This window comes from Lysinibacillus sp. K60 (assembly GCF_019731275.1).
Lineage (GTDB): Bacteria > Bacillota > Bacilli > Bacillales_A > Planococcaceae > Lysinibacillus > Lysinibacillus capsici.
Map to the genome: position 1 here is coordinate 115,343 of NZ_JAASJR010000008.1, position 57,671 is coordinate 173,013.

Sequence of the window (57,671 nt, forward strand, 5' to 3'; positions counted from 1 at the left end):
TGTTAATTACTGCGTGGATTGTTTCCTTAAGCTCTGCATCGTGATCAGCAAGATCTACAAGGTTTCCTAGACGTTCACGTAATACAGGACGCTCAATTACTAGCTTTTCATCAAGTACTTGTACCAGTAGCTCGATAATAAGTCGATCACGAACATTTAACGCTTCTTCTAAACGTTCTGGTGTAATTTTCGCATCAGTTTTTGCAGCTTTTGCCATTTTAAAAACCCCTTTTATATTTTATATTCATGCACATCTATTTTAGCATACCACTAAATTATTTTGAAAACTTTCTTTCATAAAAATATACCAAATATTTACAAAAACCAAAGAAAAGATTTACGACAAATTGTTATATTTATATCATAATACACAGCTACTCGACCATATGATGATGTATTTACAAAACGCGATTGGAGGAATTGGATGAATCAAAAAAATACGACTTATTTACAGCTCATTAAAGCTGTGCCAAAATCTCTACAGCTATTTCTCAATGTTTGCCTTGTACTATTAGCACTGATTCTCTGTTTTTTGTTATTTAAGGAGCTAATTGAATTTCTTAAAATATTACTCTTTGCTAAGGAAGATGGTGATTATAAGCTATTCCTTGCCAATATACTTATTTTCTTTTTATATTTCGAATTCATCACAATGATAATTAAATATTTTAAGGAGGATTACCATTTTCCACTTCGATATTTTATCTATATAGGTATCACAGCAATGATTCGATTAATTATTGTGGAGCATGATCATCCTCTAAATACGTTAATTTATTCATTAATTATCCTCATACTAATCATAAGCTACTTTATTATTAATATAACGCCACTTGAAAGGCCAACACGTTCTTCCATTCTCATCAAAAAAGATTAAAAGCCCTCACGCCCATTCTAAAATGCCGATATACATGTGGGCTTTTCAAACACATAGAAGAATTGCTGTAAAGCCTGTAAATACTGATTATCGCTAATCTGTATTCGACTAAGCATAAATAGCTCTTGGACCGTTACTACGCCCATTACTAGTGATGAAAGCTCAGCTACATCTATCGTTACTTCAACATCATAGCTATCACTTTCTATCATTTTAATTGTACCGTTAACAGCCTCAACAATAAGTTGCTGATTGTTTTTTGCCAGTAACAAATCCATAACATTCAATTTAAATGTCAAAGTAACACCGTTAAAATTGCGTGTTATTAGCTCATCAAAAAAGCCCTTCACATTAATGATACGGTACATTAGACCAACTCCTGACACGGCACTTGCGTGGTAGACACTTGGAATTAAATGATTTGTACCATTTCTTACATCCTCTAAAAAGAAATGGACATTTTCTTCTTGTGTATTCCATTCGATTCGGGTTACTTGGTCCGCTTGACTGTTTAAAAATGTACTAAGCTCTAGCAAAGCCTCAGGAGTTTCATAGATCCACTCTTTAATCACCAAATTATTGAGCATAAAATTACTATCGCTTTGCTTATTAAAAGAAAAGGCAATATAGCCCTGAACTGTACCTTCCTGTTCCATTGCAATCACATAGTTATCTGGATTATTAAAAATAAAAGATAGTTCCGATTGTGTTTTAAGAAACATCCCATGTTTTTTTGCTACTACCCTGTTGTAGCAATCTACTAGCTGTTGTTGATCTTCAACTGTCAAATATTTAAGGTGCTTTTTGGTTGGTCCTTTCGGGAAGCTTGAAGGCTCTACCAAGTATTGATAGATTTTCGGTCCATAGCCAAAACCCATTTTTTTATAAAAATCTGGTCTAAACGGATACAAGGCCACAAAATCAATATTTTTTTCTAAAAAGATGTTAAAGAAATGTTGGATTAATTCTTTTGCAGCCTTCTCTTTTTTATGTAATAAATCAACTGCAACAAGTCCTACCCCACCAATTGGTAGCATTTTAGAGAACAGATTCATTTGAAAGTCATGTAGTCGCATACCACCAATGAGTTTGTCATTTTCCCAAAGTCCATAATAATGAAGAGATTCATCATTGCTTTGATTTTGCATAAAGAGATTTTTCAGCTGTTCTTTTGTTGTTTGTGTTCCATTCAATCTTCCTGGATACGCCCCCACAACGATATTTACAAAGGCTACAAAATCTTGCTCTTTTAATAATTTCTCTACAACCCTCATTATTTCCCCTCCATTTTCAAATTGTTGCATGTTGTTCACGAATTTTTCATATTAATTTTTATACCCCATAATAACATATATTACCACGACCAATTAATGAGTACTGAAAATGATTAAAGGAGGAAAATGTATGACTTTAATTGATTCATATATTCACGAAGTGACTAAAAGGCTACATAAAAATAAACGTGAGAAAATCAAGGTTGAACTAAAGGCTACTATTGAGGATATGCTGCCAGAGCAATATTCTGAATCCGAAGTGAAGGGAGTACTCAGGAAGCTTGGAAGCCCAGTAGAAGTTGCAGCAAGCTATGGGGATACTCCCCACTTTTTAATTGGTCCTAAGAATTTTGAACAATATACAAGAACCATCAAGCTAATTATTCCTTGGGCAATTCTTATTACAATCATTGTTCAAATAATAGAGAAAATTGTTCTCTATTCTGGAGAAGAAGCACTTCTCACAACCATTATTACAGCATTTGTCGGGATTATTGCTGCAATTATTGCTGTGTTATTTCACGTTTTGTTTTGGGTTACGGTTATTTTTATTATTAAGGACCGTTCTGGGGCTGAAAAGCTTTCGATCCCTTTTCTGAGAGATACCAAGCCATGGTCACCTGATGATTTAGTACAAATTAAAAGAATTCCCAAAGATAAAATTATTCCTATAAGTGATACGATTTTGAGCCTTTTAGGGATACTTATTTTTTCTTTTGTTTACTGGAATGCCTATCGTCTTTTAGGTATTTATACAACAAATGACAACGGCAGCTTAAAATTTGTAATGCCTATCTTTAATCAAAATATTTTACAATCGTTTGTTCCCATGGTCTTACTATGTATTATCCTAAGTCTCACTTTAACCTTATTAAAATGGCGTGCAGGACAGTGGACAATGCCTATCGCCTTCACTAATGCACTACTTCAAAGTGTTGGAACGATTGTGTTTATTTTAATAGCGATACACCAAGATTTTATTCACAGCGCCTCTATCCCTTATATTGCGGCTATTACAGACACAACCTCAGCTAAAGTTGCCTTCACTATTGATAAAATCCTACTTGTCAGTATGATTATTGCTGTTTTAGCAAATGCATTTGATATCTACCAAGGATTTAAAAAAGCGAAAATATAACGCCCTTCTACTTCATATACCTAGTAAACCTTACATTAAAATCGCCAAAATACCTTTATTCTCTGATGTTTTGTATAATGATAAAGTTGAAAGTATTTTATATATGTGAAAAATAATCTGCACAATTCAATCAGAGTAAGGGGAAAGTACTATGACCATTCTTCTAGTAGATGACAATCAAGTCAATTTATTTGTCATTGAGAAAATACTAAAAAATGCAGGTTATGATAACTGTGTTTCTCTTTCATCTGCTTATGAGCTATTTGATTATTTACAATTAGATGCACCCAATCCGACAGGAAATTCAGTAGATTTAATTTTGTTAGATATTATGATGCCGGAAGTAGATGGTATTGAGGCCTGCAAACGCATTAAGCAAAATGAGAGATTGAAAGATATTCAAATCATTTTCGTTACAGCACTCGAGGATAAAAACAAACTGGCAGAAGCCCTAGACATTGGTGGTGTAGATTATATTACTAAACCAATTAATAAAACAGAGCTGCTGGCCAGAATGCGTGTTGCCTTACGTTTAAAGGCAGAATTAGACTGGCACACACAGCATGAAAAGAAAATACAATATGAGCTAGATTTAGCAACCCATGTACAAAGAAGTCTTCTTAGCCCACCGTTAAATGAGAATGACATCCGTATTGAAGTTTCATATTTGCCATCCTCTAATTTGGCAGGAGATATGTATTATTGGTACAAAATAGACGATCATCGTTATGCCATAATATTATTGGATATGATGGGTCATGGTATATCTGCAGCGTTGGTTTGTATGTTCATCTCCTCTGTTCTAAGAGAGGCGGTTAAACAATTGGTGGAACCTGAACTTGTCATCCAAGAACTGAATCGGTATATGACGCTATTACAAGATGGGAAAGAGAATAATCTTTATTATTTTACGGCGATTTATTTAATCATTGATACAGAGCAAAAAACAGTCGAGTACATAAATGCTGGCCATCCTCCTGGATATGCACTAATCGATGAAAAAACATGTATTCCATTAGATCAGGGTAGCTGTGCAGTCGGTTTCTTCGATGAAATAAAAGTGAAAAAGCAATATATTCAATATGAGCATGACATTCAAATCGTGTTATTTACAGACGGTGTATTAGAGGCAATGGGACCCTGTGAATTAGAATCAGAAAAGCATTTGCAAACGCTAACATCCTCCAAATGGGATTATTCGCAATGCCTAATCGATAACCTTTTGCCTAAGGATAAACAAGAGAATCAGCCTGATGACATGTGTGTTTTAATGATTCAAGCTAGCTCTAAAACTATATAAAAAAGCAGAGGCTATCCGTTAAAGATAGCCTCTTACTCACTAAAACATTTTTTGATAAATTCTTTCGCTTCCGGAAATATCCTTATACTTGGAAATAACCTCTTCAAATCGCAATGTTTCTTTATCCCCTAAGCATAAAAAACCTTTGTCACTTAGACTTTCATAAAATAATTGGTGTACCTGGCTCTGCAGCTTAGGTGAAAAATAAATAAGAACATTTCTGCACAGAACGACATGAAATTCATTAAATGAATGATCTGTTACTAAATTATGTTGAGCAAAAATAATATTTTTCAATAATGTTGGATGAAAGTAAGCATATTGATAATCTGTTTGATAGTATTCTGAAAAAGCATGGGCTCCTCCAGCAAGCATATAGTTTTTTGTATATGCCTGCATTTTATGAATTGGAAAGGCTCCCTTCTTAGCTTTTTCTAATACTTGCTCGTTCATATCTGTTGCATAAATAACAGATCTCTCTATTAGCCCCTCTTCCTGAAGCAAGATAGCCATCGAATATACTTCTTCACCTGTTGCACACCCTGCATGCCAAATACGGATTTCTGGATATTCTCGTAAAACAGGGATGACCGTTTCACGAAAGGCTTTAAAAAAGCTAGGGTTACGGAACATCTCCGTTACATTTATCGAAAAATCATTTAATATCTGCTCTAAAAATTCTTTATCATGAATGACCTTTTCTTGTACACGTGAAATCGTTGGGATGTTATTTATCCCCATCCTATTGTAGATTCTGCGTGAAATGGATGAACGATTATATTGCCGAAAATCAAAACCCGATAAACGATAAATAGCCTCTAGTAACAAATCAATTTCTAAATTTGTATGCTTATTTAATTGTATATTTTGCTCCAAAGGCTGAAATTGTTCCATGTTCATTAACTCCCCTTAGAAACTAACCATACTCTTAAAACTGATATTAATTGATCCAAATTTAATGGCTTACTAATATAATCAGATGCACCTGCCTGTAATGATTTATCACGGTCATTTTTCATCGCCTTAGCAGTCAATGCAATGATTGGCAAATCAATACGTTTCATTTGCTGACGAATAATAGTCATCGCTTCATAGCCATCCATATTAGGCATCATTATATCCATCAGTACAAGATCGATATCTGGATTAGCTCGCAAGATCTCTAAACATTCTAGCCCATCTTTAGCAACTAGAATGTGCATGCCTCTTTTTTCTAAAGCCGTTTTTAGCGCATAAATATTACGGTTATCATCATCAACTATTAAAATATTTTTCCCTTGAAACACCTCTACCTCTTGTTGAATGGCTACCTCCATTGCTTGTGGTTGTTCTATTATTTGCTCCTCTTCCACCATCGTAACAGCCACTTCGTTCATGGCAAGCTTTTGGCAATGCTCCTCTTCAATTCCATTTGGCAGGCTCGGAAGCGTTAACGTAAAGCTACTCCCTTGTCCTTCAGCACTTTGCAATGTAATCCAGCCACCAAGTAACTTAGCAAACTCCTTACAAATAGAAAGACCCAGACCCGTTCCACCATATTTTCGGACCGTAGCTCCATCTGCTTGCTGGAATGATTCAAAAATCAGCTGATGTTTGTCTTTTGGAATACCTATTCCTGTATCTGAAACAGTAATTTCTAACCAATCCTTGCTTATCTCCTGCATATTATTGGTTAGTTGTTGCGGTGTAAGCTGTTTAATGTCTAATGTGACAGATCCCTGCTCAGTAAATTTAAAGGCATTCGATAATAAATTCTTTAAGATTTGCTGGAATCTCTTTTCATCTGTATAGAATACATCCACTACATGATCAGCCTTAGATATATGGAATGCTACGTTTTTCTTCCTCGCAACTGGTGCAAAGGTGTGTTCTATTTGCACAGGTACTTCGCTCATATTCACCTCATTAAAAATAATATCAAGCTTCCCTGCCTCAACTTTAGATAAATCTAATATGTCATTGATTAGAGCAAGCAAGTCCTCCCCTGAAGAATGAATAACTTTAGCAAACTCTGCTTCCTCGTCTGTTAGGTTGTGTTGGCTATTTTCTGCTAGCATTTCCGATAATATTAATATGCTGTTTAAAGGTGTTCTTAATTCATGTGACATATTGGCTAAAAATTCGGATTTGTAATTAGAGTTAAGGATAAGCTGCTCTGCACTTTCTTCTAATTCCTTCTTCGCCTTCTCCAGTTCTCTTGATTTAGATTCTGCCTCTTTCGTGCGTTCTTCAAGCTGTTCATTAATCATTGTCAGCTCTTCCGTCTGCATTTGCAATTCCTCAGATTGAGTCTGAAGCTCTTCTGATTGAACCTGCAATTCCTCGGTCATTGCTCTAGATTCATTCAATAGACGTACAATTTCCATACGCCCTAAAACACTATTAACTGTTAGTCCAAAGGTTTCAGTAACCTGTCTCACTAATTCTTGCTGTAACTTACTGAATTTAGCCATTGTTGCTATTTCAACAACCGCTATAACTTCATTTTCAAAAATGACAGGAATCAATAAAATATTTTGTGGTCTAATTTCACCTAATCCAGTTTTGATTAAACGATAGTCTCTCGGAATATTATCATAGAATAGTACTCTCTTTTCTAATGCACATTGACCGATTAACCCTTGTCCTATTTTGAAACTCTCCATACCAACACAATCATCCGTGTCAGCAAAAGCAGCCTTTTTCACAAACTGTACTTGGTTCTCTGTTACTTCCCGAACATAAAATGCTCCAAGAGATGCTTGGGTTTTCTGTGCTACTTCTGATAGGAAGGTCTCCGCTAATTTTGTAATTGCTGAAATACCTTGATAATTTGTCACGATTTCAGCTACATTGCTTTGTAGCCATTCTCTCTTTTCGACTGACTCTAAAAGTGTATTCGTTGCATTAGCAAGTTCATTCACTTCATCATTTGTATTCACATGGATTCTTCTAGTGAAATCACCTTTTGTAGCTGCTATTTCTTGAATGGTTTGTGTTACTTCCGTTATCGTTTTTACAATTGAACGGGAGATGCCACTAGCGATGACAATAGCTATTGTAGAAACTAAAATTAAGATCCCAAATAAAGCACTAGTTAATTTACTATTTTGCTTGTCTAACTGACTTGCCTTCTTCTGAGTATAAGCATTTTCAGTGGCACGGAATGAATCGAATAATTTGCGCATTTTTTCCATATCCTGACGACCATTATCCACTTTAAAAAAATCATTTAATGCTTCTACATTATTATCCTTTTTATATTGAATAGTTGGTTCGCCTGACGTTGCAATCCAATGTTCAATTGTTTCCTCTATCTCTTTAAGTTTGTCCTGTTGAGCTGGTTTATCTTTCATTTGTTGATAGAGTTCATTAAAATCTATTTTCCAATTTTCAGCTGCATTATCATAGGGTTCCAGATAACTTTGCCTACCCGTAATGATGAAAGCACGTTGACTTGATTCCATATCCAATATATATTTTTCAATTTCATTCGTTAAAGTTAGAACATTGGAATCGTACTTAATAATAAAATTTCTTTCCTTCTGCAAAGATGTAATTTGATTATTTAATATGACAACCGTGGCAAGTAAGCAAAGAATGATTACGATATAACCTAATGTAATCTTTGAGCGTATACCCATTTTTAATCTATTTAACATTTGGTTTTCCTACCCTTACCTTTCTTTTACTTTATTATGATTACTAGTATACATCTAAAAATAACTCATTTTATCCTCTTTTAGATTCTTAATAAAGAAATTTTGCTGATTTTGTATTAATAAGTCTATGCATTTTTCATATACATTTTATATTGAACCATTTCTAATTAAGGAGAGAAAACATGTGGATATTATCGTAAGGCCAGGAGATTCACTTTGGCATTTCAGTGAGGTATTTAAAATTCCTCTTCAACTCATTTTAGATTCCAATGAAGACATAAATCCTCAATTTTTAAGAGTTGGACAACGGGTTCGTATTCCTGGTTTTGTGACCAACAACTATCAAATTAAACAAGGAGATTCTTTTTGGCAGATTGCCCAAAGCCGAAATCTTCCCCTAGTCGCCCTATTGCTTGTTAATCCTGATCTCAATCCAAATCGCTTACAAATCGGTCAAATGATTCGCATACCCCAACGTATCACATGGCGTTTAGTTAATGGTAAGCAAAATTACACGTATACCCATATGATGAACGATCTCAGAAAGCTCCTTGACGCATATCCTTTTCTTCAAAGCTCAAACATTGGCAGCTCCGTTTTAGGGAAAGAGCTACCTGAGCTGTCAATTGGCCATGGTGCAAAACGTGTACACTATAATGGCTCCTTCCATGCAAACGAATGGATTACTACACCTATTATTCTAACATTTTTGAATGACTATTTGCTCGCCCTCACCAATCATAGTAGTATTCGTGGAATTTCTCCATCTTCTCTTTATCAGCAAACATTCCTTTCTATCGTTCCTATGGTAAATCCTGATGGCGTAGATTTAGTAATACAAGGCCCTCCAAATGATGAAGCATTAAGAAATCAACTAATTGCATGGAATAATGATAACGCTGATTTTTCTGGCTGGAAAGCAAATATTCATGGAATTGATTTGAATGACCAATTCCCTGCCAAATGGGAGCTTGAAAGTGCCCGTAATCCAACAACACCAGGGCCAAGAGATTATGGTGGTGAAAGACCACTATCTGAACCTGAAGCCATTGCAATGGCTGATTTAACCAAGCAGCGTGATTTTTCAAGAGTATTAGCCTTTCATACACAGGGACGTGTTATATATTGGGGCTTTGAAAATCTAGAACCCCCCGAATCAGAGGTGCTTGTAAATGAATTTAGTAGAGTAAGTGGCTATGAGCCCGTTCAATCTGCTGGAAGCTATGCTGGTTATAAGGATTGGTTTATTCAAGATTGGCGTAGACCAGGCTTCACTGTTGAATTAGGAAGTGGTACAAATCCTTTACCAATCAGTCAGTTCGATGACATTTACGAGGAGTCTTTAGGGATTTTTCTTGCTGCATTGTATATGTAAAAAGAGTAGACGAACTCCATCCGCTAAGAAATTGTCCTTAAGGGCTTTTTAGCGAATGGAGTTTTTTTATAGGAAGGTCTCATCATCATTGTAAAAAAAGGGGAATAAATTACTTTGACAGACAGAGTAATGTTTGCTACTATTACTCTGACAGATAGAGCAATAAAAAAGTAGGTGACTTATGGTTCGCAGTGATATTATCCGAGGACATTTGGATTCGATTATTTTACGGTTAATTTCAGAAAAAGACCGTTATGGCTACGAAATTTCTCAGGAAATAAGTCTCCGTACAAACAATCGGTTTCAAATCAAGGAAGCAACTTTGTATGCAGTTTTTCAACGTCTCGAAAAAAAGGAAATTATTGAAGCCTATTATGGAGATGTCTCGCATGGAGGCAAACGAAAGTATTACCGTATTACATCATTAGGTAAGGCCTATTTAAATGAGCTAGTGAAAGAATGGTCGGAAGTAAAGGAAATAATCGATTTATTTATGGAGGGCTTAGAATGAAAAGAATAAAAAACCATATTGATGAGCTTTTTAAAGACATTCCTCGAAATAACGAAACGGAAATGGTTAAACAAGAAATCATTGAAAATCTTGAAGAAAAAGTATTTTACTTGATAGACCAGGGTAAAGAACAAGAGGATGCCATTAATAAAGCCATTGTAGAATTTGGAGATATCGAAGACTTAAAGCAAGAGTTAGGTGTTAAAGAGCCAGCAAAGAAAAACATGGCCAAATTAAACTTAGAGTTCTCAATTTGGGGTAGTGGCTTAATTATTGCATTTTTTATTTTTATTAATCTTTATTACACACCACATATTATTTGGGCAATCTATCCGATTTTCGCCATTCTTTGGTGGCCTTTATCGATGTACTTCGTGTGGTCTCGTAAGAAATGGGGTGAATAAACATGAGAAACTTTATAAACTTTTCTATAGTGGGGAGCTTGATGACAATGATTTTTTTAGGGTTTGTTAATTATACGACATCTCCTCAAACAATGTGGTTTGTATATCCATGCTTATTGCTACTACTTTGGCCCATTACGTTATTCTTTATGGCTAAAAAATTGTATAAACAATACTCAATTGTTTGTAGTGCCTTAATTATTACATTTTTAATAGTTGAAAATTATATTTACGCACCAGATCATTTATGGTTTGTCTATGCGATTTATCCAATTATCTGGTGGCCAATCCTCATGTACTTAGATGAAAAGGCAAAAACGTTAAAAACAGCTCTAATTGGATGTGCTTCTACCATCATCTATTACACTATATTGAATATGATTGTATCTCCTCACTACCCTTGGGCAATTTATCCTGCTTTTTTAGTGATATGGTGGCCTCTAGCTTTATATCATGCGCAACGAAAAACCTTTGTAGCATTCTCCGTTACAGCTACGATACTAATAAGTATCTTTTTCATTACAGTAAATGTTGTTTCTTCACCAAGCGTTATATGGGCGATTTACCCTATTTTTGTTACCCTTTGGTGGCCTCTGAGTATGTATTTTTATGTGTATAAAAGAAAAATGTATCATGCTAGCTTTATGAAACGCATGTAAAGAAGGTATTGTATGAAAAGGATTAAAAAGTTCATTAAATATCTTGTCTTGATTATGACTTCCTTACTATTATTAGCACTTGTATTTCCAACATGGACATCATCTATAAAAGACATGAACAGCATCAGTACGCTAAAACAGGTAGAAATTAACGGCAGTGACCATGAAATCATGATACGGGGCCATAACAAAAATAATCCTGTAATCCTCTTTGTCCATGGCGGACCAGGTTGCTCTGAAATACCCTACGCTAAAAAATATCAAGATTTATTGGAAACCGAATTTACAGTGGTGAATTATGATCAAAGGGCTAGTGGGAAGTCTTATCATTTTTTTGAGGACTACTCCAATCTTTCATCTGATTTGCTTGTGGAGGATTTACTAGCACTGACTGACTATATTGCTAATGATCTAGATAAAGAAAAAATCATCTTAATTGGTCATTCCTACGGTACATATATTGCCACACAAGCAGCTGCTAAAGCTCCTGAAAAATATGAGGCCTATGTAGGGATTGGTCAAATGAGTAATACCATTGAAAGTGAGATGGACAGTTTACACTTTACGATCAAACAGGCTCAACTTAAGAGTAACACAGAGGATGTTGCACATTTACAAAGGTTAATGGAGGAAATTAGTAGTGGTAAAACATTTACGCCTCGTCATTTAGTGAGCAAATACGGTGGAGCTACAAGACTCATTACTAACCCTGATGGAAATATGTTAGGGATGCTTTTTAGTACCGAATATAATTTGTTAGATATTATTCGCTATAGCAAGGGGATATCCCTATCCCAAGAAGTTTTAGTAAACGAAGTCTTACAGTCCCCACTTCCTGCGAAAGTTAATTCACTGACTCTTCCCTTCTATTTTGTAATGGGAGATTATGATTATCAAACATCATCGAATAGCGCTAAAAAATACTTCGACCAAATTATCGCGAAGAAAAAAGAATTCATAGCATATGAACAATCTGCTCACTACCCCCAGTTCGAAGAAAAAGAGAGATTTTTCGAATGGATGCGTACGACTTTTAAAAAATAAATATTTCTTAAAATAATTCTACACTTGGTACCATTTATTTAATTACTATATAATTTAATTATTAAATATTTTAATGGACGTGATTATATGCCAGAAAATCTAAACAATGTAGAAATTATTATGAAAGAAATGCTGGAAATACAGCAGAAGTCGAAAATGTTTGTAGATCTTATATCTGAAGGAGAAGCGTTATCACAAAACCAATTAATATTGCTCCTACAGCTAAAAATAAATAATGGGATGAAGGCAACAGAAATTGCTGAATTCTTTAGTGTAACACCTGGAGCTGTAACTTCCATGTGCGATAAACTGGAAAAACTCGAACTCATACAAAGAATTAGGGAAAATAATGATCGACGTGTAGTCAAAATGGCTTTAACCAATATTGGTGACATGAAGGTTCAAGAAATCTTTTTAAAGTTTTCTCAGGATAAACTCATAGACATGGCCAACATCTTACGCGAAGTAAACCTATTAATGAATAAAATTTTTTAGGATTTCAACAAATTGAAATCCTTTTTTTATTGTTTAATTTAAGCAATGCTTTTGTTCTTGACAAATGGAAGTAGCATATAATTTAATTAATATATATTTTAATAACTAAAATATATATTAATTAAATTATAATGAGGTGACTTTATGTTTCAAAAACTCCGTACCCTTACACAAACGAACGGCACAATTAAACATTTGGATGCTGATTATGAACAATTAAACATTCGAGGAGCTGTATCGTTACAACAAGAAGTACACTTAATAAAAGTGTCCACTCATGGTCATAGCTCCTTCTATTATCCAGTTACAGCGCAGATATTTAATAGCTCTGGCTCGTGTAAGTTAAAGGATTATTGCCAAATCGGAGAACTGACAAATGCCGGGAATCTTACAATACGTAATGGTTTTATCCAAAAAATCAATAGTTCTGGAAAGCTAATGGTTGAAGAGAAATTACAGAGCGAGCAATTTGATGCCATTGGAATAGTCAAGGCTGTGGAAATAATCGCTAACCACTTTCACTTGAAGTTATCGGGAGAAAGCGAAATTGACAGGTTGAGGGCTGAAAATGTGGTAATAGAAAAGGAAAGGGTTACCCTTCTTTCATTATTTAAGAAAATATTACGTTGTCACACAGTTAGTGGAAAACACCTACAATTATCTAATACAAATGCAGAGTTTGTGGAAGGGGAAGTCGTACATGTTGGGGAAAATAGTGTAATCGGGACACTTTACTATACGGATGATTATTCGATAGCTTCGAGTTCAAAGGTGCACCACATTATACGGAGGGAAAAAGAATGATACTTCTAAAAATGCTAAAGACTTTTTTTTGCTCATTAGCTTTAGTGGTATTATCTGTACTTTACGTTGGATTACTTTTAAGCGCTGGCTTATCCATACTCGCTGGTTTTTTACGAACATTTGGAGTCGATCAAATTAAAATGGGCCTTTGGTATGACGTAGAACTTCCTGTTATGTTCAGCATCCCCTTCGCCCTGTTAATAGCTCTTCTATTGTTCTTTTGTGCCACATATATTAAACGTTGTATTGTTTTTTGTTTGTCAAACCTTCGAATATAAAGCAATAAAAAAGTAAGCATATTTTATAGATAGAATATGCTTACTCTCAACTACTTTAAATAAGTTGATTCACAATTTTATCAGCAGTTTTAAGCATTGCTAAAGCTCTCCTTCAAGAAAACGGATAAGGTATATTTCAGGTCTACCAATAAATTCTTTAAAACTACATAAATTAGCATACTCCTCATGCTCCACATCATAGCACCCTATTTGGCCTTCTCCTTTTGGGTTCCATACTATTTGCAAATCAGAGTAATTGTCGATATTTGCGGAAAGAAGGAGGAGCTTTCTATGACCTAGCTTCATCTCAATTGTATCAGTTAGTTTGAAAAAATCGATAAAGTGAATGTCATAATCATTTGGTGCAAGCTCAAGATGCAGTCGATCTCCTGTCAAAAAATTCATCAATTCATCTGGTAACTTGTATTTTTTCAATGTCTCTTTTTTGTTTTCAATAGTATGGAGTTCTATTGGTTCTAGAGCCTTTAAGTAATTTGCTAGTTCCATATTTTTCATACGTACAGCAATTGTATAAGCTCTCTCACCATCTTTCTCCGCTAAAGTGACGTTTGCGCCTCGTTCAATCAAATATTTGACCATAGCTATATTTCCCATTCGTGTTGCAACTGTTAATGGTGTTGCTTTATAGGGATAGACCATATCAGGCTTTTGATAATTAATATCTACTCCTTGATCAAGTAAATAAGTGACTGTTTTTTTATCAAAATTCGACACAGCCTGACGCAATACTGGACCTCCATGCTGCTTTATATCAAGTCCAAGTTCATGAATAAGAGGGATATTTCTTTTATTGCCATAGTAGGCCTGAGAATAGGCTCCAGATCCAACTTGATTATAGCCATCTAATTTGGCTCCTTGTTCAACAAGGTAACGTACTATATTTTCTTTACAATATCGAACAGCCCTTAAAAAAGAAGGATTTTTTTCCACATTTAAATTAACCCCATATTCAACTAATAATTTTACTACATCCAATCTTTGTGCAATCAATGCTAAATCCAATGGGCTTAATGATGTATGCTGACTTAAACATATCTCTTCTTCAATATTCCAGCCTTTATCCCTCGCAACTTGCAAAGCCGTAATATTGCCAGTATAGATATACATTGCAAGGTCCGGTAGTTCTGGAAATGTTCCAAAATCTTGTAGCTTAATCATCTATAGATTGGCTCCCTTCTTAATGTATATACAAAGTATAGAAAACTACCATCTATATCACAATGGGACATAGAGCTATAGTGTCATAAAACACAGGGCAAGATTTATAGCAAATTTGATGGTTCCTTTATTAAAAAGCTGGCAATTGGATTCAAAATTTCCCAGGAAAGAATTTATTTTAAATTAAAAACAGCTCTCAATCAGAATAGATTGAGAGCTATTTCTTAAACGCTTACCATGACTTACTTTTATTTTAAGCCAAGTGCTTTATCTGTTGTTGCATTTATTTCTTTTAGAAGCTCAGGGTTTTCTGCTAATGATAGACCATAAGATGGAATCATTTCTTTAATTTTTGGTTCCCACTCCTTGATATGTTGAGGGAAACATTTATTAAGAACCTCAAGCATAACATGTACAGCTGTAGATGCACCTGGTGAAGCTCCTAGTAAAGCTGCAATCGAGCCATCAGAAGCACTTACAACTTCTGTACCGAATTGAAGTGTTCCTTTACCGCCAGCTTCTGTATCTTTAATTACTTGTACACGTTGTCCAGCTACGATAATATCCCAATCATCACTTTTTGCATTTGGAATGAAATCACGTAACTCTTCCATACGTTGTTCTTTTGAAAGCATAAGCTGTTGGATTAAATACTTTGTTAAGCCCATCTCTTTCACGCCCGCAGCTAATAAAGTTGTGATATTATGCGGTTTTACAGAAGCAAATAAATCCATATTTGAACCTGTTTTTAAGAACTTAGGAGAGAAACCTGCGAATGGTCCAAATAGTAATGATTTCTTGTTATCAATATAACGTGTGTCAAGATGCGGAACCGACATTGGTGGAGCACCAACTTTTGCTTTTCCGTATACTTTTGCATGATGTTGTTCAGCTATTTCTGGATTATTACATGCTAAGAATAAACCGCTAATTGGGAATCCACCAATATGTTTCCCTTCAGGAATACCTGATTTTTGTAGTAATTCTAGGCTTCCTCCACCAGCTCCAAGGAAGACAAATTTTGCTGAATGATATTCCATTTTACAGCCGTCTAAATCGTGCACACGTACTTCCCATGTACCATCACTAGCTTGTTTTAAACTTTCAACACTATGATTATAGTTAACATCTACATCTTTTGCTTTTAAGTGATCAATTAACATACGTGTTAAAGCACCAAAGTTAACATCTGTACCAGTGTCAATTTTCGTTGCAGCAATGTCTTCACCAGCAGGACGATTTTCCATAATAAGTGGAATCCATTTTTTTAGTGTTTCAGGGTCATTAGAAAATTCCATTCCTTCAAATAAAGGATTTTTTGTCATCGTTTCATGACGTTTCTTTAGAAACTCAACATTTTCTTTCCCTTGTACTAAACTCATATGTGGTAAAGGCATAATGAAGTCTTGTGGATTATTGATCAGCTTATTGTTTACAAGATACGACCAAAACTGTCTTGAAACATGGAACTGTTCATTAACATTAATCGCTTTTTTGATATCGATTGATCCGTCTTTTTTCTCTGATGTGTAGTTCAGCTCACATAATGCAGCATGTCCAGTTCCCGCATTGTTTAATTCGTGAGAACTTTCCTCGCCTGCTTTTTCAAGCTTTTCAAACACTGTAATTTTCCAATCTGGTGCTAATTCTTTGAGTAATGTTCCCAAAGTTGCACTCATGATTCCGGCACCAATTAAGATAACATCTGATTTAATTTGTCTGTTACTCATTTTTACCTTCCTTATATGTTAAGATTTGCAGAAAGGATGTAAGCACTCCCACTTTAGAAGTACTGTAGCCATGGAGCAACCTCGGAGCACACCATTTCTGTATCAATTATTACCTTATTGCAGTTTATCACAATTAGTTCAAGAATAAAATATCAACTATTTATATGAGAGTTATCAGCTTTTTTCGAGACTTTCCGATCATAATTCAAGCAAAAAAATCACTTTTTGTTCTAGATAAAAATTGAATTATTTAAGCTTATTGGAATAATCGGCCTAAAAATGGTTGACATTTTCATAAAAAATAGGTTCTTTTTATTATTATATCTGTATAATAACATATAAATATGGAGTTCGTCTTGTATCTGAACTAACTTTCCTTTACCCAAAGATTAACTTTCGATTGGGCTTTTTATATGCCAGCCATCTATATGAAAACCGCCCATTTGTCTGAACACATACTCCACTACTGCTTCATATAACGCCATCATCTTTTCAACATTGTCCTCATGCATTGCTCTCATAAAAATTTCTCTAAAGTCCTCATCTGGAAATGCTGACTTACTATATTTTTGCAGGTAAATTGGATCTTCAAGATAGGCATAGATTTGATAAAAGGGTATCGTTTCTAGATTTAAATACTGACAGTACAACAAAAATAAATTGGCTAATGAGTTATGGTAGGTAAAGGAAAAGTTCATTTTATCTTGCTCATAACAATCCTTTAAATTATCTAGTGCATCCCATAGTTCATATTTTTTTATTTCTAAGACCGTTTTATTCATTGTTTTATATTTTTCTTTGAGCCATTCTTCTGCTTCAAATTTTAAATCATTTATTATTCCAGTATAATCAAATAAAATTCTCCCTGTTTTAAATTGGACCATCGACATGGTTCTTCTTTTTTTAAAATCATCTTGGAAATACCCACGAATTTGACTTGGTGGATTCGCAAAGTATTCAATTAAAAAACCATCAATAACACGATTCCCTCTTTCCCTCCACCCCACATTATCCGCCAAAATAATATGAACATCGATATCAGAGCGCTTAGAGGGATTTCCAGTAATATAGCTCCCACATACGAGCGCTCCTATAACTTCCTCTTTATCTTGCCATTCTTTCAGGAACGTTTCTAAGGCTATTTTCCATTTTGCCATTGATCATTCACTCCCTTTTTAATTGATTTATTTCTACAATACTATTGAAAAAACAGAAAACCTTTAATACGTTTTCTGTTTTTATCTGCTTCTTATTTAATTTCTTTAACAGTTAATTTCTTTTGGCTAACTTCATAAGTGACTACCACGTTTTTAATAATCGCCGTATCCTCATAGGAGAGACTAGCTTCAAATTCTATTGTAGCATCTCCCTTCCATCTAAGATGATCCACATAGCTATAGTTTTCATGATCTGTTCGTATCCACGTATCTAACCCTTGCTCAGCACCATATTTAACTCTTGAAGATTCTACTACCTCTGGGCTTACCATTCGCTCTTCCACATTGATGACTTCAACAAATTCACTTTTATTAGAGTTCGTGACAATAGCAATTAATTTCTGATCAGGTGAAGGGATTATTTCTTTAATATACATTGATGGACTGGAGAAGCTAGAATATGCCTCTAGCACATCATCTTTTATACGCCAAAGAACATTTTGGCTTCCGTAATCTGAATAATTATTGAATAAAGTAAAGAAGACGCTCCCATCTGCTAATTTATATACCTGCTGACTTTTAAAGCTTCCTGATAAAATATCGACAGCAAAAATAGCCGCATTCGCAATTTTTTTGTTATCACTTTGTATAAATGGCTGAATAGCCTTTAACGCCTTATTCCTCAACTTTTCATCATTATAGCTCTCTACTAGTCTATTTATTGCAATATAGATATACTCCTCTTTGTCACTATCTAGAGCTTTTAGAAATTTATCTGCATCATATTTTGTAGCAGGCATTAGTTCCATATCCTCTGCTGATAAATAACGAATATAAAGCTCATTATTTTGATGTTTATAGTAAGCTGCTGCTATTGTGGCAGTAAAAACTGAGCTTACGATCATCATACTTATTACCACAGCAAGCCATTTTTTAGAAAAACTTTTCTTCTTTACTCCATAGTTGGCTGCTTCAATTAACTCTTCCTCTATAAATCCAATTTCACGATATAACTCCTCTTTTTTCATATATATAACCCCTCGCCTTCCAAATAAAATCTTAGTTTCTTACGTGTCCTAAATAAGTTGGACTTAACTTTACTACTACTCATTTGAAAGTGTAAGGAAATATCTTTTATAGAATAGGAATACCAATATCGCTGAATAAATATATTTCTAGATTGTTCATCTAAGGTATATAAAAATTGGCTAATGTATTGAGCAAGCTCTCCCGCTTCATAGGATGTTTCTACCGTATGAGAAGAAGCTAGACATTCTTCCAGCTCTGTGAGAATGACCTCAAACTCATTATTTCTCTTTTTGGCTGTATTATAGCTATGCTTATCAAGTGCAATATTACGTATGATTCTCCCTAAAAAAATAGATAGTTTTCTTGGTATCTGTGGAGGGATTGTATTCCATGCAGCTAGGTAGGCATCATTCTCACATTCTTCAACATCCCTCAAATTTGCCAAGATTCTTCTTGCTATTACTCTACAGTATGCTCCATATTTTTTCCTTGTTTCCAAAATAGCCTGCTGTGAGCGTTGTATATATAAAGCAACTATTTTTTCATCGTCCATTTGCATTTTCTCCTTTTATTTACTCTTACTTATAAAGTAGATAATCCAAACAATTGGTTGCATGTTGTGACAAAAATTCTGCTAATGAAAAAACCGCACTCTTTTAGGTACGGTTCTCCACATTTCAAAATAAATTAGTTAAAAATGTTTGTATTGATGTAGGTAATAGCTGAAAGAATAATCCCTCATATTTAATATCCAGTATACCAGCGACAACAATAACAACGAAAATTAACAATAGAAAGATTTTCTTATTTTTAGAAATCCAATTCAATAGATGCCACTCCTCTGCCATAATAGTAAGCATGTTTAGTATAAGTTGATTGCTATCAAATAGCCTTCTATTCATTGTCTGTCACCTAATTTTATAATGCTACATAAATTAAAATGATACGCTAAAAACGAGAAATATGTAAGAAGGGAATGGGTATGGTTAATTTTAAATCTTTTCGAGGTGTTATCACTCAAATCAGTGATTTTCCTGTTGGGCAAAACGGAGATAAGAACGGTTGTTATAAAATAATGACCTTAGAAGATGGTGCTGGTGGAGTTGTCAATTTTATTATTTCTCCCTCCACCTATTTTGTTAATCGTGAAATTATCACAACTGGTGAATGGGTAACAGGTTATTATGATGGGGATGCACCTGTACCGATGATTTACCCGCCTCAATATCGTGCTTTGATTATTGTTAAAGAAAGCAATTATCATAATGTAAAGGTAGATTTCTTTAATCAACAATTACTGAGTAGTGATGGACAATTACAATTAAACCTTTCTCCTACTACGATTATTTCACTTAAAAATGGGCAGCCTTTTACCAATAGTCCTGCCAATCGAAACCTCATCGTTGTTTATGGCCCTACCACTAGGAGTATTCCTGCTCAAACCACTCCCTATGAAATCATTGTTTGGTGTTAATTTAATCATATTTGAACAACGGCTTAAACCTCACTACGTGAATTTAAGCCGTTGTTGACTGTTATTATTTATTCAGTATCATTTTTCATTTCATGTAATTGTTGTTTAATCTGCTCTAGATATTCTTTATTTTGCTGAACAGTATCCAAATGTTCACCATATTGTTCTGCATTGAAACGTGCATTTTCAGCATGCTTAATCTGATTAAATGCATGTTCGATTGCTATTTCCTCTGGATGTGACTTTGCATGCTTTAATAGACGATCCGCCTTTTGCACAGAGTTACTAAACAATGTGCTAGGATGATCCTGCTTCCAACTTGTATCGGAGTGCTTAGCCAATGTATATATCTTCCCTTCTCAATGTTTTCTTTGCAAAATGCTCTGATAATATGTATGGAAGAAAATAAACACAATATTTCCCAGGTTATAATAAAAGAACTAAGGCACATGCCTTAGTCCTCCCTCAATGTCATGAATAGTTGTCAAATATAAATTAGTGCCATGCAGTCCTCTCACTGACTGGTTGCTTGATACCTGTTTTTCCTTGGGTTTCAGCAAAGTTGTTGATTTGTGCTGAAGCTGATTCAAGCTCAAATTCAGCACCAAACTCCTCACGATGAAGTGTCTGACGCTGTTGATTTGTTTTATTTGCACTTTTCGTACCATTTGATTTGTTACGATTTGTATTCATATTTGACATAACCATCCTTCATCGATTATTTGAAAAGCTTTAAAACCTTGTATATGTTTTATGAACTTTTCATTCTAAAGTTTGTCCAAGCAGTAAAAAAGAATGTGCATTAATTATTTTTTAGCTAAGTATAGAGTTGAGGCTTTTCAATTTTTGATTGCTAGTAAGTCGCTTGCAATCTTATTTTCTTTCTGACTATAATACTTGTATACAAGTATACTCAAAATAAAAAAGGTGATAGTATGAGCGAATATAATGATTATCTATATCCACAAAAGTGGCTTTCTAAGGCTTCAACAGGCGATCGTGTAGCATATGAACTTAGAATGCGTATTATTTCAGGTTTAATTGAAAGCGGTACCATTCTTTCAGAAAACAAACTAGCAGCTGATTTTGAAGTAAGTCGTTCACCCATTCGTGAAGCCTTAAGAATATTAGCTTCTGAAAATATCATTCGATTGGAAAAAATGGGTGCTGTTGTCATTGGTTTATCGGAAAAAGAGATTGAAGAAATTTATGATGTTCGATTGCTGATTGAAACTTTTGTGTTTGAACGTCTCATAAAAATGGATACAACTAACTTAGCACTAGAACTTAGCAAAACATTAGAAATGATGAAGGTTGCCATTAAGTATAACGATGCAGACGAATTTTCTTATCAGGATGTTATGTTCCATGAGACAATTATTCGCTCCATCGGACATTCCTATATCACCATGATTTGGAATAATTTAAAGCCAGTAATGGAAGGCTTGATTTTGCTGTCTATGCGCATGCGCTTTAAAGAGAAATATGAGGATTTTACTCGTATTGTGAAAAATCATGAACTCTATATTGATGCTATTAGAGCCAAAGATCGAGAGCTTATGATTAAGTCCTTACATGAAAATTTTGATGATGTTCAAGGTAAAGTAGAAGATTTATGGCGGTCACAGCAGATGCTATCTAAAGGGGTTGAGCCACAAAATGACTAACTATATGTTAGGTGTTGATATAGGGACTACTAGCACTAAGGCCGTATTATTTAGTGAACATGGGAAGGTTATTCAACAAGAAAATATTGGGTATCCATTATATACACCGGATATTTCAACAGCAGAACAAAATCCAGAAGAAATCTTTCAAGCTGTACTACAAGCCATTACCAGCATTATGAAAGTCCATTCTGATAAACCATTACTATTTGTTTCCTTTAGTAGTGCTATGCATAGTGTGATCGCTATGGACGAAAATGATCAACCGTTAACACCTGTCATCACTTGGGCGGATAATCGTAGTGAAGCATGGGCACATAAAATTAAAGCTGACTGGAATGGTCATGAAATTTATAAAAGAACAGGTACACCTATTCATCCAATGTCACCACTAAGCAAAATTACTTGGCTTGTGCATGAACATCCTGAAATCGCGCGCAAAACAAAGAAATATATCGGTATTAAAGAATACATTTTTAAAAAGTTTTTTGATCAATATGTCGTCGATTATTCATTAGCTTCGTGTATGGGTATGATGAATCTCCATACCTTAGATTGGGACGAAGAAGCATTAGCTGTTGCAGGAATTACGAAAGCACAATTATCAACACTCGTACCAACAACTCAACTATTTTTGAATTGCAATGACCTTTTAGCTAAACAAATTGGTATTGACCGACAAACACCTTTTGTCATTGGCGCAAGTGATGGCGTGCTCTCTAATCTAGGTGTGAACGCCATTCGAGAAGGCGAAATTGCTATCACTATTGGGACAAGCGGTGCTATCCGTACCATAATTGATAAGCCCAAGACAGATGTAAAGGGTAGAATTTTTTGCTATGCCCTAACAGAAAACCATTGGGTCATTGGTGGACCCGTAAACAACGGTGGCATGGTATTGCGCTGGATTCGCGATGAGTTTGCCTCTTCTGAGATTGAAACAGCTAAAAGACTAGGTATTGATCCATATGAAGTGTTAACGAAGATTGCTGAACGTGTTAGACCTGGTGCTGATGGACTGCTTTTCCATCCCTATCTATCAGGTGAACGTGCGCCATTATGGAATCCAGATGTGCGCGGTTCATTTTTTGGTTTAACCATGTCTCATAAAAAGGAACATATGATACGAGCTGCCCTAGAAGGGGTTATCTACAATTTATATACTGTCTATTTAGCATTACTGGAATGTATGGAAAGCCCTGTCACTCGTATTCAAGCAACAGGTGGGTTTTCACGCTCTGAGATTTGGAGACAAATGATGGCGGATATTTTTGAATCCGAAGTGGTAGTACCTGAAAGCTATGAAAGCTCCTGTCTAGGCGCTTGTATTTTAGGCTTATATGCTACAGGAAAAATTGATTCCTTTGACGTTGTCGCTGATATGGTTGGTGACACTTATAAACATACGCCAATTGAAGAGGCGGCCAAAGAATATAGACAGCTACTCCCAATTTTCATTCGTTTATCTAGAGTATTAGCAGACGACTATTCGTCAATTGCTCAGTATCAAAGGAGCTTAATTAAGCCCAACTAAAGAGGAGGAGAATACATGCCATTAGTTATTGTAGGTATTGGTATTATCGCGCTGTTAATTTTAATAATGGGCTTTAAATTAAATACGTTTATTTCATTAATCATTGTTTCATTCGGTGTGGCATTAGCTCTTGGGATGCCTTTAGATGGCATCGTAAAAACGATTGAAGCAGGGTTAGGTGGAACATTAGGCCACTTGGCATTAATATTTGGTCTTGGTGCGATGCTAGGAAAATTAATTGCCGATTCTGGGGGTGCACAGCGTATTGCCATGACCCTTGTGAATAAGTTTGGAGAAAAGAACATTCAATGGGCAGTTGTAGCAGCATCCTTTATTATCGGTATCGCACTGTTCTTTGAAGTAGGTCTTGTGCTATTAATCCCAATTGTCTTCGCTATTTCAAGACAATTAAAGGTTTCTATTTTATATTTGGGAATTCCAATGACCGCAGCCTTATCTGTCACACATGGATTTTTGCCACCACACCCAGGGCCAACCGTTATCGCTGGTGAATTTGGGGCAAATATTGGTGAGGTGTTGCTTTACGGCTTTATCATCGCCATTCCGACTGTTATTTTAGCAGGGCCTTTATTTACAAAATTAGCGGAAAGGTTAGTGCCTGAATCATTCAACAAAACTGGAAATATCGCCTCCCTAGGTGAACAAAAAACATTTGAATTAGAGGACACACCGAGTTTTGGAATAAGTGTTTTCACTGCACTATTACCCGTTATTTTGATGTCCATTGCTACTATTATTACACTGTTGCAAAAAACAATTGGCTTTGAGGATAATGGCTTCTTAGCAGGTATCCGCTTCATCGGTGAAGCAGGTACATCCATGTTAATTTCCTTATTAGTTGCTGTCTATACAATGGGTATTGCAAGGAAAATTCCTATTAAGCAAGTAATGGAATCATGTACGACAGCAATCTCACATATTGGTATGATGCTCTTAATTATTGGGGGCGGTGGCGCCTTTAAACAAGTATTAATTGATGGTGGTGTTGGTGATTATGTAGCTGAACTCTTCAATGGAACTACCTTATCGCCAATTTTACTAGCATGGATTATTGCCGCTATTTTACGTATTTCATTAGGGTCAGCTACAGTTGCTGCTTTAACAACAGCTGGGCTAGTCATCCCAATGTTAGGTCAAAGTGATGTGAATCTTGCTTTAGTCGTACTGGCAACAGGTGCAGGAAGCTTAATTGCTTCACATGTCAATGATGCTGGTTTCTGGATGTTTAAGGAGTATTTTGGATTAAGCATGAAGGAAACATTTGCTACATGGACCTTGCTAGAAACAATTGTATCTGTGGCTGGCTTAGGATTTATTTTATTACTTAGTTTATTTGTTTAAAAAATGTTTAAAAAGGAGCAAGTACAATGTTAAACACAATTGGCGTTATTGGATTAGGTGTTATGGGCAGTAATATTGCTTTAAACATGGCTAATAAGGGCGAGCAAGTAGCCGTTTATAATTACACACGGGATTTAACCGACAAACTTCTACAAAAAGTCGAAGGACAAGCGCTTTCTCCCTACTATGAAATAGAAGAGTTTGTACAAGCTTTAGAAAAACCAAGAAAGATCTTTTTGATGGTGACAGCTGGTAATGCCATAGATTCAGTTATTCAGTCAATAGTGCCTTTCCTTGAAAAGGGCGATGTCATTATGGATGGCGGCAATTCTCATTATAAAGATACAGAGCGAAGATACGATGAACTTAAAGCTTTAGGAATCGGGTATTTAGGGATTGGTATTTCTGGTGGTGAAGTTGGAGCATTGACAGGCCCATCTATCATGCCTGGTGGTGATCAAGAGGTCTATAACAAAGTAGCACCTATACTGACAAAGATTGCAGCGCAGGTAAATGATACACCATGCTGTACGTATATTGGTCCTAAGGGCGCAGGTCACTTCGTTAAAATGGTACACAATGGAATCGAGTATGCAGATATGCAACTCATTGCAGAAGCCTATACGTTTTTAAGAAAAAATATAGGATTATCCGTTGAGGAAATTGCTACTATTTTTGAAACATGGAATCAGGGCGAATTGAAAAGCTATTTAATTGAAATAACAGCTGAAATCTTAAGGAAAAAAGATGAGGTAACAGGATTACCACTAATTGATATGATTCTAGATAAAGCTGGTCAAAAAGGTACTGGGAAATGGACAAGCCTGCAATCCATAGATAATGGTATTCCTACATCAATTATTACGGAGGCCTTATTCGCTCGTTATATTTCATCATTAAAAGAAGAACGAATTCGAGCAGAGGCAATACTATCTGGACCAAATTACAATCAGCAAAATCTAGAGAAAGATGTCTGGATTGAATACGTTCGCCAAGCCCTCTATATGGGGAAAATATGTGCTTATGCGCAAGGATTTACACAATATAAAATGACATCTGAGCTTTATGAATGGAATTTACCATTAAAAGATATTGCATTAATTTTCCGTAGTGGTTGTATTATTAGAGCAGAATTTTTAAATGTTATTAGTGAAGCCTATCAAAATCAACCTTCACTAGATAATTTATTAATTGATCCATACTTTGCAGAAAAGACGATGGACTATCAAAATGGATTAAGAAAAATAGTTTGTGAAAGCATCCAAGCAGGAAGTGCGTTCCCATGCTTAAGTGCTTCTCTCACATATTACGATAGTTATCGAACAGGTTCATCTAATGCTAATATGTTACAGGCACAACGTGATTATTTTGGTGCGCATACGTATGAACGAGTTGATGTAGAAGGAGTTTTTCATACAAATTGGTAAGTAAAAAGCTAAAATATACATCATTCCCTCAATGATTGTATATTTTAGCTTTTTTATTCTAGATAAACATGTACTCGATTACGTCCTGCTTGTTTTGCCGCATACAGTGCTTTATCCGCAATGTTTAAAAGCTGATACAGTGTCTCTTGTCCCTTTGTACCTTCAGCTACACCACAGCTAATGGTAGCATGAATTGCTCCCTCAGCAGTCATAAGTGGCTGGGAATCTACGCTATTACAGAGCAAATTAGCTAATGCTTGCCCCTCTAATAATGTATAGTCCTTGAGCGCAAGAACAAATTCCTCACCGCCATACCGTGCAAACAGTTCTCCTTTTTTCAACACACTCTGACAAGCCTTTACGACATGAACTAGTAATTGATCACCGATAGCATGCCCATACGTATCATTGACGTTTTTAAAATGATCGATGTCCATTAAAATAACAGTAAAAGTCGTTGATGATTCTCTTGCCTCGCTGTAAACTTGATTACATTGTTGAAAAAAAGCTCGGCGATTATAAATTTGTGTAAGTTCATCATAAAAGGCCAGTTGCTCTAACTGTCTTTGTAGCTCCTTTAATTCTGTTATATCAGTGAAAATGAGTAATAGCCCCTTTCCATGATTAACATGTTGCAGCTCTGTAACGCGCACTTGATAAGTATGAGCAGAAAGCACAATCTCGATGTCTTGCGTATTCACCGCTGCCTCTAATGTAAATGGCATCGTTTGCCCAGTTACTTCAAGCCATGCTTTCCTAATATCCCTACCGATCATGGATCTGGTTAGCTGTGGAAGCACCCTGCTGCAGGCTTGGTTTAACTCTATTAATCGGGCAGATTCATCTAACACAATAACCCCATCATTGATACTATGAAATATTGCATCCTTGGCAACAGGCATCACCCTAAATAACCGGGAGGAATTAATAGACCATAAATACAAAAATGACGAAGCCCATAATACCATTGGAACAGGATCAACTCCTTGAGGTGTTAAGCCCAATAAATAGATGAATGCTGTTATCATAGGAATAAGTTGACCACACATTAAGGCAATTAATTGTTGCCGATAGGACTTAGTAGTCTCTTTCCAATGGATTAATACTAATAAAAAAGATACGAACATACAGCCAAAAGTAAATATGCCATGAATGATATACCATATGCCAATTTCCTGATGCACATAAGGTGCCCCTAATACAGGATCTATTTCAAAAACTCTATAATGAAAATGGTGTATATCATTTGTAGCAACCATGATTAAGCTAATAAAAGGAATGGCAAGAAGAGCCATTATCTTTTTCCTTGTCAGATGAAAGCCCAGGTATTGCATGATAAACAATAACCCGAGAGGCGTTGAAAAAGCCATACCTACATATTGGATGGCTGTCCAAACCTTTATGGTGCTCAATGTTGTAGCGATTAAACCAAAAGCAGAGGCAAAACAATATACTGCGATTAGTGCTGTATAACTAATAAACAATTGAGCAATTTTTGTATAATTGTAGCGTTTTAGAAATACGTATAAACATAAATACAAATTTAGTACACCTGATGTACAGCTAAGAGTAATGAAAGCAGTCAATTGTGAATTCATGTCTATGTACCTCTTTATATTTTTATTTTTAATGTAGCATACATATAAAATTTTGTGGATTTATTTATCGATAAATTTTTTTAAGGAGTAACGAAAATGATCAATAAGGATAACTCAGAAATTATTTTCTTTTCTGATCCAGTTGAAAATCTAACCCACCCCTTTTATAACAAACAAATTGTATTCACAGGCGCCCTTTCTACCATGACACGATCCGAAGCCGCCAAACAAGTAAAAACATATGGAGGGTATTTACAGGGAGCTGTTACACAGCATACTGATTTCGTTGTTCTTGGTAATAAACGTAGGGGTATAAGCGCCAAGCAGCATAAAGCTGAGCAGCTAATTCGTGAGGGACAAGACATTCAAATGTTAATAGAAGATGATTTTTTATGGCTTATTTCGATCCCAAAGAAAGATGATAAGTAAAAAGAGTATGTAAGGTTGTTCTTCCTACATACTCTTTTAATTTTTTACTTTATTGGAACAGCAATAGGCTTTAATTTATATGGCTCTTTTATCGGTTCTAATGCTCCTGTACTATCCTTAATTTTGTATACACCTACTACAGGCGTGATCATAATCGAGGTAGCTTGTTCATCAAATTTGTTTACAACAATACGAGGGAAATTTTCACGCCCTTTGAAATCTGTACTATGACCAGTTCCTCTAAAATGCATGACATTATAATCATTCCCTAAATCATCTGTCACAATATAGTCAATGAGAACTCCTCGCCAAGCTTCATTTTCTTTCTCCACCAAGACTTCTTCGGAAAGATAAAATGTTGTAGCGATAGGTGTTTTCGTTATTTTAAAAGCTTCAATTTTTATATCTTTCCCTTCTGTTTTCATACTATCTTTTTCCACCTTTATTGTTTCACTTTCAAGCTTCTCTAAAGTAAATTCAAATGACCAGTCTCCTGCTACTGAATTATTTACATTATTTAAATCAACAATTTTATCTCCTTGAAAATTAATGTGAACTTCCTCGGGCTTAGAGCCTCTAATGAGTTCAAAAATATACAATACTGCATACTCATTGCTGTTTATCTTTTGAACCAAATAATTTGTTGAATAGCCGTCATATCGATACCTATTACCAAATTCCTCAGCAGTTAATTCACCATTGTCACCATATAAAACTGGCCTTTCTCCTAAATCCTTTTCACTTTTAATAGTGTAAGCAATAGTAATATTTTCGCCATCATATACAGCATCATTAACAGTGACTTCAACTTCATTACTTTCTTGGCTCACTCCGACACTTGTAGAAAACTGATCATAATTGTTAAATACATACCTTTCATCATCAATAAACAATTCGAATAGACTTCCGATAAACGGTAAATTTGCAGCAAATGTAGGAAATGTATAACCAAGTGTCATACTGGATGCAATAAAAAAAGTAGCTGCAACAATAAAATTTTTAATGAAATGCCTTTTCTTTTTGACCATCATGACATTTCTTTTCACTCTCTCTTTTTCAAGCGTGCTCACTTCCATCGGCTCTATATTTATATCAAGATTTAAATCATTAAATTGTTTATATAGCTTTTTCATGTCATACTTCCCCCCAAACGAATTTGCTGTAATCTTTTTCTCCCACGATATAATCGATTATCAATAGCAGCTTTTGTTAAACCACAATGAATAGCAATTTCTTCGTTTTTCATATTTAAAAAGTATTTCATTGTAAAAATATCACGGTCTAACTGCTCTAATTGCGTCATCATGATGAGCACTTCCTCTGTCGTTGTCTTGATTAAGTATTCCTCTTCAGCCGATATTGCGGCTTCACCTGTTTCATTTAGCTCATAAAAATATGGCGTTTTAGACAATCTTCTTTGTTTCGAAATGGCTTTAAACTTTGCTATCGTGCAAATCCATCTTCTAAAATCCTCTTTATCGCCTCTAAATTGTTTAGCATTTTCATAAGCCCCTAAAAATGTATCACTAATACATTCCTCTATTATTTGAGGATCATTATAGGATTTTAGAGCATTATAAATAATCGCTTTGACAATCCCCATATATTCATCAATGACATATTGAAGTGCTTCTTCCCGTTTTTTCTTAAGATGCTTTATAAAATTCTCATCTGTTACCCTCATGCAAACACCCTTTCTTCCACAAACATAAAGGATCCTTTATATATAACATCGTTCAATCTTAAATTTCTTCTCATATTAATCAAAAATATTTATAATTTCAATTTTTTAACAAATATAAAAGGCCAAATCTCAATTGATTTAGCCTTTTTAATGTTTATATTAACTTTTAGATTTTAACCAATAGCATTGGGACGCAAGCTACTTGTTTACCTTTGGTGCTGGATAATCAAAGCCCTTTGTATCCACCTCTACCTTTTTCATCTGCTGATCTTCGAGTGGTTTATCTGTAGCATCTCGCTCTGCTCCAACAATGGCATCAACTGTTTCCATACCTGCAATCACCTTGCCAAAAGCAGCATATTCCCCATCAAGATGTGAGGCCTTCTTTACCATAATGAAAAATTGTGAGCCTGCTGAGTTTGGATCATTCGAACGAGCCATTGAAATAACACCACGTTCATGCTTCATATTATTTTCAAATCCATTTGAGGTAAACTCACCATCAATCGAATAATCAGGCCCTCCAGTACCATTTCCTTTCGGATCTCCACCCTGAATCATAAAATCAGGAATAACTCGATGGAAAATAAGACCATCATAGAATCCATCTTTTACTAAAGCAATAAAGTTAGCTACTGTATTTGGTGCTACAGTAGGCTCCAATTCAATAACAATTTTTTCATCATTGCTCATCGTAATCGTCACAATTGGATTTTCCTTCACTTTTGACGCGTAATCCATTGTTTCTTGTGTTTCTTTAGCTGTTTTTCCTTCAGTTTTCTCACTATCCTTAGCTGTACCACAGCCTGTCAAAACAACAATAATGGCTAGCAGAGATAGCATAAAAAACAAACCTTTATTACGTACGAACATATCCTTTTCAACTCCTCTTGTTAAGCATCAATTCATTATAAAACTATCTAAACTGTAGGACAAATCCAAGAGAGACAATGACAGGAATATCCTGTCATTGTCTCTCTTTTTATTTCTACTATATTAAATTCGTATGTTACAACATTACATTATTTCCTGACTATTAATTCACATTCAATAAATCATAATTCCCTTGTCTAATACAGATTGATTTTGTACCTGATTCCCTAAAATATATAGTTTTTTTAAGTTAGGCAAATTTACTAAGGGTTCTACATTTGAAATGGCATTATTTTCTAAATGAAGCACCTCTATTTGTTGCCAATTTCCCAAGAAATTTAACGATTGTAGTGAACTATCTTGTAAAGTGAATGAACGTAAATTTGTAAAGCCAGCAAAATAAGGCATGATCTTATCTACTTCTTGCACCCATTCCCCATTACCAATTTGAATGGAGACATCATTTAAAATTAAATGCTCTAGCACGTTGTTTGTAAATGGCTTACTATTCACCTGAAAATTACATTCATGACAGTTTAACATTTTTACATGCTGTAAATTGAATAATTCATTGGTTTCATAAAAGAGAGTCTCATTTAAATTGATTGTTTGCAAATGAGGTAGGTCATTTAATGAACGAATACCTTTAAGAGTTCCATACTCCCTGACTGTAAGCTGTTCTAGCTGTGGGTATTTCAGTAGTTCTGAACCATTCAATTGCGAATCCGATCCACTTATAGAAACCGTCAAATCTCTTAAAGCGGGTGCTTCTAGCTTTGGTAAAAATGAACTCTTCAGCTCTGCTTTTTTCAAATGGGGCGCTACAATCGATGAAATATCACCATGATAACCAGTTAAGGATAACTCCGTCAATGACGTTAGACTGTTTACCATATCCAACAATTCCACTTGACCAGGAGAAGCTAAACGTAGCTTTGTTAAAGATGACATATTTCTAAGTCTATCTAAATTGATTATATTCATGTTTTCAAGATCTAAAGATTGTAGTTTAGGCATGTTTTGTATAAAATCAAGCGTTTTTAAATTTCTTACTGACGTAAGCTTCAATTCTTGTAATTGAGTCAATGAGTAAAGTGGGCTAAAATCCGTAGCTTCACTAATGTCTATTGCTAACGATTCTAGATTAGTTAGTGTAGACAGCCACTTTAAATCATTGATCGATTTTAAGGACAGTGATTTCAGCGATAATTTGTTTAGAATCTGGAAATCTGTTACCTCTTCAGTCACATAAGATAGTTCAAGCGATTGAAGATTAGGGAACTGTAATAATAAAGCCAGTTCATCATTACTTCTTATTTGGATAGAAAGCTCTTTAACATTTGATTTTTCACTAAAATATCCCGCAATTTTACTAAATGATTCATTAAAGCTACCAGTATAACTTTTTAAGTTTTCAAGATGTTGGAAACTTACTTTCTCACTTTGTGATATTTCATAATCATTCATGAGCTTTAAAACCGTTAAGCCAGTAAAGGCCTCAAAGTCCTTTTGTTCAATTTCTTGCGTATTTAATAATTTATCCATAATGATATAAGTAGAAATTTTAGCTTCCTTATTTGTAAAAGGATCCTCTAGACTATAATCAAAATGCCATTGATCGTCAGAATAGTAGGCAGCCAAATATCGAATACTTGCAATCTCTTCTTTTGTTGGCATCGTCCCACCTTTATCAAAAATATCTTTTAAAAAGAATAGAAGAACTTCACTTTCAGGCATTGTTCGAACGGATAGTTCTTCACGGTTTCCATCCTCTGTTTGATTACTACTTAAAAGAAAATACCCAAGGAATAGACATATCATGACAATTGGTATCATAAAGAGCAGCTTTAAATTTGTTTTTGGACGGGATGTTGTATTAGGAGAAGCTGTTCCATAATAATTATTAATTGTTTGATCTACATAATAAATTTTATTCTCTTTCAACATGATTTCCGTGTCACAAAAAGGACATTTGAATGTTTGCTCTTCTTTATATTCAATTTTTCCATTACAATTTGGACAATTTAATTTAATAAATTCCACTGGCAGCCCCCCAGCACTATTTTTCCATTAAGCTTAGTTGTCTAAAAAATAAATGTCAATATTTACGAAATATAGACAAGCAATCTAAAACTAAATTTTAACTGTCTAGCCGATAAATACTTAACTAGATTTACAATAATCCTATACTTGGGTTATGAAAGTTTGCCCAGGCTATATCACTGTTAATGTACCTAACCATTCTATAGGCTACTGGCTTAAAACCGCACTTAGGCCAAAAAGTTGATGCAGCAAGATTAGTAATTCGCCAATCTGTAATGATATTCTCATAGCCCGCCTCTTTCATCCTTCTACAGCCTTCATTCATCAGCTTTTTTCCCACACCTCTTCCCATTTGAGAAGAGTAAGTACCTGCAATCGTTAACTCTATTGCATGCTCAGGTGTCATCAAATCTGAATGGATAGGATAATATTTTTGAAATCCTAATTCCTGCCCATCCACTACTGCAACGAAACATGTATCATTATTCTCCTCTACTATACTTTTATATGAGTCTTTTATGCTCATGACAACCTCAGGGAATACAGGCTCAAATGTAGGTGTGGAATTTTGATACGATTGAATGATCCTAGACATTTTCCCCAACATCTCACTATCCATTTTATTTGCAACCCTAATCTCTGCATTACATCTATTTTCAAATGGTTTATAATCCCTAATGTTCATAACCCCATGTACTTGCTGTATAGAAAAGCTTAATCGTTGGTAGGCATCATAGTAAGCCTCATTTCCAAGAGGGATTATCGTGTAATGCATAAAACAACCTTGCTCTAGCCATACCACTGAAACCTCTGCATATAATTTTCTTATAAGCTCAGCGCATTGATCCTTTCTGATTGCCAATCCCTCATATGGTACCCATACATGTCTGCCTCTTAGAGAGTCATTCTTGATGACGCCGATTAAATATCCTACTAGATCATCTTTAATAAATGCTCCAATTCCCTTAATATTATTATGAGCAAATAAGTTTTTAAGCGTATTTGTTATATGTTCAGCATTAAGACAGCTGTTGTTTAGAAATGGATATACTTCACCTTCAAGGCTCTGTCTATTTACGAGTAATTCAGCCATTGTAGGTATATCATTCATACCAATTGTTTTATACTCATATTTTGCCATTTCAACACTCCCCCTAAATTTCTACATTATATTACATATTATATCATTATGGATAATACAGTATTTTGTTGGATATTTTTGATTACTTTCTAATCTAAAAGAACCTAAGTCTAATTACAAGGATGCATTTCTCTCCTTAAGCTAAGCCAATTAACTATGTAGAAATAAAGTAAATATGATATCTTTTTGCAAGGTAGTATTTTGGAAAGAGAGGATTTTTAGCAATGAATCAAAAAAATTTCTGGCTAGATTTACCACGGCCATTCTTCATTTTAGCTCCAATGGAGGATGTGACAGATGTTGTATTTCGTCATGTCATTCAGGAAGCTGGGAGACCCGATGTATATTTTACAGAATTCACCAATACGACGAGCTATTGTCATCCAGATGGATTAGATAATGTACGAAACCGCTTAGCTTTCACAGAAGATGAACAGCCTATTGTTGCACATATTTGGGGGGACAACCCTGAACATTTTCGTAAAATGAGTATTGGTATGAAGGAATTAGGCTTTAAGGGAATTGATATTAATATGGGTTGCCCAGTTGATAATGTAGCAGAAAGAGGTAAAGGAGCTGGATTAATTCTTCATCCTGAACTAGCCGCAGATATTATTCAAGCAGCCAAAGCAGGAGGCTTACCCGTTAGTGTCAAAACAAGACTTGGCTTTACGGATGTAACAGAATGGCGTGAGTGGCTTACACATATTTTAAAACAGGATATCGCCAATCTTTCTATTCATCTCCGTACACGGGAAGAGATGAGCAAGGTCGCTGCACATTGGGAATTAATTGGAGATATCAAAAAACTACGTGATGAAGTTGCTCCCCACACATTACTGACGATCAACGGTGATATTCCTGATCGTTTAACAGGTCTAAAACTAGTTGAGCAATACGGTATCGATGGTGTAATGATTGGTCGCGGTGTGTTTTCAAACCCATTTGCCTTTGAAAAAGAACCTAAAGAGCATAGCGCCAAAGAATACCTTAATTTACTATACCTACACCTTAATCTTCATGACCATTATTCCAAGGAATTCGAAACACGTTCATTTAAAGCATTACAACGTTTCTTTAAAATATATATACGTGGCTTCAAAGGGGCTAGTCAATTAAGAGTTCAATTACTGAGTGCAAATTCTACGGATGAAGTCCGTGAATTACTAGCTGCGTATATTGCCCACGAACAAAAGGAGTAACCTTTAATAAGTTGTGACAAAAAAGAGGAGACTGGCTATCGCCAATCTCCGTTTTATTTGCTTTTACTTGTAATCATTTATTGGGCCTTTATCCATTAGAACTTCTACCATATTAGAAGAGCCCATCTTCAGCTTAGGTCTACGTTCTGAATTCGGTTCACTATAAAGCTCTAATGGGTTGATAATCACACCATCTGGAGTATTATGAAGTATTCCAGGCACACAGGAATAAATTCTATCATTATTATTAGCATTTTTAGCAAAAATAGTAACGGAGGTTCCATTATGATTATCTATACTCATGGACACCTTATATCTGTAGAATGAACCTGTGCCATTTGATTGGGCGGAATAAACCACAGGAACAACAGCTAAAACATTATTATTTAATCTCAATTTGATTACTTCAGTTTTTGTTGAACCAGCATCTCTCCCAACATCCCCCATGTGTTCGACTACCCCATGGTGAAAACTCCTAAGTGGGGGTGTATTTTTCGCCCCAAACATAGCTACATCGATCTGCTGACCATCCTTTGTATAGACTAAAGCATATATATCGTAGTCAGTACCAGTTTTCCATGATACCGTAGCAGTAATTTCAGGCGTTTTATCAATGATAACTGGCTTTTGACCTTTGGTGAGACTGACATTCCCCTTTACCTTTTCAAGATTTATCGATGACAACATGCTTTGTCTATTTGTATTTTCTGGAACATTTCGTGATTGATCAGGTTCTATCAGCATTTGTTTTTTTATAGTTGTTGATTCAGAAAGATTGTTTTGCTCTTCAGGTTCAACCTCAACACCATAATTTTTACATAACCCCTCTAACCCAGAATCAAATCCGCGCCATATAGATCTCACCTTTGTCTGACTATTTCTTAGATATAATTCTAATACTACGATTCCATTTTCATTTGCAAAATTAGCTGGTGCTAAATTGATAACATTATTATCAGTACGTATTTCTGCCTTTAAATTTTTCACATTTGAAAAACCTCGGCTATTATCTTCTGTAAGTGTTATTGCTATTTTAGTAATACCTTCAGGGATTTTACTCATGTCAAAATTCATTTTATGTATTTTTATATTCCCTACATTCTCAGATGGTATCAGGGTAGCTGCACCAGATAAGCTAGTTGGTTGATTATAAAATATAATGCCGCTATCTCCTTGTACCTTATTTGCATCCGTTAAAAGGAATGCAGTTAACGAAATATCAATCGAATTAGACATTTCGTAGCTAATAGTAACACTACCTTTTTGGGAACTTATAACTGTATTTGCTCCCATCTGAAGGAATTGAATCATGTGAATCCCCCTTTTCCCCTTATTATTTATACATACAAAATAGATAAAATTTTAAAGTTACTCTTCCAATAAAAAATTCGAGTAATATTTACAAAATCCTTCTTTAGAGGAAAATAGTCGGAAACAAACACTGGCATATCGTAAAACTAATCTAATTTCTCATAAAAACATTTTATGATATGATGTTTAAATTGTGTGTCTACTAATTAACACAGTTACATTCATCAAAGAAAGAGGTATTTATGGATCATACACAGTTATCCAAGCGACATTGGTTACTTATCTTAACACTTGCATTATTAACATTTGTTCTGGGGACAAGCGAATTTGTTATTGTCGGGATTTTAACTGATATTTCTTCAAGCCTTCATATGACAAATGCAAAAGCAGGCACACTCGTTTCTGCGTTCGCCATCACATTTGCCATCGCTACACCACTCGTCATGTCAGCAACAAGCCATTTTCCAAAGCGTAAATGGATGTTGTTTTTGATAGGTTCCTTCATTGCCTTAAATGCTCTGTGTGTAATTTCAACGAGCTATATTATGCTCCTTATACTTCGGGTTATGACCGCGATTGTAACAGGTGTATTGATCTCTCTAGCCATGATTGTTGCAAGCGAAACCATGCCAATTAATAAACGCAGCCTTGCTATATCATTTGTTTTCGGTGGTTTTACACTGGCAAACGTAGTGGGAGTACCCATTGGAATTGTAATCGCTGAATGGTACGGCTGGAATGCCACTTTTATGTTAACCACTCTTCTCGGAGGATTGGCGTTTGCGGCATCTTTTTTTGTCTTACCTACTCGACTCAGCCAAGTACGAAGCTCAATACGGGATCAATTTTCTTTAATGATTCAGCCTCGAATTTTAATTGCCTTTTTCATTCCTGCTCTCGGGTTTGGTGCAACCTATGCAGTCTTTACGTACCTTGTTCCTATTTTAAAGGGAATGGGTGCACCAAATAATTCTATAAGTTTAATCTTATTCGGCTACGGCTTTCTTTCGATTTTCAGCAACATTCTTGCTGGTAGAATTGCCAGTCACAATGCCATCGGCCGACTTCGGTTTGTCTTTCTCGCACAAGCTATTGTATTGACAAGCTTATTTTGGACAACAAACCATTTTATTTTAGGATTAGCGAACATCGGACTAATGTCACTAATGGCCATCCTCTTAACAACATCTACTCAACTTTATTTAATAGATTTGGCCGAAATTTACAAACCAGATGCTAAAGGACTCGCGGCTTCTCTTATGCCAGTGGCAAGTAACGTAGGCATCGCTTTTGGGTCTGCATTAGGCGGCATTGTATATCATCAAGGAAATTTGATGAATGTCACATGGGTTGCTGGTATAGTTGCCGTCGGTGCAAGTCTACTAACTTTCTTTAGTTATCATTTAGACCTTAAACAAAAGAAAACGGCATAAAAAATGCAATAGGTATCTTAAAAAGAATATAAATCAAACAGACCCATTCGAATAAAACGAATGGGCCTGTTTTTAAAAAGCTTACATGTGATCCGTATCTTCATAATAAGGAAGAATTATTCTGGAATAATATATTTTTCTTTCATTGGACCAACTTTATTTAAAAGAATTGCACCAACCATTTGTATAATTGTCTTCACAATAATTTGCCCCAAAATGGCGGCAGGTACCGCTTCCCATGGCAATATATTGGCACCAAGTGGACTTAAGCCGATTACTACGAAAATTGCAGAATCTAAAAATCCTCCGACAATACCACTGTAGAACACACGCCAAGCCATTGGTAATTTTAATCGAGTATAAATTTCAGTATCGGCCGTTTCAGCGACAACAAATGATAGTGCTGAGGCTACCACAATCAAAAGTGTATCACCTAGTAGGAATGACACCACAGCTGATAAAATTAACGCTGTAATAATAAATAAATACGTCTTTTTTCTACCATATTTATTTTGTACTAGATCCCGAAAAATAAAGGTTGCCCCAATTAAAAGCGTTCCCATTGGGACAATAAACATACCAAAATGTAATGGTGCAAATGCTGCCGTTACCACATTAGCAATAACAATAGATAATAAATAAAATAATATTCTCAAACTATTACTCCTCAAGTAAATTTAATTTTTGTAATGGCACACTATACACCTCTTTTATTTCCCCACACAAGGGCATGTAACTGTGGCAGTACTTTAACATCTCTTAAATCCTCATCCTTCATTACTCTATCAATCAGCGCACGATATTTATCCAATAAATGCATCATTAATTGTGAATTATCAATTGTCGTGAGATTATCATTACCGACTTGAAGATAAAAAGGAATCATTGGATATAGATGGTGAATTTGTTTAGCATAATCGTAATCCTCTTGATTAAAAACGACTATTTTGAGAGATACATGGTGATTGCTGTTTCGATCTTCAAGTTTTTCGAAGATATAAGAGAGCACCGAGTAGTCTGTGGTCATTCCAGAACTAGGTGGCTTTGGTGAAATTGTCAGTTCATCAATCTCATACATCCACTTTTGCCACCTACTCCCCTGTGTTTCTACCCCGATTTTTATGTCATTTTCTTTTAAAATGGCAATAAGCTCTGCTAAATTCGGATTGAGTGCAGGATTGCCGCCTGAAATTGTGACAAATGAAAAACCATTACCTCCAAGCCGCTTCAGCTCAGCCCAAATCTCTTCCGCCGTCATTTGGACAATAAAATGCTTTCCACTGCCATCCCACGTAAACGATGAATCACACCAAGAACAGGAATAATCGCAGCCCGCAGTTCTTACAAACATTGTCTTCTGTCCAACGACCATACCCTCTCCTTGAATCGTTGGCCCAAAAATTTCGATAACAGGTACTTTACTCAACTTCCAGCCACTCCCGTCTAGCTTCTGCATAGCTTGTTGGAGTTTCGTAAAGCCTGATAAACTCTACACGCACACCGTTATATCCTTCATCAAGCAAGGCCTCAGTCAACTTTTCGTATATCCAAACAACAATGTTCTCTGCCGTCGTATTCATGGGTGGAAGCGTTTCATTTAAATAGCGGTGATCCAAATGAATCTCTATTTTTTGTTTCCATATTTCTTTTATATCGCCAAAATCAATTATCAAACCACGTTCATCTGTGTAGCCACTCAGCCCTAATACTACCCGATAGGTATGACCGTGCAGATTTTTACATTTCCCTTCATAATGATGTAGATGATGAGCAGCATCGAAGGTAAATTCTTTGCTTATGAGAACACGCTTTGCATGGTAGTTCAATTGATTTCTTTGAATATCCACATCAATTTTCTGGAGTCTCTCAACGATTTTAAAATCTGACATGCCTTAAGACTCCTTCCTATAACTTAAATACTCATCAAGCCCTTTATTTCGCAATTTACATGCTGGGCATTCACCACAGCCATCTGCTATGACACCGTTATAGCAAGTCAACGTTCTTTGTCGTACAAACTCAAGTGCCCCAAGCTGATCAGCTAATTCCCTTGATGTGCCTTATTCAGCCACATCAAGGGTGTATCAATCACAAAGGAATCATCCATCGATAAATTTAACGTTACATTTAAGGATTTAATAAAGACATCTCGGCAATCCGGATATCCACTAAAATCAGTTTCACAAACACCTGTTACAATATGCTTTGCCCCTACTTGGCTCGCTAAAACGCCCGCAAATGAAAGAAAAAGGAGATTGCGGCCAGGCACAAAAGTCGATGGGAGCTCACCATTTTCTCCGTCCTTCACCTTTATGTCTTGTCGTGTCAATGCATTCGGAGCAAGTTGATTCAGGAGAGACATATCAAGTATGTGATGCTTGATACCAAGCTTCTCTGTTATCACCTTCGCACAGTCAATTTCAAGACGATGCCTTTGACCATAATCGAAAGTTACTGCCTCAATCTCTTCAAAGCGTTCTTTTGCCCAGAACAAACAAGTTGTGCTGTCCTGACCTCCACTAAATACTACAATTGCTTTTTTCTTTTTCATCTATAAAGACTCCCTTATATCGAAAAAACAGCACTCTAAGAAAAAGTGCTGCTTTCTTCTTAGTTTTTTTAAGAGGGTAGCTAAAAACCTCTTTCTTGCTTCATTTATCGATTATCAATTTTTTCTGGGTTAAGATCGTGGTTCATTAAACGATAATTGGCGATTTCTTCGTATTTCGTTCCTGGCTTCCCATAGTTACACCATGGATCAATCGAGATACCCCCACGTGGAGTAAATTTCCCCCAAACCTCTATATATCTTGGATCAAGTAGTGCAATTAAATCGTTCATAATGATATTCACGCAATCTTCATGAAAATCGCCGTGATTTCTAAAACTGAATAAATACAACTTTAGAGATTTACTTTCAACAATTTTTTTATCTGGGATATATGAAATGTACATCGTTGCAAAATCCGGCTGATTTGTAAGCGGACATAAACTAGTAAACTCTGGGCAATTAAACTTAACAAAATAATCTCGATTAGCATGAAGATTATCCACTGCCTCTAATACCTCAGGTGCATAATCATAGGAATACTTTGTACCTTGATTACCTAATAGGGTTAAATCCTTTAATCCTTCTTCATGACTTCTGCCAGACATAAAAAAACCTCCTTGTAAAATGTTTCCCAACACTTTTCAAGAGAGGCATCACCAATCATTCTATTTAAAACATAAGTAAACAGATAAAAAAAAGCCACGTCCGATATGGACATGGCATATTGTCATGTTTCCATAGTTTTTTATAGAGGGTATCAGCTATGAACCTCTCCCGTTCTAGTCCGGGCATTCTTTTCTTCCATATCGTACAAAAAATAATACAGAACGTCAAATGGATTTTTTATAAAACTCTTAAATGATAAAAAGTATGAATTACTGTAAGTCAATACTCATTTGAAAGTTCTACTTTTTTATTAAATTACTAGGAAAATAGAATTAATTCATTTTTGACAAAGTAATACTAATTATCAATATTTTGAGATTTTTTAATATTCCGATATTCGAATTATCTCACCTGTGATAAATTGGAAATATCACACTAAACTGAAAAGTGCGATAATTATGAGTGGAGGGAGAAATGAGATTTGAAAAAGTTTAAGTTTACGAAGTTTTTAAGTAGTATGATAGCTTTCGTTATGGTGCTTTTTCTATTGGTTCCATTATCGAGTGCTAATGCTGAAGATTCGAAACCATTCAAGCAGGATAGCCAAAGTGAAAGTATACTTCAATTAAAGGCGGCTATCGCTGAACAGCTAAGCTTGTCTAAAGATGGTCCAACTCTTCACGAAAGCTTACAAAATGTATCAGGCAATCAAGAAGTTGCAGTCATCGTACATTTATCTGAAAAGCCTGTGGCACTAGAGCAAGGAATGAGCCAAGTGAAAGGCCAAAAGTTCTCTAATGCGCGAGCAAATGAAGTTCGGTCAAATGTAAAATCTCAACAAGCACAGGTTAAAAAAGAATTAGCTACTAAAAATGTTCAAATGACTCAAGGCTACACATTTGATACTGTTTTAAACGGTTTTGCAGCAACTGTGAAAGCAAATGATCTCCCAAAGCTGCTTTCAATAGAAGGAATAACATTAATTGAACCTGATGCAATTGTTTACGCATCAGAAGATAAGACAATGAAATCATCAGAACTGATTAAGGAAGATCAATTAGAGGCTCAAATGAATACAAGTATTTCTTTCCTCGGCATCGAACAGCTTTGGAATGAAGGAATTGAAGGACAAGGTATAAAGGTAGCAGTATTAGATACTGGTATTGATGCAGATCACCCCGAGTTCGCTGGAATTTATAAAGGTGGGAAAAACTTTATTCCAAATTCATCAACTTACACAAAGCCTCGGGCAGATGACGATGCATCGGAAACATTGCCTTCTGAGCGTCCTGCTGGAACACCTGTATTTAATGAAAAGGGAAGCTCGTTCTATACTTCTCACGGTACCCATGTTGCTGGAACCATTGCAGCAATTGGAGCTAACAATTTCGGCATTAAAGGAATTGCTCCAAAAGTAGACCTTTATGCTTACCGTGTTCTTGGTGCATATGGAAGTGGGGCTACATCTGGTATTGTTAAAGCAATTGAAACGGCTGTAACAGAAAAAATGGACATAATCAACCTTTCTCTTGGTGGGGGGGCTAACTCTGAAACGGACGCAGGTTCATTTGCTATTAATAATGCAATGATGGCTGGAACAATCGGAGTAATTGCAACAGGGAACTCCGGCCCAAATCGAGGAACAATGGGCACGCCTGCAACCGCTCGTTTAGGAATTGCTGTTGGTAACACAACAAATCCTGAAACAATGTATAACGGTGAAGTGAATGTTACAGTTGGTGACTACAACTTAACAAAACAGCTCCCATTAATGGGCACAACTTTTGGAAGGGATTTAGCAACACAGCTTCAAGGAGAATTTGACCTAGTTGCTATTCCTGGAAACGGAGAAGTAAAAGACTATGAGGGAATCGATGTAAAAGGTAAAGTGGCATTGATCTCTCGTGGCAGCATCGCATTTGTTGATAAAATTGCGAACGCAAAGGCAAATGGAGCAGTCGCCACAATTATTCATAACTTTGCTGGTGGAACAAATGCACCTAATATTTCAGGTACATTCCTGGGTGATTCCTTTGCTTTTCTACCAACATTTGATATGTCCCAAACGGATGGTAATGCAATTCGTGCTGCATTAGTCGGTGGTGCTGGAAGAGTCAGCTTTAGTCAATTTACTTCCACAAAAACACTGGGGGATGAAGTAAACGATTCAAGTTCCCGTGGACCATCTACGCCAAACTTTGATATTAAACCAGATGTAAGTGCACCTGGAACAAATATTATGTCAACGATTCCAATGTATAAAAAGGATTTCCCTGATGCAGATTATGCAGAGGCATATGATCGTAAAACAGGAACTTCTATGGCAACACCGCATATTACAGGTATTGTTGCATTACTTAAACAAGCAAATCCTGATTGGAATGCGTTCAACATAAAAGTGGCGCTTTCTAATACAGCAAAGGTTTTAGATAAAACAAAATATGATGTGTTCTCTCAAGGTGCAGGTCGTGTAAATGCTTATGCTGCAGCACATCCAGAAATTCTTGCCTATGCATTGGATAGTGCAATTTTAGACGGAACTGGAGCTGTTTCAGAAAACTTAAAAGGGACAGTTACTTTTGGTCCACAATCACTTAAAGACCAGGATATTTCCGTAACGAAACAAGTTTTAGTAAAAGATATAAAGGGGAACGGCGGTAATTATAACGTATCAATTGATGTGACAAAAACATTTGGTGATGCAACTGTTACAGTCGACCAGCCAACATTTAATCTAGTTGGTGAGCAAGTGTTAAATCTTACATTAACGGCTTCACAAGCTACAGCTCCAAACGGCTCGGAAATACTGGGGTATATTCACATCAGCGGTGGTGCTACAGAAATTTCATTGCCATTCGCAGCTGACTTTGGAAGCGAGGCAGTAACTGAAATTAAAGATTTAAAGATTACAGAAACAGACCTCTCCTTTAATGGAGATGGCGTGAAAGATTCAGCTGTACTTTCATTTACATTAACTGGCGATGTAACAACTAACTATATCGAGCTATGGGATATTATGAATCCTCAAGGCGGAGAATATGGAGACGGCTACATCGGTTATCTACATGCAGGTACTGCACTAGGAAAAGGCTCTTATACGCTGAATGTTGCTGGGCAATACAAACCATGGGGAACAGAACCTGCCACAACAATTCCAGATGGTCTCTATACAATTGACTTTACTGGTCTTGCGGCATCAGGGGTAGTTTCCGATTATGTTGGACCAATTATCGTGAAAACGACTAAACCAGAAATTACTGGTTCAGTAGCTGAAGGTGTCGCTACAGGAAAGGTAACAGATAAGTATATCGACTACAATGAAGAGTTATATTTATATGGTTTAAACTACAATTTAAATGATAAATTAAAAGCTTCTTATATTGCGACAGTGAATGGCGAAATACAAGCGCCAGTTCATTTTGAATTAAATCAAGACGGTAGCTTCACATTCCCAGTAACAACCGAAACAAATGCTGTATCAGTAAAAATTGAAGACGCTGCAGGGAATGTTGGTGAAGCATTAATATTTGAAAAAGATGTAGTTGAACCAAAAGTAACACTTTCTGTCAATCCAACTGAGCTAGACCTAACAGTTGGAGAATCTGCACAACTTACGGTAACAGAGACGTCTACTCCTCCAGAAGGTGAAGCAACAGAGGAAGATGTAACTTCAAAAGCTACTTATGTTGTGGGAGATGAAAATGTTGCAACAATAGCAAATGGATTAGTAACTGCTATAGGTGAGGGCACGACTACGATTACTATTTCATATGGTGATCATGAGGTTACGGTAAGTGTTACAGTTAAAGCACCTGTTGTAGAAACACCAATCGTAACACTAGAAATTGACCAAGCTCAGGTTGAAACTAGAATAGGTAAAGAGGTTATGGTTAAGATTACTGAGGTAACTACTTTTGAGGGTAGAACAACAGAAAAAGATGTTACTACGCTTGCAACCTACGAAGTAGCAAATGATAAAATAGCTACTGTAAAAGCAGGGGCTGTAAAAGGTAAAGGTCAAGGTACTACCACAATTACAGCAACGTATGGTGACCACACATTAACATTTGACGTGTCGGTTGAAAAGCCGGGCAATGGCAACGGCAACGGTAATGGTAATGGTAATAATGAAGTTACCGAGGTTGAGTTATAATTAAAATAAGTACGGTTCCAGTAAAAAGAGAAATTGCGCTTTGCAATTTCTCTTTTTGCTATTTTCACTTACTTATAATAAGGTTGGCTGTACAAGCTTTATCTAGGCATCCAATATTTAATGCAAAACCATAAGAGATTCTAACCCTACCGTTCAGAACCTTTTAGTTTTATTTAAGCATTGTCGCAGTTAAAAATTCCCGTGTTCTCTCCTCTTGCGGATGGTTGAAAAATTGTTCAGGTGTGCCGCGTTCAATAATTTTCCCATCATGCATATAGACAATCCAATCAGCTACTTCTCTTGCGAATCCCATTTCATGGGTAACAACAACCATTGTCATTCCTTCTTCAGCCAAATCTTTCATGGTTGTTAAAACCTCTCCCACGAGCTCAGGATCGAGTGCCGATGTTGGCTCATCAAAAAGCATAATGTCTGGTTCCATCGCAAGTGCTCTAGCAATCGCCACCCGTTGCTTTTGCCCCCCTGATAGTTTACTAGGATAGACATCCGACTTATCCTCCAAACCTACTTTTTTCAGTAATTGCTTTGCTTTGATGATAGCTTTTTCTTTGTCTACACCCTTTACCATAACAGGTGCTTCAATAATATTTTCTAAAACCGTTTTATGTGGGAATAAGTTGAAATTTTGAAACACCATCCCAACCTTTTCTCTAATCTTGTTAAGGTCATCTGTCCTTGGATTGACTTCATTTCCCTCAATTATAATATTGCCGTTATCTTTTCTTTCTAAAAAGTTCAAGCAGCGAAGAAGGGTGCTTTTCCCTGACCCGCTCGATCCTATTAGACAAACAACATCGCTCTCGTAGACTGTCATGTCGATATTTTTCAATACATGTAAGTCTCCAAACGATTTATTCAATTGACTTATTTTAATCATTTCCTTGGTATCCAATCTTTTCAGCTCCTATCTGTCGCTTACTGCTAATTTTAGTTCAGTGCGGTTCACTACAAATGTCATCAATGCTACCAGCAATAAATAGTAGACTGCTACAATGAGTAAGTAGGTCATTTCATCGAAATTATTCGACCCAAGTGTTGTCGCTACATTAAACAGCTCATTCATGGAGATAAATGCGGCTAACGAAGAATCTTTTAAACTGATGATAAATTGATTGCCTAAAGGCGGCAACGCTCTACGGAATGCCTGTGGGAGAATAATCCTTCTTAATGTCATTGTCTTTGTCATTCCCAACGAGCGTCCTGCTTCAAATTGGCCATTATCGACTGACTGAATTGCTCCTCGCAGGATTTCAGAAATATAAGCTCCATTATGTAGCGCTAGAGCAAGTGAAGCAGCCCAAAAATCAGGAAGAAGGAAAATCCCGCTAATTCCGAAGTAGAGGATAAATATTTGAACAATCAGTGGTGTTCCTCGAACCAAATAGACATATATATCTGAAATAAGTTCTAAAATTTTTATATTAGAAATTTTTAATAAGGCAAAGACTAGTCCGATGATGATTCCCAGTAAGATAGAAACCACCGTCAGCTCTAATGTTAAAAGCATAGCTTTAAAGAATACACCTTTTGTTTCGATTAGTATTTGAAAAAAATGCGAAAAACTTGGCAAAGTACTACTTCCTTTCTTTTATAGCATTGGTTTATTCGGATTTTTTGGTAATGTCCTCACCAAAATATTTGATACTGATTTGAGTCAATGTTCCATTTTCCCGAAGTTGTTCCAAAGATTCATTTACTCGCTTCAATAGTTTTGGATTATCCTGAGGCAACACAATCGCTTGTTCACTGCGATTAATTAATTGTTGTCCTTTAATCTTAAAACCTTCCTTTTCAGCAGTTTTTCCTGTAACAAAATCTGTGATTACTGCATCATGACGTCCACTGCTTAAAGCCTTTAATGCTGTAATATCACTGTCATATGTTTTTATGTTATCTGTATACTTGGAAGCTGTATCTGCATAAGTTGATCCTTTTGCAACAGCTACTTCCTTTCCCTTTAAATCTTCAACAGTCCTAATTTTACTATCCGGTCTGGTGAAAATTTTCGGTCCTGAATAATAATAAGGGGTAGAGAAAGAAACATGTTTACTCCGCTGCGGGTTAATCGTGTGACTTGCAACGGCTGCATCCGCTCTTCCCGTTTTCACCCCTTCCACAATCCCTTTGAACTTGATTCGTTTCTGAACCGGCTCAAGGCCCATTTCCTTTGCAATCGCTTCACCAACCTCAATATCAAAACCCGACATTGTAAGATCGTCATTTATATAACTAAATGGCTTAAATTCACCAGAAGTAGCAAAAACAAATTGATTTTTATTGATCAGTTCAGATCCGTCTTCAAGCTTCTGCTTCTCTACACAACCAGATATAAGGCAGACTACGATTGTGCTAAAGATCAATAGTAACTTTTTACTCAACAACATATTGGCTATAACTCCTTTCCCTTTCGTAAATTCCTACAACACCTCTTGCTATATAACTTGCTTATGATAGTTAATACCCAATCTACTCCCAATAAAACAAAAAAGTATCAGGCACTATTAAAAGTGCCTGATACTTTTTCTACAAACTTTGCATTATATAATTATCTTTCAAGTCTTCTCTTTCCTCTAAAAATGCAGCATTTTAGATGTATAGAACTAATAAAACCGCACTTACTTATGGTACGGTTCTCCGTAACTGATGTAAGTGCGATTTTATACAAGTTTGATAGTTACTACTATTAAATTTTCTTCATTACCATTCTTGTCCCTCTACAAATTATTGCAACAGTAATTTGTCATCATTGATATCCAAGTGTTAAAAAAGTATTATTATTGAATTAACTCTATTTTAGAATAGATTTCTATTACTCGAAAAATCAATTAAGTAATCTTTGTTGATACCCTATTTAATCAGCTTCAACGAGAAAACATTCTGCAAATTCTATATGATTTAAATTTTATTTCGCTAATAGTGAATATATATTGAAAACTAGGCTAATTACCTTAAAATTTTTAGGCAACGTACATACAATAATTTGATTAGATTAAAAAGGAGCGAATAAATGTCTATGAACAAACTTAAGTCGAGTAAGGGGCAGTTATGGTAAGCGTCGTTTCCTGTTTTCTATCCGATAATCAGGGGCTACCACTTGAACCAAATTTACCTGGAAGCATCATTTATAAAGAATTAACTTCAGAAAATTCACGTTCTGAAAAATGTGTAGTTCTCCCAGATGGATCCCATGTCAAACTTCAACAAGTAAAGATTCTAATCAGTGGCTTTGTGACTATTGTATTGGATAACGGAACACAACATACAGAACCTTTTTCTGAAACAAAACTAATCGTGCTATGTGCACCTAATGGCACACAAATTACCTGTTCATATACTGATTTTCATTGTTTCTCTCAAACCGTTTATTCTGATGACATCTTCCAAGGACTATTACTTTTTGTGGATTTTTGTTTATCGGTACAATCTTCATTTAACACTGTTATAAATATTACAACTCAATTTTGTAATCCAAGGGAAAATATATCAATTATCAAGACTATTCTTCCAGACCAATACCCTTTAATTTCACTTGATAAAGATCCAAAAACATCTACACCTCAACAAGATGAAAATCTATGTATAAAAGTCCCTAAAGTATATGATTGGGTTACCACACCAATTAAAATTCCACAGATTAATATCCCCTTTTCTTGTGTATACGAAGTAGCGCTCACTACTGGTCCTTGTAATGGGATTGCTGTAGGAGATTTTATTTGTAAACCTTGTACAGGTATGTGTGAAGAGACTTTAATTTGTAGTAATCAAAGTTGTACATTATTTTTAACTAATATTTCTACCGACTGTATGTTTTGCCCTATAGGTGGAATTATTCTCTCATCAGACTTTGTTTGTACTACACCAAGTGGACGTGTACTTAATGTTAATTCAGGTAAGTACTATAACGACATTCAACCAGCGATTAATGACGCTGCACCTGATAATACTCTTATTGTTTTTCCAGGGACCTTTGTTGAAGCTACTCCTATTACTGTAAGTAAGCCGCTAACAATTACAGGTCTTTCCGTACTAAATACAGTTGTTGAGTTTCCAAATCCACCAGTAGAATCGAATCTGTATATAACTGCAGATAATGTAACTATTAAAAATCTTCATTTTATTAGCCCGACCATTACAGCTGCTGATGATGTATCGTTATTGAGAATAGAACATGCTCCTGGAAATGGTCTATATGATAATATTACGTTTGATAACGTAATTATTGAAGGAGGACCAAAGCGTCTCGCCATTATCAATGCTTCAAATCTTTCCATTATTAATTCAACGTTTATTCATACAGGTACTCGTCACGCAATAGAATTAAGAAGCGGAACAGGCACAATGAATATCTCTGGCAACACTTTTTCAGGTGGGCCCAATAGCCAAGACGCTATTATATTTCAGGTTGACACACCTACAGACACTTTTAGCGATGCCACTTATATTATCCAAAATAACAACATGACACGATTTTCTCATTTCGTATTATTTAACCTGGCAGCTAGCCAGAATATCTCTATAAATGTATCCCATAATACTGTTAACCAACTAGATCGACCTGGACCGACCATTACATTTATTCCGCCTACAGATCCCTATACTTTTTCAACAATTACACCTATTCTCATTGAAAATAATCAAATTACAAACCCAAATGCACCTATCGATAATATAGACCCGTTTTCAGTATCAAGTAACCTATCCGTTTATGTAGACTACACCTACACACTTGGGTTGCCGACATCCATCCCAGCAAATGGCCAGATACAAGTCTATAACAACAGTTTTAATGTCGCCTTACCATGGGGATTGGTAGCACCTCTCCCATTTGTTTATGATGTCGTTTTTCCAAGTGATCCAGTTGGTTATAATACAACTTTTGCACCCGGAACCATGTCATTAAGTGCTTTTGATCTTATGGGTAATGTCTCAACAGCTATTGTATGATAGATTCATTAATATAGGCCTTTCAATGAAGGAAAGATTGGTCCTCTTGTTGATATACACTTTCTTTTAAATAGTTTTCTCCGTTGAAAAACCTCCCTTACTTATGATAAGGTTCACCCTTCATAATCCTAAAACTACGGTAAATCTGCTCGACTAGTACAAGCTTCATGAGCTGGTGAGGTAGAGTCATTTTGCCAAAGGATTGCTGTTCGTCGGCTCGTTTTAGGACATCTTCGTGTAGACCGAGGGAGCCGCCGATGACGAAGGCAATTTTGCTTTTGCCGTAGGTCATGAGGGATTCAATATCGGCTGCCATTTGTTCGGAGGTTTTCATTTTGCCGTTGATGGCTAGGACAATTACATAGGCATCCGGACTGATTTTCGTTAGGATGCGTTCGCCCTCTTTTTTCTTGACGATATCCATTTCAGCTTCACTTAGCTGTTCAGGTGCCTTTTCGTCTGGCACTTCAACCAAATCCATTTTTGCATAGCCGCCAAGACGTTTTACGTACTCATCGATCCCCATTTTTAAGTACTTTTCTTTTAGTTTGCCGACTGATACAATCGTTATATTCACACGTTATCCACCTTTACAATTCATTTACAAACAAATTATCCACAAAAGTTATCAACATATCCACAAGCACTCTCTATATATTGTGTAAAGTTATTTACTTGATACAATATATTCTGCTGCCTGTTCACAGTAGCTACACTTTGTGGATAACTTTTTATCCTCTTCGATTTTATCCATAATTGGGAACACTTTTTGCTCTGCTACAAACATGTCTAAAGCGTGATCTATATGGCTTTCACAGCTGTACTTTTCCATTTTTTGATGTCTCCTTATTTTCCGAAATTTCCACAAACTTATTCACAAATCAGTCTATGTTATCCACAATCTATTGTAACAAAGTAATAGCATGTATGGAAGAAGTGCCTTTTACTCCCGATTTACTGTGCGGAATTAGTATTCACAATTTTCTAGTTATCCACAATATTTCATAAAAGTATTTTCTCCATCCTCATAAAAAAAGCGATGGAGATTGATTAGATCTCCATCGCTTTTCATCTTCTTTACAATGTATTACCATTTGTTAATGTTAGTGATAGCTCGACTAATTTACCTTGACGGTACACTTTTAATGTTAGCTTATCACCAATTTTTTTGTCATTATATAAATGTTTGCGTAAATCAATAGTTGTTTCAATTTTTTGACCATCCATCTCTACAATAACATCGTATTGTTGAACCCCTGCTTTTGAGGCTGGTGAGTTATTCATGACATCTGTTACAACAACGCCTGTTGTCACCTCTGCAGGTAATTTTAATGTTTGTTGTTGATAGAATGATGGCACATCTGTTAAATCTGCAAGTGAAACTCCCATTGTTGGACGTTTCATTTCTCCATTTTTCTCTAGTTCCTCGATAATTGGAATAGCTGAATTAATTGGAATAGAGAACCCTAAACCTTCAACTGAGGATTCAGCAATTTTCATGGAGTTAATTCCTACTAATTCTCCAGCTAAGTTCACAAGTGCTCCACCACTATTTCCTGGGTTAATCGCAGCATCTGTTTGCAATACTTCTTGTTGCCAATCTTCTGTGCCATCACCATTTAAGTCTACTGGTACAGAACGGTCTTTACCAGAAACAACACCAGTTGTCACAGAACCATAGAAGTCTAAACCAAGTGGGTTACCAATGGCAATCACTGTTTCACCTTGTTTTAATACATCTGAATTCCCGAATGTCGCAACGGTTTTAACATTTTTAGAGTTAATAGAAATAACTGCAAGGTCCGTCCAAACATCGTGACCCACTAATTGAGCCGGTTCTTTTGTTCCGTCTGGCATTGTGACCTCTAACTGCTTTGCCCCTTCAATAACGTGGTTATTTGTGATGATAAAGGCTTTATCACCTTCAATTTTATAAACAACACCTGAACCGCTTCCTGCTTCTTTTGTTGTCGTTGATGGTGGGCTCCAAAAACCTCCGCTTGTTACTTCTTGAATATTTGTGATACCAACAACTGCTTGTGAGGCTTTATCAACTGCAGTTGTCACATCTGTCGTTACTTCTGTAGCTACCTGATTAATTGTTGTGCTATTTTTTCCTGTATTACTTGTTGTTGTTCCAGGCATTTGGCTTACAAGTCCTGGTAGCATAAGCCACACAAGTAAAGCACCTATAATGACACCGACCAAACCACTAAAGAAATAGCCGCCTTTACCTCCGCCACCTTTCTTTTTCATGCGCTTAGTCTGCATTTCTTGCTCCTCACGCTCTAGTCTTTCTTGAAGAGGTGATTTCGGTACCTCATCATTTTTTAGGAAATCACTGTTTTTATCATCATCTTGGAAATAGCTCATGATCCTCATCCTTTCCTTTGAGTGCTATCTAATTAGTTGTTACCCTAATCTTACGATTCAAACATTAAAATCAGATGAAAAACAAATAAAATAGGCATAAAAAATAGCCGTTCAATGCATTTTTTATGCGTTGAACAGCTTCAAATTTTGTCTAAATAGCCTCTGATTAAACCGTAACCAATTTCGTCGGTTCTTCTGCATCCGTATCAAATAGATGAACATGCTCACCAACAAGGATGCCACAAGATTGTAAGGTTTGTGCGACACTCATACGTGCTAGCTCTTTCATATTATTATCCTTACTCAAATGTGAAAGATAAATATTCGTCGTCTTATCAAATACAACCTCACTCATTGCAATTGCTGCATCCTCATTAGATACATGTCCTACATCACTTAAAATGCGACGTTTAATAGACCAAGGATAACGTCCCATTTGAAGCATATTGACATCATGATTACTTTCAAAGACAAATGAATCAGCGCCTCGAATAATTCCTTTCATACGATCACTGACATAGCCTGTATCAGTAATAATGACAAGCTTGCGATCATTTTCATGAAAAGTATAGAACATCGGATCTGCTGCATCGTGTGAAACAGCAAAGGATTCAACAGCTAAAGAACCAAAATGCTTCACTGTATCCATTTCAAATTCAAAACGTTGCTCTACAGGAATGTCCCCAATAAGCCCATCCATTGCCTGCCACGTTTTGGCGTTTGCGTAAATTGGTACATTATATTTCCGTGCCAGTACACCAATTCCTTTAATATGATCACTATGCTCATGTGTAACAAAGATACCACTGAGTTGCTTCATATTACGGTCGATTTTTGTAAATAACTGCTCCATCTTTTTCCCACTAAGACCCGCATCAACGATAAAAGCATGATCGTCATTCTCTACATAAATCGAATTCCCTGTACTGCCACTTGCTAAAACACTAAATCGCATTATTCAACTCCCCAGTCTTCTTCTTCGCTCTCTTGCTTGTCCTCCTGGATTTCGATGACTTTACCTTCTACTGCATTCACAAAGTACTCCTCTTTTGTCCCATCAGATAATTTCACCTGAACTTCCCATGTTGGCACCAGTACCTGAGTACGTGTCAATTTAACAAGCGTTGAGTAACCTAGTTTCATTTGTGTAATGCGAGAATCTGGCTTGAGCGGTCCTTTCGCATACAAAGTTTGAATAATTTGAAGTGGTGGAATAACGGTTTCCTGCTGTTCCATTTCTTCAATGTTATCAATCATTGTTTGCTCATACATTGTTACTTCGTTATTAGCATTCCATTTTATTTTTAATGAACCACTATAATAGAACATTCGATTGTTTGTCTTTTGGAAAAAAATTGCGACTCGTTCTTCGCGGTCTACTTTCCACAAAGCATAAGATTCACCTTCAATGATGTTTGCCAGGACAAAATCTGTAAAGCTTGCGTCATCACTTACATTACGTAATTTAACAGGCCTCATAAAAATAACACGAGCCTTTGTATTATTATCATCCTTCAATTTAACTTGCTGGTTACTATTACTAAATTCGTTTGGTGTGAATTTATGCACTTGAGCTGTCATATACGAAGCAGATTCAATATTATTTGGTAATGTGCCATAGGTAATATTATCATCCTTTAAACGGGCTTCTATTGTTCTTTCACCCGGTACCTCAATATCTTTTGCTTCATTATAGCGATTGACATAAAGTGAATACAAGAAGATGTTCAGTATTAAAAAAACGAATATAAAAATAGATTTTGTTCTATTCCAATCCATTTTTAACACCTCCTAATACTTCAGGAGTCAGTTTAGTCCATGTACCATTCCGAATAACAAACCAACAAGGTTCAAATATAAATATATTCTGTTCTTGATTTTGTGTTAAATAATAGCCCAAGACGATTTCATCGATATCAGACAGAGGAATACTGTTAGCGCTTTTTAATCTCTCTGCGATCTCCGCACCTGATGCTAATTCTTTGATTTCTTTCTCCAATGATATATCCATATCCAATGAGAAGTATGGACGCTTGTAATGGAAAATTCGACTATCTCCCCAAATCGTTGTCATTCGTGTAATAACATGATTGCTATAGACAGGGAAACCTTGCAAATACATTTGATAATCTATTTGATTTTTATTGGTATTGGATGAAGTATAGCGGAAATCTGCCGTAAATCCTCCATGCTCATTAATAAATTCAAAGCTATCCTTTAAAAGCTTGGATGGCTCGACTCTAATACTACTTTCTGCAGCAGGATAAACATAGTTTAATGATTTAAGATTTGTTTCTAAGGTCATTAACGACATACCATCTGTATATTTTTCAGAGGATGCACTTTCCACATTCCGCTGCACAATATTTGGATCTGGGAATAGCACATTTTTAAATAATTCTGGCGTAATATCCTCAATAAAATATGTATATTTTACAGATTCAATATTACTGTTCGCCAAATAAAGAGATGTATAGCCTTCTCTCTCTACTTCTTTAAAAACCTCATATTTTTTTGCAGGCTCTATGACTTCCTGTATAAATTGATTCATGTTTGGCACACTGACATGTGAGCGGAATAATGATTGGTTATTGCCACTAATGTAATACAACATTAATTCTTTGCTATTGTAATTACTCCAATCTATAATCATACGATTGAACGTTGTTTCTGGTAATTCCTTATCTGTGAACTGAAAGGTTGTGTTAAAAGCTGAAAATGGAATCTCTCCCGTAAAAAAAATTGTCATTCGATGATCTGCGCCAATAATTTGATTCACATAGTTTGCAGAAAGATTATTGTTTACAGACACCAAATCTAAAACATTCCAGCCTTTAAATACTTTCATCATATCTTTCATAGCTGCATTAGAAACTGTGCCTGTAAACTCTTCTTCAGAACGGAAAATAGCCTTGTATGGTCGAATAATATCCTCCATATCCTTTTGCGGCTTAATTAAAATTTCCTCTCCCTCTGTTTTTTCAATATATTTATAATCAGGTGTATAGGTCCAAATTAAAAAAGTTAAAATCACACTCAGCATAACAAGTAGAAATAATACAACAGATTTAACTGGCTCTATATATTTCATTCCCACTCACCTGCCTCACCAAATTCATCTGCATCATATGGTAATGTGAAGAAAATTGTTGTACCATGTCCTTCTTCACTTTCAGCCCAAATCTTACCGCCGTGTGCTTCAATCATTTCCCGCGCAATAGCTAGTCCCAAGCCTGTTCCTCCCATAGAACGAGCGCGTGCACGATCCACACGATAGAAACGATCAAAAATACGGCCAACATTTTCTTTAGGAATACCCATGCCATCATCTGAAATCATGACTTTCAACATGTCATCCTGTCCCGTAAACCCAAAGCGAATATTGCCGCCATCTGGAGAATATTTAATAGCATTGGAAATGATATTATCAATAACTTGTGTGATTTTATCCGTATCAATTTCTACATAAAAGGATGTTTCAGGGAATAATCGTTCAAATTGTACCTTGTCAGACTTAGACATTTCAAATCGGTCAATAATGCGGTTAAAGAATGAATTAAATAAGACAATATCTTTATTTAACTCATAATCTGAACTATCCATTCTTGATAACTGCAGTAAATCATTTACTAAACGAATCATACGCTCTGTTTCGGTTTGTGTCACATTTAAAAACGTAGGAGCAATATTTTCATCTTTCCATGCACCATCTGCAAGTGCCTCTAAATAACTGCGCATTGTTGTTAATGGCGTTCTTAACTCATGTGATACATTTGATACGAATTCCCGACGATCCATTTCAATCTTTTCTTGCTCTGTTATATCGTGCAAAACAGTAATCAGACCATTAATAAAGCCTGTTTCTTTTTGAATAACAGAGAAATTAGCACGAAGTATATAGGGGGCATCTGCTGTACTAAAGTTTAAATTCACGGCATCATTCATATGAATTAAGTCTTCAAAACTATATTCCTGATCAATCCCCAATACCGAGGCGATAGGACGCCCTAATGTAATATCTCTTGAAATATGCAGTAATTCCAATGCAGGGTCATTGATGAGAATAATACGTCCCTTACGATCTGTTGCAATTACACCATCTGTCATATTACTCAGAACTGAATCTAGCTTTCGACGTTCAGCTTCTGTGGTCGATTGGGCTTCCTGCAAACGGTTGGTTAGATGATTAAAGGTGATGGCTAGCTGGCCGATTTCATCTGTACCATATACACGTACCTTTCGAGAATAGTTCCCCTTCGCCATTGCCTGAGCCTGCTTTCGCATATCAGCAATTGGCTGTGTAATTGTTCTTGCCACAAGAATACCTAAGAAGATGGTAATGACCAAGGACATTGCGGTACCACCAAGGAAAATCTGATTAATATCATTCATTTGTTCAAAAACTGATTCAATATTGGCTTCAATATAGAGTACACCAATGATTTCATCGTCTGGTCCTGCACCCGCACGAATGGGATTCGCTAAAACCCACACACGATTTCTCGTCTTATTGTCCAGCTTAATAATATCAAACAGTGTTTCGGCAGATATCGCTCGACGTACAAGGTCAGTATTAGAGCGCTGACCTATTAAATTCTGGTTTTCAAGCTCAGATGTTGCAAGTATTCTTTGTCTATTGTCAATGACACGAATTTCTAAAATATCACCATTTGAAACATCCCTTAAACCAGTAGAAAACTCCATAACAATTGACTTTAGGCTCTCCTCTAGTTTAGGCATGCTTTCATCGCGTTCCTTTAAAATTTCCTCACGAAGACTATATTGCATCAAGTCAACTCGCTGAAAAATGGAATCTTGGAAGTTGCTCTTCAAATTTCTTTCTAACTCACGAGCGAAATAGATACCGATAATTTGTAAAGCAAGCAATATTAATAAAATATAAATCAGCACTAGTTTTACATGAATGGATTTAAAGAAGCTCACTTTCTG

The 57,671-nt window shown here is 35.8% G+C and carries 53 protein-coding genes, 1 pseudogene and 1 riboswitch (2 of these 55 running past the window's edge); of the genes and pseudogenes, 20 read left to right on the forward strand and 34 right to left on the reverse strand.

Annotated elements, in window-relative coordinates; genetic code table 11:
- Positions 1-217, reverse strand: the 5' portion of a protein-coding gene (locus HCH28_RS17580) for a hypothetical protein (RefSeq protein WP_004233486.1). It extends 8 nt beyond the left edge of the window; the window shows 217 of its 225 coding nt (coding positions 1-217); its start codon is at positions 215-217; its stop codon lies off the left edge, out of view.
- Between the two features lie 207 nt (positions 218-424).
- On the opposite strand from HCH28_RS17580, the gene psiE reads away from it, so the two are divergent.
- Positions 425-877 carry a phosphate-starvation-inducible protein PsiE gene (gene psiE, locus HCH28_RS17585; protein WP_004233484.1) on the forward strand — a complete coding sequence of 151 codons (453 nt, stop codon included), beginning with the start codon at positions 425-427 and terminating at the stop codon, positions 875-877.
- Positions 878-894: 17 nt separating this feature from the next.
- Here psiE and HCH28_RS17590 read toward each other — a convergent pair whose 3' ends face one another.
- Complete coding sequence (locus HCH28_RS17590; protein ID WP_221682419.1) at positions 895-2,151, reverse strand: GNAT family N-acetyltransferase; 1,257 nt, start codon at positions 2,149-2,151, stop codon at positions 895-897.
- Between the two features lie 130 nt (positions 2,152-2,281).
- On the opposite strand from HCH28_RS17590, the gene HCH28_RS17595 reads away from it, so the two are divergent.
- Positions 2,282-3,289: a hypothetical protein gene (locus HCH28_RS17595; RefSeq protein WP_221682420.1), complete on the forward strand. Its 1,008-nt coding sequence runs from the start codon at positions 2,282-2,284 to the stop codon at positions 3,287-3,289.
- A gap of 151 nt (positions 3,290-3,440) precedes the next feature.
- Entirely contained in the window at positions 3,441-4,589 is a 1,149-nt protein-coding gene (locus HCH28_RS17600) for a SpoIIE family protein phosphatase (protein WP_221682421.1), read from the forward strand.
- Between the two features lie 39 nt (positions 4,590-4,628).
- Here HCH28_RS17600 and HCH28_RS17605 read toward each other — a convergent pair whose 3' ends face one another.
- Together HCH28_RS17605 and HCH28_RS17610 are read right to left on the reverse strand one after the other, a co-directional pair.
- Entirely contained in the window at positions 4,629-5,483 is an 855-nt protein-coding gene (locus tag HCH28_RS17605; RefSeq protein ID WP_221682422.1) for a CheR family methyltransferase, read from the reverse strand.
- Between the two features lie 5 nt (positions 5,484-5,488).
- Entirely contained in the window at positions 5,489-8,230 is a 2,742-nt protein-coding gene (locus tag HCH28_RS17610) for an ATP-binding protein (RefSeq protein WP_221682423.1), read from the reverse strand.
- 184 nt (positions 8,231-8,414) lie between these two features.
- Between HCH28_RS17610 and HCH28_RS17615 the strand changes: the two genes are divergently transcribed.
- The 7 genes from HCH28_RS17615 to HCH28_RS17645 all read left to right on the forward strand — a co-directional run bounded on the left by HCH28_RS17615 (position 8,415) and on the right by HCH28_RS17645 (position 13,522).
- Complete coding sequence (locus HCH28_RS17615) at positions 8,415-9,605, forward strand: M14 family metallopeptidase (RefSeq protein WP_221682424.1); 1,191 nt, start codon at positions 8,415-8,417, stop codon at positions 9,603-9,605.
- Positions 9,606-9,786: 181 nt separating this feature from the next.
- Complete coding sequence (locus HCH28_RS17620) at positions 9,787-10,116, forward strand: PadR family transcriptional regulator (protein WP_004233468.1); 330 nt, start codon at positions 9,787-9,789, stop codon at positions 10,114-10,116.
- Positions 10,113-10,520, forward strand: coding sequence for a permease prefix domain 1-containing protein (locus tag HCH28_RS17625; RefSeq protein ID WP_004233467.1), 408 nt, complete (start codon positions 10,113-10,115; stop codon positions 10,518-10,520). The genes HCH28_RS17620 and HCH28_RS17625 overlap by 4 nt, the downstream gene beginning before the upstream one ends.
- 41 nt (positions 10,521-10,561) lie before the next feature.
- Positions 10,562-11,179, forward strand: a complete 618-nt coding sequence (locus HCH28_RS17630; RefSeq protein ID WP_255601670.1) for a hypothetical protein — start codon at positions 10,562-10,564, stop codon at positions 11,177-11,179.
- A gap of 12 nt (positions 11,180-11,191) precedes the next feature.
- A complete protein-coding gene (locus HCH28_RS17635) occupies positions 11,192-12,223 on the forward strand; it encodes an alpha/beta fold hydrolase (RefSeq protein ID WP_221682426.1) in 1,032 nt (343 codons plus the stop codon).
- A gap of 87 nt (positions 12,224-12,310) precedes the next feature.
- A complete protein-coding gene (locus HCH28_RS17640; RefSeq protein WP_221682427.1) occupies positions 12,311-12,718 on the forward strand; it encodes a MarR family transcriptional regulator in 408 nt (135 codons plus the stop codon).
- Positions 12,719-12,862: 144 nt separating this feature from the next.
- Positions 12,863-13,522 (forward strand): hypothetical protein, encoded by a 660-nt coding sequence (locus HCH28_RS17645; RefSeq protein WP_221682428.1) that lies wholly within the window; start codon positions 12,863-12,865, stop codon positions 13,520-13,522.
- A 377-nt stretch (positions 13,523-13,899) separates the two neighbouring features.
- Here HCH28_RS17645 and HCH28_RS17650 read toward each other — a convergent pair whose 3' ends face one another.
- The 6 genes from HCH28_RS17650 to HCH28_RS17675 all read right to left on the reverse strand — a co-directional run bounded on the left by HCH28_RS17650 (position 13,900) and on the right by HCH28_RS17675 (position 19,797).
- On the reverse strand, positions 13,900-14,979 hold the full coding sequence (locus HCH28_RS17650) for an ankyrin repeat domain-containing protein (RefSeq protein WP_221682429.1): 1,080 nt from the start codon (positions 14,977-14,979) through the stop codon (positions 13,900-13,902).
- Positions 14,980-15,227: 248 nt separating this feature from the next.
- Positions 15,228-16,709, reverse strand: coding sequence for a malate:quinone oxidoreductase (locus tag HCH28_RS17655; protein WP_221682430.1), 1,482 nt, complete (start codon positions 16,707-16,709; stop codon positions 15,228-15,230).
- A 389-nt stretch (positions 16,710-17,098) separates the two neighbouring features.
- Positions 17,099-17,866, reverse strand: a complete 768-nt coding sequence (locus HCH28_RS17660; RefSeq protein ID WP_221682431.1) for a nucleotidyltransferase domain-containing protein — start codon at positions 17,864-17,866, stop codon at positions 17,099-17,101.
- A gap of 92 nt (positions 17,867-17,958) precedes the next feature.
- Positions 17,959-18,894, reverse strand: coding sequence for a hypothetical protein (locus HCH28_RS17665; RefSeq protein WP_221682432.1), 936 nt, complete (start codon positions 18,892-18,894; stop codon positions 17,959-17,961).
- Positions 18,891-19,448, reverse strand: a complete 558-nt coding sequence (locus tag HCH28_RS17670; RefSeq protein WP_221682433.1) for an RNA polymerase sigma factor — start codon at positions 19,446-19,448, stop codon at positions 18,891-18,893. Before HCH28_RS17670 ends, HCH28_RS17665 begins: the two co-directional genes overlap by 4 nt.
- Before the next feature lie 124 nt (positions 19,449-19,572).
- Complete coding sequence (locus tag HCH28_RS17675; protein WP_221682434.1) at positions 19,573-19,797, reverse strand: hypothetical protein; 225 nt, start codon at positions 19,795-19,797, stop codon at positions 19,573-19,575.
- 80 nt (positions 19,798-19,877) lie between these two features.
- Between HCH28_RS17675 and HCH28_RS17680 the strand changes: the two genes are divergently transcribed.
- A complete protein-coding gene (locus HCH28_RS17680) occupies positions 19,878-20,369 on the forward strand; it encodes a hypothetical protein (RefSeq protein WP_221682435.1) in 492 nt (163 codons plus the stop codon).
- A gap of 68 nt (positions 20,370-20,437) precedes the next feature.
- Here the strand turns inward: HCH28_RS17680 and HCH28_RS17685 are convergent, their stop codons facing one another.
- Positions 20,438-20,710, reverse strand: a complete 273-nt coding sequence (locus HCH28_RS17685) for a hypothetical protein (RefSeq protein WP_004233441.1) — start codon at positions 20,708-20,710, stop codon at positions 20,438-20,440.
- Between the two features lie 154 nt (positions 20,711-20,864).
- Entirely contained in the window at positions 20,865-21,071 is a 207-nt protein-coding gene (locus tag HCH28_RS17690; RefSeq protein ID WP_221682436.1) for a hypothetical protein, read from the reverse strand.
- A gap of 233 nt (positions 21,072-21,304) precedes the next feature.
- Between HCH28_RS17690 and HCH28_RS17695 the strand changes: the two genes are divergently transcribed.
- Genes HCH28_RS17695 through gnd form a run of 4 tightly spaced genes read left to right on the forward strand, consistent with a single transcriptional unit; the run spans position 21,305 to position 26,359 of the window.
- Positions 21,305-22,036, forward strand: coding sequence for a GntR family transcriptional regulator (locus HCH28_RS17695; protein WP_036077885.1), 732 nt, complete (start codon positions 21,305-21,307; stop codon positions 22,034-22,036).
- A complete protein-coding gene (gene gntK, locus HCH28_RS17700; RefSeq protein ID WP_221682437.1) occupies positions 22,029-23,570 on the forward strand; it encodes a gluconokinase in 1,542 nt (513 codons plus the stop codon). The genes HCH28_RS17695 and gntK overlap by 8 nt, the downstream gene beginning before the upstream one ends.
- A gap of 15 nt (positions 23,571-23,585) precedes the next feature.
- The gene (locus HCH28_RS17705; RefSeq protein ID WP_221682438.1) at positions 23,586-24,932 is read left to right on the forward strand and encodes a GntP family permease; all 1,347 of its coding nucleotides are present in this window, start codon (positions 23,586-23,588) and stop codon (positions 24,930-24,932) included.
- Positions 24,933-24,958: 26 nt separating this feature from the next.
- Complete coding sequence (gnd, locus tag HCH28_RS17710; protein ID WP_221682439.1) at positions 24,959-26,359, forward strand: decarboxylating NADP(+)-dependent phosphogluconate dehydrogenase; 1,401 nt, start codon at positions 24,959-24,961, stop codon at positions 26,357-26,359.
- Positions 26,360-26,412: 53 nt separating this feature from the next.
- Here gnd and HCH28_RS17715 read toward each other — a convergent pair whose 3' ends face one another.
- Positions 26,413-27,957 (reverse strand): histidine kinase N-terminal 7TM domain-containing diguanylate cyclase, encoded by a 1,545-nt coding sequence (locus HCH28_RS17715; RefSeq protein ID WP_221682440.1) that lies wholly within the window; start codon positions 27,955-27,957, stop codon positions 26,413-26,415.
- A 96-nt stretch (positions 27,958-28,053) separates the two neighbouring features.
- Between HCH28_RS17715 and HCH28_RS17720 the strand changes: the two genes are divergently transcribed.
- On the forward strand, positions 28,054-28,386 hold the full coding sequence (locus tag HCH28_RS17720; RefSeq protein WP_221682441.1) for a BRCT domain-containing protein: 333 nt from the start codon (positions 28,054-28,056) through the stop codon (positions 28,384-28,386).
- Positions 28,387-28,430: 44 nt separating this feature from the next.
- Here the strand turns inward: HCH28_RS17720 and HCH28_RS17725 are convergent, their stop codons facing one another.
- The 5 genes from HCH28_RS17725 to HCH28_RS17745 form a co-directional block, all read right to left on the reverse strand.
- Entirely contained in the window at positions 28,431-29,519 is a 1,089-nt protein-coding gene (locus HCH28_RS17725) for a DUF4179 domain-containing protein (protein WP_221682442.1), read from the reverse strand.
- Positions 29,516-30,070: a sigma-70 family RNA polymerase sigma factor gene (locus HCH28_RS17730; RefSeq protein WP_221682443.1), complete on the reverse strand. Its 555-nt coding sequence runs from the start codon at positions 30,068-30,070 to the stop codon at positions 29,516-29,518. Before HCH28_RS17730 ends, HCH28_RS17725 begins: the two co-directional genes overlap by 4 nt.
- Before the next feature lie 198 nt (positions 30,071-30,268).
- Positions 30,269-30,943 carry a peptidylprolyl isomerase gene (locus tag HCH28_RS17735; RefSeq protein WP_221682444.1) on the reverse strand — a complete coding sequence of 225 codons (675 nt, stop codon included), beginning with the start codon at positions 30,941-30,943 and terminating at the stop codon, positions 30,269-30,271.
- 174 nt (positions 30,944-31,117) lie between these two features.
- Positions 31,118-32,986, reverse strand: a complete 1,869-nt coding sequence (locus HCH28_RS17740) for a leucine-rich repeat domain-containing protein (protein WP_221682445.1) — start codon at positions 32,984-32,986, stop codon at positions 31,118-31,120.
- 130 nt (positions 32,987-33,116) lie between these two features.
- Positions 33,117-34,127: a GNAT family N-acetyltransferase gene (locus tag HCH28_RS17745; protein ID WP_221682446.1), complete on the reverse strand. Its 1,011-nt coding sequence runs from the start codon at positions 34,125-34,127 to the stop codon at positions 33,117-33,119.
- 224 nt (positions 34,128-34,351) lie between these two features.
- On the opposite strand from HCH28_RS17745, the gene HCH28_RS17750 reads away from it, so the two are divergent.
- On the forward strand, positions 34,352-35,329 hold the full coding sequence (locus HCH28_RS17750; RefSeq protein WP_221682447.1) for a tRNA dihydrouridine synthase: 978 nt from the start codon (positions 34,352-34,354) through the stop codon (positions 35,327-35,329).
- 63 nt (positions 35,330-35,392) lie between these two features.
- On the opposite strand, the gene HCH28_RS17755 is transcribed toward HCH28_RS17750, so the two are convergent.
- A complete protein-coding gene (locus tag HCH28_RS17755; protein WP_221682448.1) occupies positions 35,393-36,640 on the reverse strand; it encodes a TerD family protein in 1,248 nt (415 codons plus the stop codon).
- 242 nt (positions 36,641-36,882) lie between these two features.
- On the opposite strand from HCH28_RS17755, the gene HCH28_RS17760 reads away from it, so the two are divergent.
- A complete protein-coding gene (locus HCH28_RS17760; RefSeq protein ID WP_221682449.1) occupies positions 36,883-38,073 on the forward strand; it encodes an MFS transporter in 1,191 nt (396 codons plus the stop codon).
- A gap of 116 nt (positions 38,074-38,189) precedes the next feature.
- Here the strand turns inward: HCH28_RS17760 and HCH28_RS17765 are convergent, their stop codons facing one another.
- The 5 genes and pseudogenes from HCH28_RS17765 to queF all read right to left on the reverse strand — a co-directional run bounded on the left by HCH28_RS17765 (position 38,190) and on the right by queF (position 41,229).
- Positions 38,190-38,729: a VUT family protein gene (locus HCH28_RS17765; protein ID WP_221682450.1), complete on the reverse strand. Its 540-nt coding sequence runs from the start codon at positions 38,727-38,729 to the stop codon at positions 38,190-38,192.
- A 41-nt stretch (positions 38,730-38,770) separates the two neighbouring features.
- Positions 38,771-39,499, reverse strand: a complete 729-nt coding sequence (gene queE, locus HCH28_RS17770) for a 7-carboxy-7-deazaguanine synthase QueE (protein ID WP_221682451.1) — start codon at positions 39,497-39,499, stop codon at positions 38,771-38,773.
- Entirely contained in the window at positions 39,492-39,962 is a 471-nt protein-coding gene (gene queD / locus HCH28_RS17775; protein WP_221682452.1) for a 6-carboxytetrahydropterin synthase QueD, read from the reverse strand. The genes queE and queD overlap by 8 nt, the downstream gene beginning before the upstream one ends.
- A 3-nt stretch (positions 39,963-39,965) precedes the next feature.
- Positions 39,966-40,624, reverse strand: a pseudogene (gene queC, locus HCH28_RS17780) (7-cyano-7-deazaguanine synthase QueC).
- 104 nt (positions 40,625-40,728) lie between these two features.
- Complete coding sequence (gene queF, locus HCH28_RS17785) at positions 40,729-41,229, reverse strand: preQ(1) synthase (RefSeq protein ID WP_004233404.1); 501 nt, start codon at positions 41,227-41,229, stop codon at positions 40,729-40,731.
- Between the two features lie 126 nt (positions 41,230-41,355).
- A riboswitch (PreQ1 riboswitch) is annotated at positions 41,356-41,402 on the reverse strand.
- A gap of 309 nt (positions 41,403-41,711) precedes the next feature.
- On the opposite strand from queF, the gene HCH28_RS17790 reads away from it, so the two are divergent.
- Positions 41,712-45,383 (forward strand): S8 family serine peptidase, encoded by a 3,672-nt coding sequence (locus HCH28_RS17790; RefSeq protein WP_221682453.1) that lies wholly within the window; start codon positions 41,712-41,714, stop codon positions 45,381-45,383.
- Positions 45,384-45,552: 169 nt separating this feature from the next.
- Here HCH28_RS17790 and HCH28_RS17795 read toward each other — a convergent pair whose 3' ends face one another.
- Genes HCH28_RS17795 through HCH28_RS17805 form a run of 3 tightly spaced genes read right to left on the reverse strand, consistent with a single transcriptional unit; the run spans position 45,553 to position 47,788 of the window.
- Positions 45,553-46,281 (reverse strand): amino acid ABC transporter ATP-binding protein, encoded by a 729-nt coding sequence (locus HCH28_RS17795; RefSeq protein WP_221682481.1) that lies wholly within the window; start codon positions 46,279-46,281, stop codon positions 45,553-45,555.
- Between the two features lie 27 nt (positions 46,282-46,308).
- Positions 46,309-46,974, reverse strand: coding sequence for an amino acid ABC transporter permease (locus HCH28_RS17800; protein WP_221682454.1), 666 nt, complete (start codon positions 46,972-46,974; stop codon positions 46,309-46,311).
- A gap of 31 nt (positions 46,975-47,005) precedes the next feature.
- A complete protein-coding gene (locus tag HCH28_RS17805) occupies positions 47,006-47,788 on the reverse strand; it encodes a transporter substrate-binding domain-containing protein (RefSeq protein ID WP_221682455.1) in 783 nt (260 codons plus the stop codon).
- A 661-nt stretch (positions 47,789-48,449) separates the two neighbouring features.
- Between HCH28_RS17805 and HCH28_RS17810 the strand changes: the two genes are divergently transcribed.
- Positions 48,450-50,348, forward strand: coding sequence for a BMQ_0737 family morphogenetic spore coat protein (locus HCH28_RS17810; protein WP_221682456.1), 1,899 nt, complete (start codon positions 48,450-48,452; stop codon positions 50,346-50,348).
- A gap of 97 nt (positions 50,349-50,445) precedes the next feature.
- Here HCH28_RS17810 and rlmH read toward each other — a convergent pair whose 3' ends face one another.
- The 7 genes from rlmH to walK form a co-directional block, all read right to left on the reverse strand.
- Entirely contained in the window at positions 50,446-50,925 is a 480-nt protein-coding gene (gene rlmH, locus HCH28_RS17815) for a 23S rRNA (pseudouridine(1915)-N(3))-methyltransferase RlmH (RefSeq protein ID WP_221682457.1), read from the reverse strand.
- A gap of 90 nt (positions 50,926-51,015) precedes the next feature.
- Entirely contained in the window at positions 51,016-51,180 is a 165-nt protein-coding gene (locus HCH28_RS17820; RefSeq protein WP_004233391.1) for a CxxH/CxxC protein, read from the reverse strand.
- Positions 51,181-51,425: 245 nt separating this feature from the next.
- A complete protein-coding gene (locus HCH28_RS17825; RefSeq protein ID WP_221682458.1) occupies positions 51,426-52,721 on the reverse strand; it encodes a S1C family serine protease in 1,296 nt (431 codons plus the stop codon).
- Positions 52,722-52,887: 166 nt separating this feature from the next.
- On the reverse strand, positions 52,888-53,676 hold the full coding sequence (locus HCH28_RS17830) for an MBL fold metallo-hydrolase (protein WP_048395252.1): 789 nt from the start codon (positions 53,674-53,676) through the stop codon (positions 52,888-52,890).
- Entirely contained in the window at positions 53,676-54,500 is an 825-nt protein-coding gene (locus tag HCH28_RS17835; RefSeq protein WP_221682459.1) for a two-component system regulatory protein YycI, read from the reverse strand. The genes HCH28_RS17830 and HCH28_RS17835 overlap by 1 nt, the downstream gene beginning before the upstream one ends.
- Complete coding sequence (locus HCH28_RS17840; protein WP_221682460.1) at positions 54,487-55,812, reverse strand: YycH family regulatory protein; 1,326 nt, start codon at positions 55,810-55,812, stop codon at positions 54,487-54,489. Before HCH28_RS17840 ends, HCH28_RS17835 begins: the two co-directional genes overlap by 14 nt.
- Positions 55,809-57,671, reverse strand: the 3' portion of a protein-coding gene (gene walK / locus HCH28_RS17845) for a cell wall metabolism sensor histidine kinase WalK (RefSeq protein ID WP_221682461.1). The gene runs 3 nt beyond the window's last position; 1,863 of the gene's 1,866 nt are visible here — the last part of the coding sequence; the start codon falls outside the window, past its right edge; it ends in the stop codon at positions 55,809-55,811. The genes HCH28_RS17840 and walK overlap by 4 nt, the downstream gene beginning before the upstream one ends.

Coding starts and splice junctions, on each gene's coding strand:
- HCH28_RS17810 (WP_221682456.1), top strand. CDS start 48,450: ATGGTAAGCGTCGTTTCCTGTTTTCTATCCGATAATCAGGGGCTACCA.
- HCH28_RS17690 (WP_221682436.1), bottom strand. CDS start 21,071: ATGTCAAATATGAATACAAATCGTAACAAATCAAATGGTACGAAAAGT.
- HCH28_RS17590 (WP_221682419.1), bottom strand. CDS start 2,151: ATGAGGGTTGTAGAGAAATTATTAAAAGAGCAAGATTTTGTAGCCTTT.
- HCH28_RS17755 (WP_221682448.1), bottom strand. CDS start 36,640: ATGATTCAATTCCTTCAGATGGGAGCAAATACAGTTATAAGTTCCCAA.
- psiE (WP_004233484.1), top strand. CDS start 425: ATGAATCAAAAAAATACGACTTATTTACAGCTCATTAAAGCTGTGCCA.
- HCH28_RS17625 (WP_004233467.1), top strand. CDS start 10,113: ATGAAAAGAATAAAAAACCATATTGATGAGCTTTTTAAAGACATTCCT.
- queF (WP_004233404.1), bottom strand. CDS start 41,229: ATGTCTGGCAGAAGTCATGAAGAAGGATTAAAGGATTTAACCCTATTA.
- HCH28_RS17720 (WP_221682441.1), top strand. CDS start 28,054: ATGATCAATAAGGATAACTCAGAAATTATTTTCTTTTCTGATCCAGTT.
- HCH28_RS17725 (WP_221682442.1), bottom strand. CDS start 29,519: ATGAAAAAGCTATATAAACAATTTAATGATTTAAATCTTGATATAAAT.
- HCH28_RS17750 (WP_221682447.1), top strand. CDS start 34,352: ATGAATCAAAAAAATTTCTGGCTAGATTTACCACGGCCATTCTTCATT.
- HCH28_RS17600 (WP_221682421.1), top strand. CDS start 3,441: ATGACCATTCTTCTAGTAGATGACAATCAAGTCAATTTATTTGTCATT.
- HCH28_RS17840 (WP_221682460.1), bottom strand. CDS start 55,812: ATGAAATATATAGAGCCAGTTAAATCTGTTGTATTATTTCTACTTGTT.
- HCH28_RS17645 (WP_221682428.1), top strand. CDS start 12,863: ATGTTTCAAAAACTCCGTACCCTTACACAAACGAACGGCACAATTAAA.
- HCH28_RS17665 (WP_221682432.1), bottom strand. CDS start 18,894: ATGAAAAAAGAGGAGTTATATCGTGAAATTGGATTTATAGAGGAAGAG.
- HCH28_RS17830 (WP_048395252.1), bottom strand. CDS start 53,676: ATGCGATTTAGTGTTTTAGCAAGTGGCAGTACAGGGAATTCGATTTAT.
- HCH28_RS17630 (WP_255601670.1), top strand. CDS start 10,562: ATGACAATGATTTTTTTAGGGTTTGTTAATTATACGACATCTCCTCAA.
- HCH28_RS17705 (WP_221682438.1), top strand. CDS start 23,586: ATGCCATTAGTTATTGTAGGTATTGGTATTATCGCGCTGTTAATTTTA.
- HCH28_RS17650 (WP_221682429.1), bottom strand. CDS start 14,979: ATGATTAAGCTACAAGATTTTGGAACATTTCCAGAACTACCGGACCTT.
- HCH28_RS17820 (WP_004233391.1), bottom strand. CDS start 51,180: ATGGAAAAGTACAGCTGTGAAAGCCATATAGATCACGCTTTAGACATG.
- HCH28_RS17610 (WP_221682423.1), bottom strand. CDS start 8,230: ATGTTAAATAGATTAAAAATGGGTATACGCTCAAAGATTACATTAGGT.
- gnd (WP_221682439.1), top strand. CDS start 24,959: ATGTTAAACACAATTGGCGTTATTGGATTAGGTGTTATGGGCAGTAAT.
- HCH28_RS17620 (WP_004233468.1), top strand. CDS start 9,787: ATGGTTCGCAGTGATATTATCCGAGGACATTTGGATTCGATTATTTTA.
- HCH28_RS17640 (WP_221682427.1), top strand. CDS start 12,311: ATGCCAGAAAATCTAAACAATGTAGAAATTATTATGAAAGAAATGCTG.
- HCH28_RS17655 (WP_221682430.1), bottom strand. CDS start 16,709: ATGAGTAACAGACAAATTAAATCAGATGTTATCTTAATTGGTGCCGGA.
- HCH28_RS17680 (WP_221682435.1), top strand. CDS start 19,878: ATGGTTAATTTTAAATCTTTTCGAGGTGTTATCACTCAAATCAGTGAT.
- HCH28_RS17805 (WP_221682455.1), bottom strand. CDS start 47,788: ATGTTGTTGAGTAAAAAGTTACTATTGATCTTTAGCACAATCGTAGTC.
- HCH28_RS17745 (WP_221682446.1), bottom strand. CDS start 34,127: ATGGCAAAATATGAGTATAAAACAATTGGTATGAATGATATACCTACA.
- HCH28_RS17730 (WP_221682443.1), bottom strand. CDS start 30,070: ATGAGGGTAACAGATGAGAATTTTATAAAGCATCTTAAGAAAAAACGG.
- HCH28_RS17715 (WP_221682440.1), bottom strand. CDS start 27,957: ATGAATTCACAATTGACTGCTTTCATTACTCTTAGCTGTACATCAGGT.
- HCH28_RS17695 (WP_036077885.1), top strand. CDS start 21,305: ATGAGCGAATATAATGATTATCTATATCCACAAAAGTGGCTTTCTAAG.
- HCH28_RS17760 (WP_221682449.1), top strand. CDS start 36,883: ATGGATCATACACAGTTATCCAAGCGACATTGGTTACTTATCTTAACA.
- queD (WP_221682452.1), bottom strand. CDS start 39,962: ATGTCAGATTTTAAAATCGTTGAGAGACTCCAGAAAATTGATGTGGAT.
- HCH28_RS17660 (WP_221682431.1), bottom strand. CDS start 17,866: ATGGCAAAATGGAAAATAGCCTTAGAAACGTTCCTGAAAGAATGGCAA.
- HCH28_RS17835 (WP_221682459.1), bottom strand. CDS start 54,500: ATGGATTGGAATAGAACAAAATCTATTTTTATATTCGTTTTTTTAATA.
- HCH28_RS17605 (WP_221682422.1), bottom strand. CDS start 5,483: ATGGAACAATTTCAGCCTTTGGAGCAAAATATACAATTAAATAAGCAT.
- HCH28_RS17595 (WP_221682420.1), top strand. CDS start 2,282: ATGACTTTAATTGATTCATATATTCACGAAGTGACTAAAAGGCTACAT.
- HCH28_RS17635 (WP_221682426.1), top strand. CDS start 11,192: ATGAAAAGGATTAAAAAGTTCATTAAATATCTTGTCTTGATTATGACT.
- HCH28_RS17825 (WP_221682458.1), bottom strand. CDS start 52,721: ATGAGCTATTTCCAAGATGATGATAAAAACAGTGATTTCCTAAAAAAT.
- gntK (WP_221682437.1), top strand. CDS start 22,029: ATGACTAACTATATGTTAGGTGTTGATATAGGGACTACTAGCACTAAG.
- HCH28_RS17735 (WP_221682444.1), bottom strand. CDS start 30,943: ATGTTCGTACGTAATAAAGGTTTGTTTTTTATGCTATCTCTGCTAGCC.
- HCH28_RS17675 (WP_221682434.1), bottom strand. CDS start 19,797: ATGAATAGAAGGCTATTTGATAGCAATCAACTTATACTAAACATGCTT.
- HCH28_RS17795 (WP_221682481.1), bottom strand. CDS start 46,281: ATGATTAAAATAAGTCAATTGAATAAATCGTTTGGAGACTTACATGTA.
- HCH28_RS17670 (WP_221682433.1), bottom strand. CDS start 19,448: ATGGACGATGAAAAAATAGTTGCTTTATATATACAACGCTCACAGCAG.